The sequence below is a fragment of the Lentzea rhizosphaerae genome (assembly GCF_042649515.1).
GTDB classification, from domain to species: domain Bacteria; phylum Actinomycetota; class Actinomycetes; order Mycobacteriales; family Pseudonocardiaceae; genus Lentzea; species Lentzea aerocolonigenes.
Genome location: NZ_JBHRZI010000057.1, coordinates 389,207 through 443,205, shown reverse-complemented (window position 1 = coordinate 443,205; position 53,999 = coordinate 389,207). Strand labels below are relative to the sequence as shown.

Genomic DNA, 53,999 nt, shown 5'->3' with positions numbered 1-53,999 from the left:
AGCGACCAGTCGTCGATGTCGGGGTACGCGGAAGTGATCGTGTGCACGGCGAACCCGACGAGCACCGCGACGACCCCCACCAGGGCGAGTCCGGCCCACGCCGCCACCTGCACCGCGTCCCGGACCCACCCCTGCCCTGCCTGTCTCAACCGGCTGTCCGCTACTTCGCGAGGTGCCGCCGCGCGAAGTCCACCTCGGCCGCCGTCTGCCGCATGGTCTCGGCGACGACCAGCGAGCCGTGCCCGGCGTCGTAGCGGTACATCTCGTACGCGTGGCCGCGTGCCGCGAGTGCGTCCAGGTAGTTGTCGATCTGCCGGATCGGGCAGCGCGGGTCGTTCTCGCCCGCGAGGATCAGCACCGGGGCCGTGACCTGGTCGACGTACGTGAGCGGCGAGCACTCCTTGTACAGCTCGGGCAGTTCCTCCGGCGAGCCGCCGAACAGCGCCCGGTCGAACGCCCGCAGCGGTTCCATCTCGTCCTCGTACGCGGCGAAGTAGTCCGCGACCGGGACGCCCGCGACGCCGACGCTCCAGCGTTCGGGCTGCGTGCCGATGCCGAGCAGGGTCAGGTAGCCGCCCCACGACGCGCCGTTGAGGACCGATTTCGACGGGTCCGTGAGCCCGGACTCGACCGCCCAGTCGTGCACGGCGGCGATGTCCTCGAGCTCGGTGAGGCCCGGCCTGCCCTCGATGGCGTCACGCCACTTCGAGCCGTAGCCGCTGGAACCGCGGTAGTTCACGTGCACGGTGGCGAACCCGGCGTCCAGCCACACCGCGCGGTACGCGGAGAAGCGGTCCTCGTCGGAGGAGTGCGGGCCGCCGTGGATCAGGAAGACCGTCGGGAACGGTCCTTCGCCCTCCGGCTTCGAGACCAGCGCGTGCACGTCGCCGACGAAGACGTCCTCGAGCTTCGCCGACGTCGCGGGCTTCGCGCCCTGCGGCTCGACCAGCACGCTCTCGGTGCCGTCGGTGGCGAGCGCGCGGATGACCGTGGACCTCTCGGCCGACGACCACGAGTACTCGACGGTGCCGTCCGGTCGCACCCCGGCGGAGCCGATCACACCGGGCGCGGTGTCCAGAGTGGACAGTTCGCCGGTCGTGAGGTCGTAGCGGTGCACTGTGTTGCGGGCGTGGTGGGTGTGCACGATCAGCAACCCGGACGCGTCCGGGTACCAGTCGGCGGAGACCTCACCCGGCAGGTCGAGGACGATCTCGCGCTCGGTGTCGGCGGCGACGTCCCAGATCAGCAGCTCCTCGCGGCCGCGGCGCTCGTGCAGCACGAGCAGGCGCTGGTCGCCGCGCACCGGGCTGAACGTGACGGCGTCGAGCCCCTTGCCCTTGCCGTCCCACTTCTCGGCCTTGGTCTCGCCGGTCTCGGCGTCGAGCGCGCGCAGGGCCATGTGCCGGTTGTCGCCGTGCTCGGAGTGGGCGATCACGACCAGCGACTCGTCCTTGGACAGCGCGGACACGCCGGCGTCGTTGACGTGCTGGTAGAGCACCTCGGCCTTCCCGTTGCGGGACAACCAGACCGTGGTGCCGTCGTCGGTCGACGCGGCCACCGCCGTGACGTCGCGCCCGATCTCCAGTCCGGCCGGGTAACCAGGCGTGACGCCGGCAACCGCGGGCTCGGCCTTGCTCCCGTCAGCCTCGAACGGCTCGCGCACCCAGACGCCGAACTCGTCGCCGTCGTGGTCGTCGAACCACCAGATCTCGGTGCCGTCCGGGTTCAACGTGCCGTGCGACGTGCCGTTGGGCCGGTCGGTGACCCTGCGGTGTTCGTCCTTCGCGCGGTCCCAGGCGTAGATCTCCCACACGCCGCTCGCGTTGGAGACGTACAGCGTGCGGTCCGGCGCGTCGTCGGCCCAGCCGGGCAGGCTCATCCGGGGAGCGGTGAACCGCTCGCGCCACCGGGTCTCGGCGGCGGGATCTTCGAAGAGCTGGTCCGGAACGTTCGGAGAGGGGTGCGTCGTCACGCTTCAACACTAGAGTCAGTGGTCGTACTAGGGGGATTTGATATGACGCAACCACCACAACAGTGGGGCACTCGGCCGCCTTACCCACCACAGGCGTATCCGCAGCAGCCACCTCCGGCCCACCACCAGCAACCCTGGCCCGGCTGGCTGCCACCCAAGCCGCCGCACCTCACGATCCTCGCGATCCTCAACTGGATCCTGGCCGCCGGCCTGTTGGCCATCGCGGCGTTCGTGCTGATGAGCTTCCTGATGTCCGGCGCCACGCTGGTCGTCGGCATCCTGCTCGCGGCCGTGGTCGCCGGGTTCGGGGTGCTCAACGCCCTGGGCGCGCTGTCGGTGAACCACCCGCACTTCCCGAACACCGTCGCCTCGCAGATGGCGGGCATCTTCACCGCACTGGTGCTGGCGGTGGCGCTGTTCCGCTCGGTCAGCCGCGGCGTGGCCGAGCTCGTGCCGTCGATGGCCTCCGCGTTGCTGCTCGCGGTCTGCGTCTTCAGCCTGGTCCTGGCGACGCGCCCGGCCGTGAAGCGCTGGATCGTGGCGAAGCACCAGCTGTCGCTCTCGCAGGGGCACCGGCCGAGGAACCGCCGATGACCTTCGAACTGGCCCAGATCAACATCTCGCGGTTGCTCGCGCCGCTGGACAGCCCGCTGCTCAAGGCGTTCGTCGACGCCCTCGACCCGGTGAACGCGGTCGCGGACGCCGCACCCGGTTTCCGCTGGCGGTTGCAGAGCGAGGCGGGCGACGCGACCGCGATCCGCGTCTTCGACGACGACTGGCTGATCGTGAACATGTCCGTGTGGGAGTCGCCGGAGGCCTTGCTGGCCTACGTCTACGGCGACGCCCACCGGTCCGTCCTGCGGGACCGGCGCCAGTGGTTCCACCGCCCGGTCGAGGCCATGACCGCGCTGTGGTGGGTGCCCGCTGGTCACCGGCCGTCCGTCGCCGAGGCCGAGGAGCGTCTGACCCACCTGCGTGCTCACGGTCCGTCGGCCCACGTGTTCACGCTCAAGGATCAATTCGTCGCCGAAGGGAATGTCTAGGTACCCCGGCCGGGTGGGAGTTAATGTTGACGCATGTCCGAAACGATGGATCGCCTCGCCGGCGCTGCCACGTTGGAGGAAGTGCAGCGGATCGTGCGCACCACGGCCCGCTCCTCGCTGGCCGCCCACGGTGCCACGCTGGTGCTGCTCGACAGCGATCTCTGCTACTACGCGGACGAGGACTCGATGAGTCCTTTGTGGAAGGGTCAGCGCTTCCCGGCCGTGAACTGCATCAGCGGCTGGTCGATGCTGCACCGCCAGACCGTGGCGATCAGGGACATCCGCTTCGACGCGAGGATTCCTCAAGAGGCGTACCGGCCGACGTTCGTGCGAAGCCTGCTCATGGCCCCGATCCTGCGCCCAGAACCGCTCGGCGCCATCGGCTGCTACTGGGCCGTCCCCCACGCCGCGACACCTGCCGAGACCGAGACCCTGGAGGCTCTGGCGCTCGCGGCCGGTGAGGCGCTCGAACGCTTCCCCGAGGGCCTGCCCGCGCGGGGCTTCTTCAGCTGACGTCCTCGAAGTGCCGCAGCGTCAACGGCTGCTGCAGGTACTCGTCCTCGTCCGGAAAGGTCACCGGATCGGTGCGCCAGCCCGGTCCCGCGTAGTTCTCGAGTGCCTGCTCGTCCCGCCACCGGCTGACGTACTGCACCTTCCGCGGGTCGGCCAGGTCGACGAGCACCTCGTGCGCCACCAAGCCGTCGTAGGTGTCGGGGAACGTCCTCACCAGACTCCGCACCCGTTCGACGAACTCCTGCTCTCGTCCCGGCTTCACGAGCGCCTCGGACACACGCGTCAGCATGCGCACGATCCTATTGGCGGGTCAGCTCTTCCTCGAAGATCCGGTCGACCTGCCGCGACGCCCGCGTCAACGCCTTGACCGCGACGACGAGCGCCACGAAACCGGCCGCCACCGCAACGGTCACCCAGACCGACGTGAGCAGGTAAACGATCGCCAGCGACTGCGACACCACAATGGCCTTGGCCACCATGACGAGCCGAGACCTGTGGACGGGATTGACAGCGGAGGCGGAGTTCATCAGAACGTCTCCCGACTTTTCAACGAGTGCCGAACACGCAGTCCGTCTTTCGCGTTGATCTCGGAACCCGTTACTTACCGTGAGTTGAATGGTCAACCTTCACTCGAAGAGCTTAACGCTACGTGGGCGTTCCGTAAGGTTTGGTACGGAACGGTGGCGCTGCGTCATGCATCCACGGTGGCTTCCGCAGCCGCCCGTGTCGAGCCGCGTCACACGATCGAGTGGTGTATGAGAATGGCGGTGACTTTTCGCGCGAAAGTCACTGCCATTCGACCCTGGTCAAATTCAGCCGGTGCTCTTCTTGGGTTGCGCGCGGATGACGTTCAGGTCCGGGTCGAGCCACGTGCTCAGGGTTTCGTGGCAGATGACGCCCATCACGCAGCCGTTGCTCGTGCGGACCGCCGGCCAACCGGCGTCGTCATGGCACCCGGTGAACGAGACCGGGCCGCCGGGCTTCTTCGAGGCGTCCAGGCACAACTCGATCTCCAGGGCGAAATCCGGGCTCTCGGCCCTGTGCTCCCTCAGTGGGCGTTGACCACCAGGTCAGTGGTTGCGTAGCGGATCCGCGGCTCAGACAGGGCGATGTCCTCAACGAGCGCGGCGAGCAGACGGTTGTACTGGGCCCGGATGTGCGCGAGGTCCTGCTGGTCGATGTCGTGGGTTTCGTTGAGCGTGAACAACCTCTCCCACTCGGGATCCCACGAGTCAGGCTGCGTCTGGCGCCGGCGGACGAACCCGCTTCGAATCCGGGCGTCCAAGGCCCAGCCCGTGTACTCACTGAAGCAGGCTCCGACGAAATCCTGGTACGCGTCGAACGCTTGCTGGCTGAACAGCGGAGCGACGGAGAAGAACGCCCGATCCATGTCGCGCTTGATCTTGATCACCTCGGGCGGGGTGAGTTCCTTCCACCGCCCGACGAAGGTCAGGTAGCACATCACGTCGTTGATCATGGGAGCGAGCTGCCCGTAGTACTGCAAGCGTGCCTTGATCAGCTCCTGATTGCGCCATTGGCTGGCTTCCCACAACTTGAGCCGCCGGGTCAGCCGGTGGCCGACAACGGCGACTACCAACGGTACGGCGACGGCGGCGAGGGTCTTGACGACATCGAGCACCACGGTCATGTCAGCCACAGTTCGATCCTTGCACGGGCGCCCACCGTCGCGGGCCGAGTGAGGTCACAACGCGGACGTCCGCGGTCACGTCAGGCCGGGGTGGTATTGCTTGGAGAGCCCCGTTCCTGGAACCCGTCACCGGTGTTGACGAGTCGCTGGAGTTCAACGCCTCAGCGTGCCGGCCGTCCTGAGAGGGGTGCAAGATTTTCCCTCGATTCCCCCCGATACTCCCGGCAGAAACAAATCAGCCCCTGTCCACTTACTGTGGACAGGGGCTGATTTGTATCTATTTCAATCGGGGTGACAGGATTTGAACCTGCGACCTCTTCGTCCCGAACGAAGCGCGCTACCAAGCTGCGCCACACCCCGGCTGGGAACGAGTAGAACTCTACATCATGTCCGCGCCAGCTCCGAATCGGACCCCCTCATTTCGCCCCTGACCAGGCGTAACGGGCCGGGGAACGAGGGTCAGCAGCGAAGCCTCCGGAGGGCAGCAGAACCGCACCGGCGCGTACGGCGAAGTGCCCATGCCCGCGGACACGTTCATCCACATGTGCGAACCCCAGCGCGACACACCGCGGGCGCGCGAGCGGTCCAGTTCGCAGTTCGTCACCAGGGCGCCGTAGAACGGCACGCGCAGCTGGCCGCCGTGGGTGTGGCCGGCCATCACGAAGTCGTAGCCGTCGGCGGCGAACGGGTCGAGCACGCGCGGCTCCGGGGAGTGGGTGACTCCCAGGCGCAGCACGGCGTCGGGGTCCGGGGCGCCGGCGATGTCGGCGTAGCGGTCGCGCTTCAGGTGCGGGTCGTCGAGGCCCGCGCAGAAGATCGCCTGGCCGTTGACCATCACGGTCTTGCGCACGTGCGTCAGGTCTTCCCAGCCCCGCTCGACCATGCCGGCGCGGAGGTCGCGCCACGGCAGCGTCACGCCGTGGATGCGCTTGGTCTTGGAGGACGGCAGCAGGTAGCGCACCGGGTTCTTGAGCTTCGGCGCGTAGTAGTCGTTGCTGCCGAAGACGAACACGCCCGGCTTGTCGAGCAACGGGCCGAGCGCGCGCAGCACACCCGGGACGGCGTCCTTGTGCGCGAGGTTGTCGCCCGTGTTGACCACGAAGTCCGGGTTCAGGTCGGCCAGTGCGGCGACCCAGCGCTGCTTCGACACCTGGTTCGGCGTCATGTGCAGGTCTGAGATGTGCAGCACACGGATCGGCCTGGCTCCCGGCGACAGGACCGGCACGGTCGCCGTGCGCAGGGTCCAGTGCCTTCGTTCGATTCCGGCGGCGTACGCGATGGTGGCGGTGCCGACTGCGGCGGTGGCGAGGAGTGCGCGACCGAGCGTGTTCACGTGTCAAGGGTACGGAAGGCGGATAACTCGATCGGCGCGGCATCCGGCGGGCGGTACCGTTCTGCGCCATGGCGGAGTTGAAGACGCGGCTGCAGAACGACCTGACTGCGGCCATGAAGGCGCGGGAGACGGTCACGGCCGGCGCGCTGCGGATGGCGCTCACGGCGGTCACGAACGAGGAGGTCGCGGGCAAGCAGGCCCGTGAGCTCTCGGACGAGGACGTCGTGAAGGTCCTCACGCGCGAGGCGAAGAAGCGCAAGGAGGCCGCGGAGGCGTTCGACGGTGCCGGCCGGGCCGAGAAGGCCGAGCTGGAGCGCCAGGAGCTCGCCGTGCTGGAGGCCTACCTCCCCGCCCAGCTCGACGACTCCGCGCTCGCGTCCATTGTGGACAAGGCCGTCGAGGCCGTTGCCGCGCAGCTCGGTGAGGCGCCGGGGCCCAAGCAGATGGGCCAGGTGATGAAGGCCGTCAACGCCGAGGTCGCCGGGCGCGCCGAGGGTGGCCGGGTGGCCGCCGCGGTGAAGGCCAGGCTCACGAACTGACGGAGAGTGCCGCAGCGGAGGAACCCCGCTGCGGCACCCCTTTCTAAGCAGGTTGCCGAAAGTCCTGTCCGTTCCTGCTCCGTTTGGTGCGAAAAGCACGTTCGGGCGATCTAGCGGCCCGGACGTGCTTTTCGCGCCAAAACCAGCCAGCGCGGTTTCGGGCAAGACTTCCGGCCAGGTGTTCAGAACGCCTTGTCGACCGCGTCCGCGAACTCGCCCATCGACCCGAACTCCAGGTCGTAGCTGTACTCGCCGGACGGTTGCGGCGTCGCGCCCCAGCCCGGCCGGTCGCGCCGCCGGTTGATCCACACCGACGGCAGCCCCTCCCGCTTGGCCGGGACGTGGTCGTGGAAGAGGCTCTGCGCCACGTGCAGCAGGCCGGAACGGTCCACGCCCAACGAGTCGAGCGTGGTGTCCAGCGCCCGGAAGTGGTTCTCCGCGGGCTTGTACCCGCCGACGTCCTCCGCGGTGATGATCGCGGCGAAGTCCCCGCGCAGGTGCCGGTTGCTGCCCGCGAACCCCGCGCGGTGCACATTGGACAGAATGATCAACTGGTAGTGCGAAGCCAGCCGCGCCAACGCATCGGCGGAGTCGGGGAACGCCGGCCAGTCCGGCACCGACGAGCCCAGCCGCTGCGCCCACTCGTCGCTCACCTCGCGGCCCAGGGTGGCACCGGTCCGGCGGAACGCCGTGGCCAGCACGTCCGGGTACAGCCTGAACGGCGTCTCCGCCCCTACGGCTGCCTCGTGCGGGGCGTAGGCGAGCAGCAGCTCCTCGTCGGGAAGATCGAGCCCCTGTTCGCGTGCCCACGGCGAGAGCACGGTGGTGAGGCCTGCTTCCCAGTCGATGAGTGTGCCGTAGCAGTCGAAGCTGAGTGCCTGGAACTTCGTGAGGTCCATGGCTCGAACTGTAATACAGTTGAACTGTAGGGCAACCGGTTAAACTGGCCGCATGTCAGCACTGGACGGTCTCGAGGTGCGCCGCACGACGACGGCCCAGCAGCTCGCCGACGGCCTCGCCGAACGGATCATGGCCGGTGCCTTCGGCCCTGGTGACAGGCTCAGGGAGAGTGCGATCGCGGCCGAGCTGGGCGTCGCGCGCAACACCATCCGCGAGGCCGTCCGCATCCTCGAGCTCACCGGTCTGGTCCGCTACGAGGTCAACCGCGGCGCCGTCGTCATCGCCCCCACGCCGGAGAACGTCGAGGCGCTCTACACCGCCCGCGAACGGCTGGAGACCGCCGCGGTCGTCCGAACCCCACGTCCGGACCAGCTCGATGCGATCACGGCGGCGTTCGAGGAGCTGCGCGAAGCCGCGGAAGCCGGCGACCTGGGCGCGATCGTCGACCGCGACCTCGCCTTCCACCAGGCGATCGTCGCGTTGCTCGACAGCTCCCGGCTCGACGACTTCTTCGCCGCGATGACCAAGGAGCTGCGCTTCTACCTCACGGTCCTGACCAGGTCCGAGACGCCGGACGAGGTCGTCGCCGAGCACCAGGTGATCCTCGACGCCATCCGCCTCGGCGACCGCGACAGAGCGGTCGCCGAGATCCGCGCCCACGTCGACGCGAGCGTTCAGCGCCTCAGGGCGATGCTCTCCTGAGCCTCATCTGGGCTCACCCGGCTCGGTCGGCAGCGTGATCGGCGGTGGCTCGTTCGGATTGCCGGGATTGCCCGGCGTGCCCGGTGGGGCCGGCGGCTGGTTCGACGGTTCCGTCGCCACCGGCGGTGGCACGTACCCGGAGCTCACCGACAGCGTGATCACCGTGCCGCGCAACGCGTTGCCGCGCGGCGACTGGCTCACGACCGTCCCCTTCGGCTGTTCGGAGTTGACCGTCTGCTGGCTCACCTTGTAGCCGGCCTGCTCCAGGATCCGCACGGCGTCGTTGACCTGCCTGCCCACGACGTCGGGCACCTGGATCTCCCTGCCGCCCTTGAGGTAGCGCTGTTCGACCGGCGCCAGCTGCTTCACGGGCAACGACGCGTGCATCTTCGTCATCGTGTCGAACCACGTCCTGGCGGGGATCGTGCCGCCGAAGATGTTGCCGTTGCCGCACAACCGGGGTGCGCCCGCACCGGCCAGGCAGATCGGGCGCGGCGAGGTGCCGTCGTTGAACGTCTGCACGGCGCCCGCGAAGTCGGGCGTCGCGCCGATGAACGCGGCCGACTTGTACTCCTCGGTGGTGCCCGTCTTCCCGATCATCGGGCGGGTCCACTTGGCCGCGCGGGCGGCCGCGGCGGCGGTGCCGCTGCCCTGGTCGTCCTTGCTCATGCCGGCGGCGAGACCGTTCGCCAGGCCTTCGGCCACGACCTGCTCGCACGGCGCCTCGTTGACGGGGACGGCCTTGCCGTTGCGGTCGAGCACCTTGGCGATCGGGGTGGGCGGGCACCACTTGCCGCCGCTCACGATGGTCGCGACGACGTTCGCGAGCTCCAGAGTGGACACCGGCGCCGGCGACAGCGTGAACGACGCGTTGCCGCCGTTCTGCTTGTAGAACTCGGTCTGCGAGATGCGGTTCTGCTTGTCCTTGGCTTTCGGGTCCGGCCGGGTGCCCTGCAGGTTCGTCGCCATCGTCTCGCGCATGCCCAGACGCGACGCCATGTCGACGACGGCGTCCATGCCGGTCTGCTCCTCGAGGATCACGAAGCCGGTGTTCGGCGACGTCGCGAGGGCCTGCTGCAGCGACATCGACGACGGGTAGCTGCCGTCGAAGTTGGAGAGGCAGTACCAGCGCGTGCCGGGCTCACCGGTGCTCGGGCAGCGCTGGGCGCCACCCTTGAACACGCGGGAGACGTGGTGGGTCGGCGTTGCGATGGTGTTCTCGATGCCGAGTCCCTTCTCCAGCGCCGCCGCGGCCGTGAAGACCTTGTAGACCGAACCCGCGCCGAACTTGTTCTCGACACCGCTCGGCAGGTCGTACGTCGTCTGGCGCTGGTCGGCCTTCAGGCCGTAGTCGCGGTTCGCGACGAGCGCCAGCACCTCGTGGCGTTCCTTGCCGGGCCGGACGATCGCCATCGTGTTCGCGATGCCGTCGACGTTCTTGCCGACACCCGCCTCTGCCGCGGCCTTCGCCGTCGAGGTGGCTGCTCTGTCCAAAGTGGTCTGAATGGTGTAGCCACCGGTGCGGAGCTGTTCTTCGCTGAAGCCCGCGCGTTGCAAGTAATTCACAACGTACGAACAGAAGAAACCGTTTTCCGGACCGGCGCCGACACAACCGTTCGGTGGTGTGCGAACGGGGTTCGCGAGACCGAGTCCTTCCTTCTTCGCGGCCTCGCCCGCGTCGCGCGACAGCTTGTCGTTCTCGACCATCCTGTCGATCACTTTGTTGCGCCGGTCCAGCGCCTTGTCCGGATACGCTTCGGGGTCGAGCGCTGACGGACTGTTCACCATTCCCGCGAGCATCGCGGCCTGAGGAACCGTCAACTTGTCCGGCGTGGTGTTGAAGTAAGCCTGTGCCGCCGCCGCGATGCCGTAAATGGTGGAACCGAATGGCACGACGTTCAGGTACCTGGCGAGGATCTCCTCCTTGCCGAGCTTTCGCTCCAGCTGCAGGGAGATCCGGGCCTCGCGCATCTTGCGCGCGATGGTCTGCTCCTGGGCCTTGGCCTGCTCCAGCTTGTTGTTCCGCGCCACGACGTGGACCAGGTAGTTCTTGACGTACTGCTGCGTCAGCGTCGAGGCGCCCTGCGACACCGAGCCGCTGACCTGGTTCGTCAGGCCGGCGCGGATGGTGCCCTTCCAGTCCACGCCCTGGTGCTCGTAGAACCGGCGGTCCTCGACCGAGATCAGCGCCGCCTTCATGGTCGGCGAGATCTTCTCGGGAGGTGTCAGCACTCTGTACTGGTCGAACAGGTAGGCGATCGGCGCCCCGTCCTTGTCGGTGACCGTCGTGATCAGCGGGGGGTCCGTGGTCACGAGGTCGGCCGAGATGCTGTCCACCGTGTCGCTGGCGCGGTTGGACACGAGGCCCGTCGCGCCCACCACTGGGAACAGCATGCCGGCGAGGAGAACCCCAGCCAGCAGGCACAGGCCGAGCATCTTGAGCACGCCATTCCTGACTCGCACGCAGGTCAGCGTACGCCGTACACGAACGGGTGAAGGTGATCAGTAAGGCCCGTTACGCAGCATGAGTAGAAGTGCGCAAGACAGGTAACAGTCGGGTGACCCAGGGTTGGACGTGGAACCGAACGGCACTACAGTCCGTCAACGTCCAAGGAATGTTGCCGTAGCTCGAACGCTACGGCATCCGTGGCAGGGGTGTGGCGGATTTTCCACATTTGGACAGCACTGAGGAGTGGGGGATATGAACCAGGGGGATTGGCGTATCAACGCTTCGTGCCGAGATGAGGAGCCGGACCAGCTCTTCGTCCGAGGTGCGGAGCAGCGCAAGGCGAAGCTCGTGTGCCTGGGTTGCCCAGTTCGCATGGAATGCCTGGCCGAAGCGCTGGACAACAGGATCGAGTTCGGGGTCTGGGGAGGCATGACCGAGCGCGAACGCCGCGCTCTGCTGCGCCGCCGCCCGGACGTCGAATCGTGGCTCGAGCTCCTCGACAACGCACGTCAGGAGCACCTCGAGGACACGAGGGTCGGTTAGCAGCTCACTCCCCGGCGAGCCGCCGACCTATCTCCCGGAGGCCGTCCAGGTCGTGCACGTCCGCGGGCAACGCGGGCACGCCGACCAGCGAAACACCGGGGTGAGCACGTGTGAACCGGGCCAGCAGCCGCTTTTCCCGATCAGCGACTGCGACCCGGTCCGCATGCAGCCGGAGAACCGCCGCGGCGAGCGGCGCCTCACCGGAGCGGTCCAGGTCGTCCGCTGCGGCGAGCGCCTTCGCCGCGGGCAGGTCCGCCGCGAGCACGGGATGAGTCCTGTTCGCGACCAGCCCGCACAACGGCATGCCCTCGGAGCTGAGTCGTTCCACGAAATAGCTCGCTTCGCGCAACGCGTCCGGTTCCGCCGCCGCCACCACCACGAATCCGGTGCCCGGTGAGCGGAGCAGCTCGTACGTGCGCTGGGCGCGTTCGCGGAATCCGCCGAACATGCTGTCGAACGCCTGCACGAACGTCGACGCGTCCTGCAGCAGCTGACCGCCGACGATCGTGGACACCGCACGCGTGAAGAGGCTGAAGCCGGTACCGACGATCTTGAGCAGGCCGCGGCCGCTCGCACGCGCCGGTGCCGACAGCATCCTGATGAACTTGCCGTCGAGCACCGTCGACAGCCGCTGCGGCGCGTCCAGGAAGTCGAGCGCCGACCGCGACGGCGGGGTGTCGACGATGATCAGGTCCCACTCGTCCTGCGCGACCAGCTGACCCAGCTTCTCCATCGCCATGTACTCCTGCGTGCCGGAGAACGACGAGGAAATGGTCTGGTAGAAGGGGTTCGACAGGATCTGGTCGGCCCGGTCGCGGCCCGCGTGGGTCAGCACCATGTCGTCGAACGTGCGACGCATGTCCAGCATCATCGCGAACAGCTCGCCCTTGGGCTCGAAGCCCTCGACGACGACCTCGCGCGGGTGGTTGTCGAGCTCCCGCAGGCCGAGCGACTGCGCCAGTCTGCGCGCCGGGTCGATCGTCAGCACGACGACGCGCCGGCCCCGTTCCGCCGCTCGCAACGCCAGCGCCGCGGCCGTGGTCGTCTTGCCGACACCGCCGGACCCGCAGCACACCAGCACGCGGGTCTCCGGGTCGTCCAGCAACGGGTCGAACGCCAGTTGCGAAAATGAGCTGGTCACCGCACACCCGCCGCGACCAGCACCTCGGCCAGCTCGTACAGCGCGGCCACGTCCACCCCGTCCGTCAGCTCCGGCAGCTCCAGCGTCGGCAGGTCCGACTCGCTGAGCAGCTCCATCGCTTCCTTCTCCGACTGCACGCGGATGGCGTGCTCCACCGTCTCGTCGACCAGACCTTCGAGCGTGAACTCGTCGAGGTCGAGACCCGCGGCCTGCAACCCGGCGCGCACCCGTGACTCGTCGACCCTGCCTTCGGCGGCGACCGAGATCGAACGGGCGGGCAGCCGGATCGGGTTGACCCGGTTGACCAGCACCGCACCCGGTCGCAGATCCGCCGCGTCCAGCTCGGCGACCGCGTCCAGGGTCTCGCGCACGGGCATCTCCTCCAGCAGCGCCACCAGGTGCACCGCGGTGTCACCGGAGTGCAGCAGCCGCACCACGCCCTCGCTCTGCCCCTTGATCGGCCCGACCTTCGCCAGGTCGGCCATGGCCTTGGTGACGTCGAGGAACTTCACCACGCGGCCCGTCGGCGGCGCGTCCAGCACGACGGCGTCGTAGAGGTGGCGTCCGTCGGGACCCGTCCGGTTCACGCACTCCTTGACCTTGCCGGTCAGCAGGACGTCCCGCAGGCCGGGCGCGAGCGTGGTGGCGAACTCGATGGCGCCCATCTTGCGCAACGTCCGGCCCGCGAAGCCGAGGTTGTAGAACATCGCCAGGTACTCGAGCAGCGCGGCCTCCGCGTCGACCGCGAGCGCGTGCACCTCACCGCCGCCCGGCGCGGACGCGATCCGTTCCTCGGAGTAGGGCAGCGGGGGGCGGTCGAAGAGCTGGGCGATGCCCTGCCGGCCCTCGACCTCCACCAGCAGCACCCGGCGGCCACCGGTGGCGAGCGCGAGCGCCAGCGCGGCCGCGATCGTGGTCTTGCCGGTGCCGCCCTTGCCGGAGACCACGTGCAGACGGGCTCGGGTCAGCTCCTCGGTCCACGACGTCACACCTCCAGACTAGGTGCGAAATCGGTCAGGCGTGGACCGGTCGGTCAATCAACCATGGTGAGGAAGAGAACGGCCATGGCGGTGGCGGCGACCAGCGCCCAGGCCACGACCGACGGCAGCCACAGCGCGATGCTGGCCGTGATGACGACCACGACCGCCAGTCCGATCAACCCGGCCTGCACCACCGCCGCGCGCTGGCTGTGCTTGCGGTCACGCACCTGCGCCATGGCGACGAGCACCATCACCAGCCCGCCCACGGCGAACAGGCTGGTGGCGACGATCCGCCAGGTCTCCATGTGATCAAGGTAGCCCGAACGGCCGGAACCACGCATAGGTCGATCGGGTGGCGCGTTAGGCTCGGCGCATGACGAAGTGGGAGTACGCGACCGTGCCGTTGTTGATCCACGCCACGAAGCAGATCCTCGACCAGTGGGGCGAGGACGGCTGGGAGCTGGTCACCGTGCTGACGAACCCGACCGGTGAGCAGCACGTCGCGTACCTGAAGCGGGTGAAGGGATGACCTGGAGCACGCGCCTGAAGGAGCTCGGCGTCGAGCTCCCCGGAGTCGCCGCCCCGCTCGCCGCCTACGTGCCCGCCACGCAGAGCGGTCCCTGGGTCTTCACCTCGGGCCAGCTGCCGTTCGTCGACGGCAAACTGCCCGCCACCGGCAAGGTCGGCGCCGAGGTCTCCCCGGAGGAGGCCAAGCAGTACGCCGCGACCTGCATCCTCAACGCGCTGGCCGCGGTCCACGCGCTCGTGGGGATTGACTCGATCAAGCGAGTCGTGAAGGTTGTCGGCTTTGTGGCCTCCGCTGACGGCTTCACCGGTCAGCCGGGCGTCGTGAACGGTGCCTCGGAGCTGCTCGGCGAGATCTTCGGCGACGCGGGCAAGCACGCCCGGTCGGCCGTGGGGGTGGCCGAGCTGCCGATCGGCGCTCCGGTGGAGATCGAACTCATCGTCGAGGTGTGACATGTCGGACACGTGCCACGAACTGCTGCTGCGACTCGCCGGCCGGCTGCCGGACGAGCTGCTGTGGCGGTACCGGGACTGGGCGGCCTCGGACGCGTATGCGGTGCTAGCGCGGTCGTTGCCGCGCACTCTGCTGCACGGACGCATCCCTCTGACGGATCACGAGATGCGCCTTTTGCAGGACGCGCTCGTGCCCTACGGGGCCGAACCGGGTGCTGTCAGTTCGGTCAAAGGGCTGGACGAACTGCCCCCCACCGACTACACCTTTTCCCCGGAGTCACCCGATCGGGTGCCGATGGGGGATTCCGCGACCGTCGTACTCGGTGCCACGCTGCGAGGCCGGCACGGGGTCGGTGAGGTTCGCTCCTGCTGGCGCATCGGTCCGTCCGGGGTCAACCGCGTCCTGCTGGTCGCGGCGACCACCGGCCACGCCAGGCTGACCGGTGAGCTGCAGCGAGTTCTGCGGGCGTTGGGCGAACACGACCCGTGTGTCGAGGTCGTGCCGTCCGGTCTGGACCTGCCGCCCTACCACCGGGCGGCGTTGGCGGCATCGGAGCCGGTCTGCGCCGGCGCCGAGTCCGATGAGCACCTGGTGCTCAGCTAAGGAGAGTTGACGTGACGAACGACGGTGTCGGCCTGCCGGTCCGTCTCCACGATCTCCTGCTGTCGATGGCCGGGCGCGTCGACGACGACGCCCTGTCGCTGGCCCGCGAGTTCCTCGCGGTCGGAGAACTGGACCGCTCGATCGAGCTGCTCGTCGGCACGCTCCTCGCCGGCAGCATCCCGGTGCTGCCGGATGAAAGGGCGGCCATCACGTGGGTCCTCCACGAGGTCCGCTCAGACGCATCCCTGACCGACCGCCTGCCGGTCGTCGAGATGCTGCCGTTCCTGCGCCACCGCTTCACCTCCGAGACCGACCCGGCCTCGGACGTCGCGAGCCTGTTGACGCGCGCGGTGTCGGTGCTGCCCGACGTCCGTTCGGTGCGGTGCGTCTGGCGTTCGTCGCCGGCCGGTGCCACGCCTGGCCCGTTGCCGCAGCGCATGGTTCTCGTGGACATCGGTCCGCAGGGCTTCGCGCCAGCGACGGCCTACCGGGTCGACGCGGTGCTGCGGAAGGCCGGCGTCCGCGCCTCGGTCGAGGTGCTGACCACCGGCACGCAGCTCAGCGACTACCACGCGTCGGCGGTGACGTCCTCGCGGGCGGTGCCGATCTCCGGCGCACCGGTGACTCCGGCCCCTCCAGCCCCTCCAGCACAGCCGGCCATGGCTCATGAGCCGGCGGCGACCTGGTTCGACCAGTCGGAAGAACTTCCCGCTCCGGCGCCGGTGGCAGAGCCGACACCGGCGCCGGAGCCCGTGGAAGAGACCGGCTCACGTCGCACGCGTTCGTCTTCGTCGAATCTCGAAGGCTCGCAGCCCTTTCCTCCCAAGCCCGTGAAGCGCATCCCGATCGTGCCGACCGAGGCCGGGATCGAACTGCTCCCGGGACCCTCGCCGATCGACCGGGCCGAGATGCTCCCCGAGCCCACGCCGATCAACAGGGCCGAGGTGACCACCGAGCTCAAGGCCGACGAGCTGGCGGCGCTGCAGGCCGCGCTGGCCGAGTCGCCCGCGGAGCCGTCGTCCGTGGACGCGAACCTCAGCGAGCGCGAGCGTGCCCTGTTGCAGCAGCTGCACGAGGAGCTGGCGCAGCGGGAGCAGACCGGTGCCAAGACGACCGACTCCGGTCGCTGGCAGATCGACAGGTCCTCGTCGCGTCAGTCGGCGTTCGGGGTGGCGAACAACGGGCACCAGCCTCAGTAGCCGGTGCGCAGGTACTCCAGCTGGGCCCGCACCGACCACTCGGCGGCGGGCCACAGCACCCTGTCCACGTCCGCGTAGACGACCTCGACGACCTGGCGCGGTGTCGGTGCGCCACCCAGGTCCTCGACCGCCCTGCGGACCTGTTCCAGCCGCAGCCTCCGGTGGGCGAGGTACATCCGCGCGGCTTCTCCGGCGTCCGCGAGCTCGGGGCCGTGGCCGGGCAGCACCGCGGTGTTCTCCGGCAGTTCGGCGAGCAGCCTGAGGGACTCGAGGTAGTCGCCGAGCTTGCCGTCGGGGTGGGCCACGATCGTCGTGCCGCGGCCGAGGACCGTGTCGCCGGTCAGGACGGCCTCGCCGTCGATCACGAAGCACAGCGAGTCGCTGGTGTGGCCGGGCGTGCCCAGGACGCGCAGCTCCAGACCGGCGCTGGTGATCACGTCGCCGTCTACGAGCCCTTCGGAGCCGTAGGTGAACGTCGGGTCGAGCGCGCGCACCGGGGCGTTCACGAGCTCTGCGAACTGACGGGCGCCCTCGGAGTGATCGGGGTGTCCGTGCGTCAGCAGGATTTCCGCGATCGGGCCGAACGACGCGATGCGCTCGAGGTGGGCCTCGTCGAGAGGGCCGGGGTCGATGACGACGTACTCCTCGGCGTCCGGTGCCTTGAGCAGCCACGTGTTGGTGCCGTCGAGCGTCATCGGTGACGGGTTGTCGGCGAGCAGCACGGCGGCGTGCGGCGTGACCTGGCGCAGCTCGCCGTACCGCGGGTGCGCGGCGCGGGCGCCGATCAGCGGGAAGCCGCTCACGGGAGCACCACCCGGATGACGTCGCCGTCGCGGATGAGCTTCGGGATGATCTTCTCGACGCTGCGCTGCTCGGCCATGACCTTCTCAACGCTGCCGAGGGCGCCGACCTCGTCGAGGGTGCGCCAGGTGGGCGGCATGAGCATCCGGCGGCCTTCCTGGGCGTCCTGGACGGCTTCCGCGGGGGTCTGCCACGACGCGTCGGAGGCCTCGGTCGTCTCGCCGTCGGCGCGTTGCCCGGCCGGCAGCGCGGCGACGAAGAACCGGGTGTCGTAGCGGCGCGGTTCCTCGTACGGGGTGACCCAGTTCGCCCACGGCCTCAGCAGGTCCGCGCGCAGCACGAGGCCGTGGGCGGTGAGGAACTGGGCCAGGGAGATCTCGCGGTCGACGAGCTGCCGCCGTGCCTCGCTGAAGATCGACGTGTCGGCGACGACGGAGGTGGCGTCGGGGCCCGCGAGCAGGACACCGGACTCCTCGAACGTCTCGCGGACGGCGGCGCACACGAAGGCGCGGGCAGTCGCCTCGTCCACCCCGAAGATGTCGGCCCACCACTGCGGCGGCGGACCGGCCCAGGCGACGGACGTGTCGGCGTCGCGCTGGTCGACACCGCCACCGGGGAAGACGGTCATGCCGCCCGCGAACGCCATGCCCTTCACACGGCGCAGGAGGAAGGCCTCCACGCCCTGGTCGCCGTCCCGCAGCAGCACGACGGTGACGGCGTCGCGGGCCTGCGCGGGTTGGGAAGCGGGCGAGCTGGGTACCAGGTTCCCCGGCAAGGTCATGTCGTCGGGCATCCTCCGAGCGTACGACCGCGCTTACCCGAGGATGGTGTGATGGCGACGAAGGTCTCCGGTTGTCTGGTGCAGATCCTGTTGTTCCTGCTCGGCGCGGTGCTGGGCACCGGCCTGACCGCGGTGGCGGGCGTGGTGATGTTCGTTCCCGATCGCACGACCGTGATCAGCGTGGACCCGACGTCCACCGATCCTGGCGTGTACGTGAAGAAGGTCGAACGGCTCGTTGGCGGCACCTACTACGAGATCTGGCTCGGCCCGACGCCGGACCGCGGCCACGTCGTCACCGTGCCCGCCGGCTGGGACCACGACCCGAAGCGGGAGACGACGAGCGACGGCATGCGCCTGAAGTTCGGCAACGGCGGCGAGATCTTCGTCCCCGAGGCCAGTTACTCCTGAGGCAGGATGTGCGAGTGGACGAACAGCTGCGCGTAGGACTTGTCGGCGCCGGACCGTGGGCGGAGATGATCCACGCCCCCGGCATCGCGAACCACCCGGGAACCGCGCTGACCGGCGTGTGGGCGCGCCGCCCGGAAGCCGCCGCGGAACTGGCCGGCCGCTACGGCGCCGAGCCGTTCGAGGACTACGCCTCGATGCTGTCCACAGTGGACGCCGTGGCGTTCTGCGTGCCGCCGGGCGTGCAGGGCCCGATGGCGATCGAGGCGGCACGGGCGGGCAAGCACCTGGTGCTGGAGAAGCCGATCGCGGAAACCGTCGAGGTGGCTTCCGCGTTGGCTTCGGCGGTTGCCGAGGCCGGCGTCGCGTCCCTGGTCGTGCTGACCCGCCGGTACGCCCCGGAGACCAAGGAGATGCTGGCCCAGCTGCACCGCACGGGCGGCTGGACCGGCGCCGACAGCCGCTGGATCTCGGGCGCGCTGCTGGACGGCCCGTTCTCGAACTCCCCGTGGCGCCACGACAAGGGCGCGCTGGACGACGTGGGCCCGCACGCGTTGGACCTGCTCGACGCGGCACTGGGCGAGATCACCGACGTGATCGCGGCGAACGTCTCGTCGACGGGGCTGTGGCAGCTGATCCTGCAGCACGCCGGCGGCGCAACGAGCACGGTCTCGCTGTGCCTGTCGCTGCCCCTGCAACCGCCGTTCGCGGACTTCACGGTGTTCGGGGTGAACGGCGCGCGCACGCTGACGAACCGGGACACGCCCGCGCTGGAGTGCTTCACGAACCTGCTCGACGACTTCGTGGCGATGGTGGACAGCGGCACCACCGCGCACGAGTGTGACGTGCGACGCGGACTGCACCTGCAGCGGATCATCGACCTGGCGCGGAGCAAGGCCGGGGCGTGACCGCTGGGCCGATCGGCGGGCACCCGTCCGTCACCCGCTGAGACGAGACGCTTCCGCTCCGTGTGCACACCGGCTACCTTGCCTCGGGTCGAGGCGATCCAAAATTGTCAGGGGTCGTCGCTAACGTCCCCGGCATGGACCTCACCGCCACGACAGCCGAGCTCGCCGGCGCCGCCGCCGAGGTGGCGCGGCTGCTGCCCACGCGCGTGCTCGACCCGGTGCTGGCTGGGCTTCGCCTGAAGGCCGGCACGGACGTCGAGATCGCGGGCAGCGACCAGGAGCACGGGGTGCGCCTGACCGTGCCCGCCACCGTCCACACCCAAGGCGAGGTGCTCGTGCCCGCGAAGCCGCTGGCCGCGACCCTCCAGGCGCTCGACGACCCGCAGGTGAGGCTGAAGGTCGAGGGCCAGCGGCTGGCCGTCCGCACGCCGAGCTCGAGGTTCGCGATCCCGTTGCTCGACCTGCACAACCACCCCGGCGTCCCGGAACTGCCGCCGAGGCAGGGCCACATCGACGCCGAGAAGCTCAAGACCATCGCCGTGGTGGCGGGCGCGGCGAGCAAGGACGACGCGTTGCCGATCTTCACCGGCATCCGCATCCAGTCCGACGAGCAGAAGCTGCACGTGATCGCCACCGACCGCTACCGCATCGCCTACGCGACCCTGCCGTGGGAACAAGAAGGTCAACTGGACCTGTTGGTCCCGGCGAAGCCCGTCGCCGAAGCCGCCCGGCAGGCCGCGGGCAGGGTCGCCCTGCACGCGAACGAAGACCGCCTGGGCCTCTCCTGGCACAACAACTCGATCTCCACCGCACTCCTGGCCGCTCCGTTCCCGGACGCCAGGGCGCGCCGACTCCTGGAGGAAGTCATCGACAGCACGGTGCTCGTGGACGCGGACGCGTTGGCCCGCGCCGTCCGCAGAGCAACTCCCTACGGCGGCCCGCACCAGGCGGTGACCATCCAGGTGGAGGACAGCGAGGTCCGAGTCAAGGGCAGCGACCCGCAACAGGGCGAGTCCGAGGAGTTCGTCAAGGCCACGGTCGAGGGCGACCGCGTGACGAAGACGTTCCAAGCCCGCTACCTCGCGGACGCGCTGAAGGCCTTCGCGGGCCGCCGGATCGAGCTGAAGATCCAGGACGGCCTCCGCTCGACGGTGCTGACGTCGACGCCGGGCGAGGACGGGGTGGAGCTGACCTACCTGGTCGTGCCGATGCGCTCGGTGGCCTGAGCGGTCCGCGAGCACGGGCGTGGCGCGCACGGCGTTCCAGGCCCTTGCTGTCGGTTGGGGTGCCGGGGCGGTGTCGGGCTGACCTACTGCGTCGTGCCCGCGTGCTTCGTGACCTGGAGGGCCGCGAAGCACGCCGAGGGCGACCAGGCATCCGGACCTTCTACGCCATCTCAGCCGAAAGGCCGTTCGCACCGCCCAACCGAGTCCCAGAACGCCCGCAGGGCCCCTCCGCACCGTCACCCGGCGCGAAAGGGCCCTGCGTTGCAACTCAACGAGCCGCGAGCTCCATCTCCGACCGAGCCGGCAGCGACTCGGAGCGCGGCACCCCACGCCGCACGGTGCCGCGCAGCAGCCACACCGCCAGCGCGATCAGCAGCCCCGCGACGCCCGACGCGACGAACGCCGGCCGCGTGCCGAAGTGCTCGATCAACTGGCCGGACAGGCCCTGGCCGATAGCGAGGCCGACGGTCACCGAGGTGATCACCCAGCCGAACGCCTCCGCGGCCATGCCGTTCGGCGTGACCTGCTCGATCGCGGCGGAGTGCGCGGTCGACTGCGGCGTGATCAGCGTGCCGACCACGAACAGCGCCAGCCCGAGACCCACCAGAGACGCAGGGATCGCCAGCAGCAGCGACAGCAACCCGAACCCGCCCAGCAGCACCGGCAGGCGCAGGTGCATCGGGCGCGGCCACGGGCGCATGCCGTAGAGCACGCCGAAGATCACCGAGCTGATCGACCACAGCGACAGCATCAGGCCACCCATCGAGGCGTGGCCCGCGGCCTTCGCGAACGCCGGCACGGCCACCTCGACGAACCCGATCGTCACGCCGAAGCCCAGCGCCGCCAGTGCGACGGTCCGCATGCCGGGGTAGGCGAACGCGCCCAGCAGTGGCCGGGGCGTTGCAACAACAGCGCCCCAGGCGCGCACCACGGGGTTGAACGCGAACCACAGCGCGCCCACGACCATCAGCACGGCTCCGGTCACGACACCGGTGCCCGCCCACGGCGCCGCCAGCAGCAGGCCGGCGAGACCCGGTCCGAGGATGAAGAAGACCTCCATGCTGATCGACTCGTAGGCGTAGGCCGCCATCCGCGTCGGGCCCGAGGGCACCATCCGCTCCCACAGCGCGCGGGACGCCGAGCCCACCATCGGCTCGGTTGCTCCGACGCCGAGGGCCAGCGGGACCAGCGTGAACACCGAGGCCGAAGCCTCGACGGAGATCACAGAGACCGTGACGAACAGGGCGAACAACCCGGTCGTGAAGACGAGCGGGCGGGTCGGGCCGAAGCGGTCCATCAGGCGGCCCTGGACGACGGAGCCGAGAGCCACGCCCACCAACGCCGCCGCCGAGACCATGCCGGCGACCGCGAACGAGCCCGTTGCGCGCTCGACGTAGAGCAGCAGCGAGAGGCCGACCATCGCGATCGGCAGGCGGGCGAGCAGCGACGCGACCACGGGGCCGCGCATGCCGGGGGTCGTCAGAGCAGCACGGTAGTCGGAGAGACGGGCGGAGTGGGACATGTGTACCAGTATGCCAAACCTGGTACGGATGTACCAGATCGGGTGCGCGGCGTCACGATGGTTGCGATTTGGTCACGGCAATGGGATGACCGGGTGAAACATGCAACGAATCAGGCGCAGACGAGGTCCTTGAGGGTGAAAGGGCTTGAGCGGTCGGGGTGGAGACGTGCGAAAGTTGACTCATCCACCGAGACCAACCTCTGGCTTGAGGGTCGGGGCCTGCGCGCCAGAGGGATGGAAGGCACGGTTCGTCGGGGGATGGGCCGTGCAACACAAAGGACCGGTGCGCCACGTCGGGGGTGGCGCCCGGTCCTTTGTGTTTTCGACGTTCTCGGAAGAGCTTCCGAACCTAGCGGGCCCGGCGAGCCAGCCGCTCGGGGTCCAGGATCAGCACGCTCTTGCCTTCCAGTCGCAGCCAGCCGCGGTGCGCGAAGTCGGCGAGCGCCTTGTTCACGGTCTCGCGGGACGCGCCGACGAACTGGGCGATCTCCTCCTGCGTCAGGTCGTGCGTGACGCGGAGCAGACCGGCTTCCTGCGAACCGAAGCGCTGTGCGAGCTGCAGCAACGCCTTGGCCACGCGGCCGGGCACGTCCGTGAAGATCAGGTCGGCCAGCATCGAGTTCGTCCGGCGCAGCCTGCGGGCGAGCGCCCTCAGCAACTGCTCGGCGATCTCCGGCCGGTTGGTGATCCACTGACGGAGCGCGGGGCGGTCCATGGACACCGCGCGCACCTCGGTCACCGTCGTCGCAGTCGACGTGCGGGGGCCGGGATCGAAAATGGACAGTTCACCGAACATGTCGGAGGGTCCGAAGATCCCCAACAGGTTCTCGCGGCCGTCCGGCGACTTGCGGCCGATCTTCACCTTGCCGGACTGGATGATGTACAGGCGATCGCCCGGCTCACCCTCCGCGAAGATCACGTGGCCACGCGGGAACTCCACCGTCTCCAGGGTCTGCGCCAGCGCCTCTGCGGCTGCCGGATCAACCCCTTGGAAGATGCCCGCTCGCGCCAGGGTCTCGTCCACCTCATCCCTCCTAATCGACGCGACGGCACGCCTACCACCATCTTTGGTGGAGTCAGCGCCGTGCCGCCGATCACTGCGTTGCAGTCTAAGGGCTGTGTTGTGGATCGCCGCTCGGCTCGCCGTCTTAGTAGGAACAACCCAACTGACTCGATCCAGCCCGACGGGCCAGTCTACGCCATTCAGCGCACGCGCTTGCGGGCACCTCCGCGGCCGCGGCGACGCAGGCGGAACAACTCCAGTGCGCGACCGATGCCGTGTCCGTAGAGCGCCTTGACCTCATCGGGCCGGGCGGACTCCAGGAACTCCTCGACCTCGTTCTCCTGCACGGCAACGTGCCGGAGCTTCGCTTCGACGCGCTCCATGAAGAGCGCGAAGAACATGATCACGATCGGGACGACGATCACAAGCCAGGCAGTCATGATGCTCCGCAGTGTGGCGCATGTGGGATTCGAGTACGCGTCTAGGGGGTCGGTCCGGCGTGTTGACTACGCTGAATCAGTGCCCGCTACCAAGAAACCGGAAACCAAACTCGGCCTGACCCGCAGGGCCCGCCGGATGGTGCGCGTGCTGGCCGAGGGATACCCCGACGCGCACTGCGAGCTGGACTTCACGACGCCGCTCGAGCTGCTCGTGGCGGTCGTGCTGTCCGCGCAGTGCACCGACAAGAAGGTCAACGAGGTCACTCCCGCGCTCTTCGCGAAGTACCCGACGGCCGCCGACTACGCCGGCGCCGACAGGGTCGAACTCGAAGAGATGATCCGCCCGACCGGTTTCTACCGGAACAAGGCAACGTCTCTGATGGGTCTCGGTGCTGCTCTTGTGGAGCAGTACGACGGTGTGGTTCCGGGCACTTTGGAGCAGCTGGTCAAGCTCCCCGGTGTAGGACGCAAGACCGCCAACGTGGTTCTCGGCAACGCGTTCGATGTGCCCGGCATCACAGTCGACACCCACTTCGGCCGCCTCGTCCGCCGCTGGGGCTGGACCGAGCTCGAGGACGCCGTCAAGGTCGAGCACGCGATCGGCGAGCTCATCGAGAAGCGCGACTGGACGATGGCCTCGCACTGGATCATCTTCCACGGCCGCCGCGTCTGCCACGCCAAAACGCCCGCGTGCGGCGCCTGCCTGCTGATGAAGGACTGCCCGTCGTACGGCCTCGGCCCCGAGGATCCGGTCAAGGCGGCCAAGCTCGTGAAGGGTGACGAGAAGCCCCACCTGCTCGAGCTCGCCGAACGGGTCCGGGCCGGTGAGAAGCTGGTTCGGTGAACAACCGCACCCGCTGGCTGATTCTCGTGCTCGTCCTCGGCGTGGCGGGTGTCGTGGCGCTGTGGCCCCGTGACAGGTCACCGGAACCGCCCACGTCGAACCGCCCGGCGCAGGACGTGGCCGCGTTGCGCGCGCAGGCCCAGCTGCGGCCGTGCGTGCCCGGAGGAGAGGGCGGCGTCGACGTGACGTGCCTCGGCGACGGCACCCGGACGGCCCTCGCGCTGAAGGGGCCGATCCTGATCAACTTCTGGGCGACCTGGTGCCAGCCGTGCCAGGAGGAGCTGCCGGTGCTGGAAACGTATGCGAAGCAACCAGGTGCGGTCCCGGTCGTCCCAGTTCTCGTGGAGAGCAGGGAAGCCGACGGCCTGGAGCTGCTCGCGCGGCTCGGCGTGCGGCTGCCGTCGGTCTTCGACGGGGCTGACGAGCTGCGCAAGCAGATGAAGGCGCCGATGAGGCTGCCCACCACGTATTACGTAGCAGCGGACGGTCAAGCTCGGCTGATCACGGACCCGCTGTACTTCAGCACGCCCGAGCAGGTCGAGAAGGCGGTGCGATGACGGAGGCAACCGAGCCACCCGACTGGATGCAGCGCCTGGCCAAGGCCACCGAGCAGATCGACGCGCGGACGTTCATGCGGGTCCCGCGGGCGCCGGAGGACGGGGTCCGCAAGGCGTCCGTGCTGATGTTGTTCGGCGAGGACGAGAACCACGGTCCGGACGTGCTGCTGCTGCGCCGTGCGGACACGCTGGGCTCGCATCCGGGTCAGGTCGCGTTCCCCGGCGGGGCTGCCGACGAGACCGACGACGGGCCTGTCGCCACGGCATTACGCGAGGCTTACGAGGAGACAGGTGTACTTGAGTCAGGAGTGAGACCGCTCGCCCTGTTGCCGGAGCTGTACGTGCCGGTGTCCGGGTTCGTGGTCACGCCCGTGCTCGCCTACTGGGAACAGCCGAGCCCCGTCGCACCTGTCGACCCGGCGGAGACCGCCGCCGTCGCACGGGTGCCCGTCGCGCACCTCGCGGATCCTGCGAACCGGTTCCGGGTGCGTCACCCTGCGGGTTACGTCGGAGCGGCCTTCTCCGCGCCGGGCATGCTGGTGTGGGGTTTCACCGCGGGGTTGATCAACGGCCTGATCGCACTCGGCGGCTGGGAACAGCCGTGGGATGCGACCGATGTGCGTGACCTTGAACTAGCGTTGCGCGCTACACAGTGAGGCGGAGGTTCTGGGTTGAACTGGGTTGACCTGCTGGTGCTGGGCCTGGCCGCGATAGCCGCGGTGTCCGGGGCCAGGCAGGGCATGGTCGTCGCGCTGCCCGCGTTCGTCGGTGTGCTCGTCGGCCTGATCCTCGGCACGCAGATCGCACCGTTGCTGGTGTCCCAGTTCGAGAACGTCGTGACCAAGGTCGTGTTCGCGGTCGGCATCGTGGTGCTGCTCGTGGCGCTCGGCGAGACGATCGGCGTCTACATCGGCAGGACGATCAAGGCTCGGGTCAACGCGTCGCCGTTGCGCGGCGCGGACAACGCGCTGGGCGCGATCGTGCAGGGCATCGTCGTCTTCGTCGTGGCGTGGATGATCGCCCTCCCGCTGACCTCGGTCGTCGGGCTGCCGGACCTCACGTCGTCGCTCAGGCAGTCGGTGATCCTCGGCAAGGTCGACGAGACCATGCCGCAGGCCGCCCGCGTGCTGTCCGGCGATCTGCAGAAGCTCTTCGACGTCTCCGGCTTCCCGCAGGCGATGGACCCGTTCAACCGGACGCCGCTCAAGGCGGTCGAGCCGCCGAACAGCGAGCTCGCGAACTCCCCGGTTGCGACCAAGCTGAAGTCCTCGGTCCTCAAGGTCCGCGGCCGTGCGCCGTCGTGCTCGCGTGCGCTGGAAGGCACAGGCTTCGTCATCGCGCCGGAACGCGTCATGACCAACGCGCACGTCGTCGCCGGCACCAACGAGGTGACGGTCGAGGTCGGCCGCGGCCAGTTCGACGCGACCGTGGTGGCCTACGACCCGCGGGTCGACATCGCTGTGCTCGCGGTGCCGGACCTGGAGGCCACGCCGCTGCAGTTCCGTTCCGACGAGGTGCAGCCGGGCGAGGACGGCATCGTGCTCGGCTACCCGCTGGACGGCCCGTACAAGTCTTCTCCCGCCCGCGTGCGTGAGCGGATCCCGCTGCTGCGCGGTCCGGACATCTACGACGCGCAGACGGTGACGCGTGACGTCTACACGGTTCGTGCCGAGGTTCGATCCGGCAACTCGGGTGGTCCGCTGGTCGACCCGAACGGCCGGGTGATGGGCGTGGTGTTCGGTGCCGCGGTCGACGACCCGGAGACCGGCTTCGTGCTCACCGCCCAGCAGGTGCAGCAGATGGTGCAGAAGGCGCCGACCCTCACCCGCCGGGCATCGACGCAGGGCTGTGCCTCGTAGCGATGCCGTCGAGCAGGTAGTCGAGGCCTGAGTCGAACCTCTGCACCGGGTCGGGGTGACTGCCCTCGTAGATGAACCTGGCCAGCGTCGGGTACCGGCCCGTGGCGAGCATCCGCTCGATGTACGGGCCGGACGCCCGCTGCCACTGCTCCTCGGTCAGGCCGCTGGACCGTTCCGCGCGGATCTCGGTGATCTCGTTGCGCACGGCTCCGTGGACGTACGCCATCACCGCGGCGACCGCGCTCATCACCTCGTCGATGGTCTCGAACCCGACCGCGCCGAGCGTGCTCTCCATGAACGCGAGTGAGTTCGGGCCCCGGTTCGGCCTGCCGCCGATCAGGTCGATCAACCACTCGTGCCGCTTCGTCGCGTCCCGGATCTCGTGGGCGATGTGCCGCAGCGCGGCCCGCCAGTCCGCCGACGGATCCGGTGGCGTGATCTCTCCGTAGACCTCGTCGACCATCAGGTCGAGCAGCTCGTCCTTGGTCTCGATGTAGCCGTAGAGACGCATCGGGCCCGCGTTCAGCGCGGCGGCGACCTTCCGCAACGACACCTCGTCGAGCCCGCCCCCGTCGGCGAGCGTGATCGCGGCGCGCACGATCAGCTCCCTGCTCAACGGGGTCGGTGACGGCCTGCTCGGCGGCTCCGGGCGGTCCCACACCAGTTCGTTCGTCATCGAGGTGGACAATACAGCGTCTGTCGGCGATACAGTGTATTGAGAAATACGGTGTATCGAGGGGATGAGATGAAGACTTCGGTGTTGGTGGTCGGAAGTGGGGTCGCAGGGACGTCGGCCGCGTTGTTCCTCGCGTGGCACGGGGTGCCCGTGACGTTGGTCGAGAAGCATCCGGGCAGCTCACCGCACCCGCGCGCGGTCGGCTTCACGGCGCGAACCGGTGAGCTGCTGAGGGCGGTCGGTCTGGAGGGCGAGCTGCCACCGAGCAGGGTGACCAAGGGCTTCGGCATCCGGCGGGTGCGGTGCGCGAGCCTGGTCGGGGAGCGGTTCGAGGAGACGTTCTGGTCGCCGCCCGCGGAGGTGTCGGACGTCGAGTACTCGCCCAGCAAGGGCGTGGCGCTGGCCCAGGACAGGATGGAGCCGATGCTGCGGGACAAGGCCCGCGAACTCGGCGCGGACATCCGCATGAGCACTCGGATGCTGGAGTTCTCCCAGGACGACGACGGCGTCACGGCGATCGTGCAGGGTGACGGCGAACCGTACGAGATCCGGGCCGACTACCTGATCGCGGCGGATGGCCACCGGAGCCCGGTCCGGGAGGCGCTCGGCATCACCCGCAGCGGGCGCGGGTACATGCACACGTCCCGCAGCGTGCTGTTCCGCGCGCCGCTGGAGGAGTACCTGAAGGACGGCGTCGGCCAGTTCGTGGTGGACGGGGTGGGGTTCCTGACCACCTACGGCGACGGCCGCTGGGTCCTGATGCTCGAGGACCGCGAGTACGACGAGCCCGAGCTGCGGCAGAAGATCTTCCAGGCGATCGGCCGGGACGACCTGGAGGTCGAGATCATCACGACCGGCCGCTGGACGATCACCGCGGCGGTCGCGGACGAGTTCTCCCGCGGCCGGATCTTCCTGGCCGGCGACTCCGCGCACACGTTGCCGCCGAGCCGCGGCGGGTTCGGCGCGAACGTCGGCATCGAGGACGTGTACAACCTGGCGTGGAAGCTCGCCGCCGTGCTGAACGGCGAGTCACGACCGTCCCTGTTGGACACCTACGACGCGGAACGGCGCCCGGTCGCGTTGCTGTGCCACCAGCAGATCTTCGCGCGCAACGACGGCCACAACCGCGACGGTGAGCCGGAGGACGCGCCGTTGATCGACAACAACGCCATGCACTACGGCGTCCTCTACCGCTCGGACGCGGTGCTCGGCGCGGGTCCGGAACTGCCGCCGGCCCAGGTCCCCGAGCTGTGGAACGGCCAGCCCGGCACGCGGGCCCCACACGTGTGGATCGAGCCCGGCAGGTCCACTGTGGACCTGTTCGGACGCGGCTGGGTGCTCGTCGCGGACCACCCGCAGTGGGAGGAAGCCGCTGCACGGGCAGGCGTCCGGTACGAACGGATCGAGCAGCTGGACGTCTTCGGACTGTCCGAAAAGGGCGCCTCGCTGGTGCGGCCGGACGGTCACGTCGCGTGGCGCTCGGTCGACCTGCCGGACGACCCGGCGGCGGCGCTCGAGGCCGCGTTCAGCTCAGCTTCTGCAGGAACTCGGTGATCAACCTGCTGGTGGTGTGGGGTGCCTCCTGGTTCGGGAAGTGCCCCACCTCCGGCAGGTACCGGAACTCCGAGGAGGGCCCGAGCCACGGCAGCGAGTCGCGGGCCGAGGACTCCAGCGTGATCGGGTCCAGCGCACCGTGGATCTGCAGCACCGGCACCTGCATCGGCTTGTTGACGGCCTCGGCGAACCGGCGGCCGTCGCTGCGCAGTTGCGAGCGCACCGCCCAGCGGTAGTACTCCATCGCGCTGTGGGCGACGCCGGGCACCGTCATGGCCTGCCGGCAGCGGCGGATGACCTCGTCGAACTCGGGCGCCGAACGCCACTTCGGACCGGACCACGCGGACAGCAGCTTGGCGACCTGCAACGCGTTCTCGCTGGTCAGCCACCGTTCCGGGTAGAGCGGCAGCTGGAAGCGCAGCACGTGGGAGTTCACGCGGGGATGCCTGCGGAACGCCCGGCGCGTCACGAGCGGGTGCGGTGCGGCCAGCACCGAGATCGACGAGACCACGCGCGGGTGCATGGCACCGACCGTCCACGCCGTGGCGCCGCCCCACGCGTGACCCACCAGGTGTGCACGCGGGGCGCCGAGCGCCTTGATCAGGCCCGCGACGTCACCGGAGAGCGTGAAGCCGTCGTAGCCGCGCGGTGGCTTGTCCGAGTCGCCGTAGCCGCGCAGGTCGACCGCGACCGCGCGGTAGCCGGCCTCGGCGAGCGCGGTCAGCTGGTGCCGCCACGACCACCAGAACTCGGGGAACCCGTGCAGGAGCAGCACGAGCGGGCCCTCGCCGAGCTCGGCGACGTGCAGGCGGATGCCGTTGGCCGAGACGTCGCGGTGCGTCCACGGACCCGCGACCCGCACCACCGACGGGTCGGGTTTGCGGCTCAGTTGTCGTCGCCCCTGCGCGTGAGGGCCGCGACGGTGTCCTTCGCGGCCGCGATCGACTTCTCCGGCGCCTTGATCTTCTTCACCTTGCGCCAGCCCAGCAGGCCGAACAGGCCCGCGGTCAGCAGCATCAGGAAGAAGACGATCCCGAAGCCGACCGAGTACCACCAGCCGAAGATCTCCGAGATCAGGAACCCGAGCGCCATGAACAGGAAGAACAGGCTGAAGCACAGCACCGTCAGCGCGACGATGAAGAAGACGCTGCCCTTGACGCCCTTCTTGACCGACGCCGCGATCTCGCCCTTGGCGAGCTCGACCTCTGCTCTGACGAGCGTCGACACGTGGGCGGTCGCATCACGGACGAGCCCGCCGATCGAGGCCTCGGCCGCCGGGTCGTCTGCGGTCAGCGGAATCGACGCGATGTGCTCCCTGGTGGTCACTCGGACATGGTGCCATGAGCCCGGCTGCGACGAATGAGCAACACCGCGGCGAGCAGCGACGCGATCATCGAGGCGAGCAGCACGGCCGCCTTCGCGGTCTCGGGCTCGGCGAGGGAGAGCTCGGCGATCAACAGGCTGACCGTGAACCCGACACCGCCCAGCACCGCCACCGCGACGATGTCCCGCGGCCCCGCACCCGACGGCCACACGGCGGCCTTGAACCACACCGCCAGAGCCGAGGCGCCGACGATCCCGATCACCTTACCGACCACGAGCCCGACGATCACGCCGATCGCGATCTTGTCCGCGAAGAGCTTCCCGATCGCCTCTGCCCCCACCGGCACACCCGCCGCGAACAGCGCGAACACCGGGACCGCGACCCCGGCCGACCACGGCTGGAGCCGGTGTTCGAGCCGCACCGCCGGCGCCTCCTGCTCGTACGGGTCGCGCTTCACCCGCGTGAGCAACGCCAGCGCGACACCCGCGATCGTCGCGTGGATGCCCGACTCGTGCATGAACCACCAGGTGCCGAGCGCGATCGGCACGTACACGAATGGCGTGGTGACCCTCTTGTGCTGCAGGAACCAGTACAGCGCCAGCAGCAGCACGACGGCACCGCCGGCGAGCAGGTTGAACTTCGCGGTGAACAGAACCGCGATCACGATGATCGCGCCGAGGTCGTCCACGACGGCCAGGCTGAGCAGGAACACCCGCAGGCTCGACGGCAACCCGGACGCCGTCAGCGCCAGCACTCCCAGCGCGAACGCGATGTCCGTCGCGACCGGAATGGCCCAGGCCTTCTCGATCCCCGGCTGCCCCCAGCCGATCGACAACGCGATCAACGCGGGCACGATCATCCCGCCGATCGCCGCGGCCACCGGCAGGATCGCGGCCTTGAACTCCGACAGCTCTCCGACGACGAGTTCGCGCTTCAGCTCAAGACCGGCCACGAAGAAGAAGAGGGCGAGCAGTCCGTCCGTGGCCCACTCACCGACGGACAGCGGTCCAACATGGACGTCCCGCAGCCCGAAGTAGGCGGGGGACAACGGTGAATTGGCCCAGATCAACGCGATGGCCGTCGCTCCGAGCAGCACGGTGCCACCGACGGTTTCCGTGCGGAGGTAGCGGGCGAACTCGGCGACAACGGCCTTCTTGCGCGACAAAAGGGCTCCCGGGGCGGTCAGCAGGTACACGAAATCCTCGTGCCGACCAGACTTCCCGGCTCACCCTGATGCAACCTTAACGCGAACGGGCGCCCTCCACCGAGGACGCCCGTCACGTTTGCCGCAGGATCAGTCCTCGGACTTGCCCGACTGCAGGCCCGCCGAGATCAGGTCCATCACCGACGAGTCGGCCAGCGTCGTCACGTCGCCGACCGTGCGGTTCTCCGCGACGTCGCGCAGCAGGCGGCGCATGATCTTGCCCGAGCGCGTCTTCGGCAGCTCCGGCACGACCATGATCTGACGCGGCTTCGCGATCGGGCCGATCTCCTTGGCCACGTGGTCGCGCAGGGCCTTGATCGCCTCGGCACCGCCGGCCTCGTCACCCGCGCCACCGCGCAGGATCACGAACGCCACGATGCCCTGGCCCGTGGTCGCGTCGGACGCGCCCACGACCGCCGCCTCGGCCACGGTCGGGTGCGAGACCAGTGCGGACTCGACCTCGGTGGTGGAGATGCGGTGGCCAGACACGTTCATCACGTCGTCGACGCGGCCGAGCAGCCACAGGTCGCCGTCGTTGTCGTACTTCGCGCCGTCACCGGCGAAGTAGAAGCCCTGGTCCTTGAAACGCGACCAGTACGTGTCCCGGTAGCGCTCGTCGTCGCCCCAGATGCCGCGCAGCATCGACGGCCACGGCTCGTCGAGCACCAGGTAGCCACCGCCACCGTGCGGGACCTCGACGCCCTCGTCGTTGACGACCTTCGCGCCGATGCCGGGCAGCGGGCGCTGCGCGGAACCGGGCTTGGTCGACACGACACCGGGCAGCGGCGAGATCATGATCGCGCCGGTCTCGGTCTGCCACCACGTGTCGACGATCGGGGCCTTCCCTCCACCGACGTTGTCGCGGTACCAGATCCACGCCTCGGGGTTGATCGGCTCGCCGACCGAACCCAGCACGCGCAACGAGCTGAGGTCGTACTTGGCCGGGATGTCCGCGCCCCACTTCATGAAGGTGCGGATCAGCGTCGGCGCCGTGTAGTAGATCGAGACGCCGTACTTCTGGATGATCTCCCAGTGGCGGCCCTCGTGCGGGGTGTTCGGCGTGCCTTCGTAGACGACCTGCGTCACGCGGTTCGACAGCGGGCCGTAGACGATGTAGCTGTGGCCGGTGACCCAGCCGATGTCCGCGGTGCACCAGTACACGTCGGTGTCCGGCTTGAGGTCGAACACGTTGTAGTGCGTGTACGACGCCTGCGTGAGGTAGCCGCCGGACGTGTGCAGGATGCCCTTCGGCTTACCCGTGGTGCCCGAGGTGTAGAGGATGAAGAGCGGGTGCTCCGAGTCGAACGCCTCGGGGGTGTGCACGTCGGACTGGCTGTCCACCAGTTCGTGCCACCACACGTCCTTGTCGGTCCACGCGACCTCGGAGTCGGTGCGCTTGACGACGATGACCTTCTCCACGGACGGCGCGCCGGCGACGGCCTCGTCCACGGCGGGCTTGAGCGGAGCCGGGTTGCCGCGGCGGTACTGGCCGTCGGTCGTGATCACGAGCTTGCACGAGGAGTCCTCGATGCGGGTGCGCAGCGCCTCGGCGGAGAAGCCGCCGAACACCACGCTGTGCATCGCGCCGACGCGGGCGCAGGCGAGCATCGCGAAGATCGCCTCGGGAACCATCGGCATGTAGATCGCGACGCGGTCCTCGGCGCCGATTCCCAGCGACACCAACGCGTTGGCGGCCTTGGAGACCTCGCGCTGGAGCTCGGCGTAGGTGATGGCGCGGGAGTCACCGGGCTCGCCCTCCCAGTGGATCGCGACCTGCTCGCCGTGGCCGGACTCGACGTGCCGGTCGACGCAGTTGTAGGCGACGTTGAGCTTTCCGCCCACGAACCACTTGGCGAACGGCGCGTCCGACCAGTCGAGCACCTGCGACCACTTGGTGTCCCAGTGCAGCCGCTCCGCCTGCTTCGCCCAGAACGCCTCGCGGTCGGCCTTCGCCTCCTCGTACAGCTCGGGCTTCGCGTTCGCCTGTGCCGCGAACTCGTCGGAGGGCGGGAACGTCCTGCTCTCCGTGAGCAGGTTGTCCAGAGCTTGGCCCTGGCCTGGCGACTGCGTCATGGTGCGAGACCTCCTGGAAAATCCAGACCGGTTGGGGATGCGGGTACTGACCGTAGTGCGAGCCAGTTCACTTCCAACAGGCTCCTCCCTCAAAAGGTTCAGACCAATATTGGGAGGTTGGTTACACGGCTGTCACTGTGTAACCCGTTTTGTCTGGTTGAAGCACGTGTGGCGCGATGAACGGACCAAGTTGCGCGCTCAACGGTCTCCCTAGTGAGCTGGATCACGCGTTTCACCTGGTCAGGTACTCTGCGCGACCGTGACCGATCCGCTTGCTCCGCTGCTTTCCTTGCCCGGTGTGGCCGACGCCGCCAACGCGGCCAAGGACGCCGTCTTCCAGGTGCACCGCCATCGGGTGAACTTGCGCGGCTGGGCCACGACCGCGGCCGAGGCGTCCGTGCGCGCGGCCCGTGCGTCGGCGGCGCTGGAGGGCGGGCCGACCGAGATCCCGTCGTCCGGCGAGGTCTCGGATCCCGTGCTGGCGGGGTCGTTGCGGGTCGCCGAGGCGTTGGGCGGTCTCGTCGGCACGTGGCAGCGCGCGCCGTTGCAGGCTCTCGCGCGGTTGCACGTTCTCGCCGCCGCAGACCTCGCATCGGACGTTGGTCGTCCACGGGTCTCGGCGGACGTGTCGCAGCGACTCGACCTGCTCGGGTCGTTGGTCACCGGTGGAACGTCGGTGCCGGCCCCGGTCGTGGTCGCGGTGGTGCACGGCGAACTGCTCGGCCTCGCGCCGTTCGAGGTCGCCAACGGCGTGGTGGCGCGTGCGGCTTCGAGGCTGACGTCGATCTCCACCGGCCTGGACCCCAAGGGGCTCGGCGTGCCAGAGGTGGCCTGCCTGCGCCGTTCGTCCGAGTACGAGGCCGCGTCCGTGGCGTTCGCGTCCGGTGAGCTCGAAGGCCTCGCTCAGTGGATCCTGTTCGTCTGCTCGGCGTTGGAGGCGGGCGCCCGCGAGGCGAAGAGCATCGCGGACGCCGCACTCACCGGGTGATTTCCGCGAGGGTTTCCGCTGCCTTGATCGCGTCCTCGTCGGTCACGTAGAGCGGCGCGAACCCGAACCGCAGGACGTCCGGCGGCCGGTGGTCGCCGATGACGCCCCGCGCGATCAGCTCGTCCATGACGGCCTTCGCGTCCGGGCAGCGCACGGAGATCTGGTTGCCGCGCACCTCCGGGGTGATGACCTCCAACGAGGTCAGCTTCTCGACGTGCTCGCGGAACAACGCGGTCAGCTTCAGGCCGCGCTCACGCAGTTCGGCCAGGTCGACGTCGTCCCAGACGTCCAGCGCCGCGTCGAGCGCCAGCATCGACAGGATGTCCGGCGTGCCGACGCGCGCCCGCACGATGCCGGGGTCTGGCTCGTAGCTCGGCTCCATGGCGAACGGCTCGCGGTGCCCGTTCCAGCCCGACAACGGGTTCTCGAACGTGCTCTGCCTGTGCTTCGGCACGTAGATGAACGCAGGCGAACCCGGGCCACCGTTGAGGAACTTGTACGTGCAGCCGATGGCGAAGTCGACGTTCAGCGCGTCGAGCTCGATCGGCAGCACGCCCGCGCTGTGGCAGAGGTCCCAGACCACCTGCGCGCCAACGGAGTGCGCCTGCTCGGTGAGCTCCTTCATGTCGTTGAGCGCGCCGGTCCGGTAGTCGACGTGGTTGAGCAGCACCACGGCGGTGTCCTCGGTGAGCTCCATTGAGGACGGATGCGCGGCCCGGATCTTCAGCCCCGTCAACGACGCCACGGACTGTGCGATGTAGCCGTCGGTCGGGAACGTCGACTCGTCGCACACGATCTCGGTGCGGCTGGTGCCCTTCACCGCGCCCGTCAACGCCTTGAAGACGTTGACCGACGTCGAGTCGCCGACCACCACCTGACCTTCAGCGGCCCCGATCAGCCGGCCGATCCGGTCACCGATCCGTTGCGGCGCCTCCCACCAGCCCTCGCTCCACGACCGGATGAGCCGCGTGCCCCACTGGTGCTTCACGACCTCCTGCATCCGTTCGGCGACGTGCTTCGGCGGTGCGCCGAGGGAGTTGCCGTCGAGGTAGATGACGCCTTCGGGAATGTCGAACAGCTCGCGCTTCACACGTAGCTCCTGGCAGTCCACAGCTCGGGGAACACCGCTCGTTGGGTGCGCTTCTCCAGCCATGCAACACCAGCGGACCCACCGGTGCCCACCTTCGCGCCCATCGACCGACGGGTCGCGAGCAGGTGGTCGTAGCGCCAGCGCGCGAACTCCTCGGCGATGTCGGTCAGCGCCTCGCCGAGCTCGAGCAGGTCGCGGTCGTCGCCGCGGTAGATCTCCGCCCACACCTGTTCGACCTCGGACGACGCCTCGTAGGCCTTGGTGAGGTCGCGGTCGAGGATCTCCTGCGGGATGGCGAACCCGCGGCGCTTCAAGGCAGCCAGCACGTCGTCGTACAGCGAGGGCTTCGCGAGCGACTCCTCCAGCTGCGCGTGCATCGCCGGCACCGCGCGGTGCGGCACGAGCATCGACGCGGACTTCTCGCCGAGCAGGAACTCCATCTCGCGGTACATGCCCGACTGGAAGCCGGAACCCTCGCCGAGCGCGTCGCGGAACGAGTTGAACTCGGTCGGCGTCATGCGCGCGATCGGCCGCCACGCCGCGGACAGCGCCTGCAGGTGCAGGTCGGAACGTCGCAGCGTGCGGACGGCTGCGCGCAGGTCGTCGGCGCGGAGCTCGGTCTGGGCCTGCCGCCACTCGAAGCAGAGCAGGCCGAAGTACAGCTCCATCACCTGCGTGATGACCAGGAACGACATCTCACGCGGATCTTTGGACCACTGCTGTTGAAGGGTGTGCAGCACCGACGCGTGCACGTAGTCCTCGTACGGCGTGGTGCCGCCGAAATCCAGCTTGGGGGACACGGGGCAGCTCATGCCTTCAATCCTCGCTGGAACCGTCGCTCACCTGAATGGATGACGAAAGGCGTTCGGCCCGAACTTCTTCTGATCGCAAATCAGATCGCCAGGTAGCTTTGCGTTCATGTTGGACGAGGTCGACAAGGCCCTGTTGGAGGCGCTCCAAGAGGATGCGCGCCTGTCGTACAACGAGCTCGCACGGCGAGTGCACGTCTCACCGCCGACGGTCGCGCAACGGGTCCGTCGGCTGGAGAACATGGGGGCCATCACCGGCTATCGCGCCGTGGTCGACCCCACCGTCGTAGGGCGTCCTGTCGTCGCGTTGGTGCGCATGAAGTGCTACGGCCCGAGGTGCATCACGGTGCATCCCGAACTGCTCGACGACCTGCCCGAGGTGGTCGAGGTGGTGCGGCTGACCGGCGACATCTGCTCGGTGGTGAAGGTCGTGACGACGTCGATCACGGAGCTGGAACGGCTTCTGGTGCGGCTCGCGAGCCACGGGGAGACGTCGAGCGCGATGGTCCTCAGCACCCCGATCCCGTGGCGCCCAATCCTCCCCAGCTAACCCTCACCCATCCGTGTTTGCTGACTGAACGCGGGGGTCCCACGTTCCCTCCAGGGACACGCGGGGCCCCCGCGTTCCAGTAAAAGCAGGGGGAGATTCAGCCGGCCAGGCGATCGAGGGCGTTGCGGACGTGGCCCTTCGTGTCCTCCAGGGCTGCGGCCGCACGTTCGGTCGGCACGCCGGACAGCAGGTGCACCAACGCCACCTTGAGGTCGCCGGAAGCGTCCGCCAGCGCCTGCTCGCAGTCGCCCGCGGGCAGGCCCGTGGCCTCGTGCAGGATCCGGATCGTCCGCCCGCGCAGCTTCGCGTTGGTGGCCCGCATGCTGACCATCAGGTTCGAGTAGGTGCGGCCGAGCTTGACCATCACGGCCGTGGAGAACGACGTCAGCACCAGCTTCTGCGCCGACCCGGCCTTCATCCTGGTCGAGCCGGCGATCGCCTCGGGGCCGGTGTTCAACGCGACCAGGACGTCCGGCTCGAACGGCACCGACGCGTTGTTCGACACCAGCACGGTGCGGGCGCCAAGCGCTTGCGCCTCCTGCAGCGCGCCGATCACGAACGGTGTGCGTCCGGACGCCGTCACGCCCACGACCAGGTCTTTCGGGGTCGCGTGGCGGCGGATCTGGGTCGCGCCGGAGTGGTCCTCGACCTCCTCGACCGCGCGGACGAGGGCCTCGGGGCCGCCCGCGTGGTGGGCGACGAACCAGTCGGCGGGGGCGTTGAACGTGGGCACCAGCTCGGCGGCGTCCAGCGTGGCCAGACGCCCGGAGGTGCCGGCGCCGACGTAGTGGACGCGGCCGCCGGACATGATCGCGGTGACGCCGAGGTCGACCGCGAGGGCCAGCTCCGGCAGTGCCTGGGCGACCGCCGACGGGACCGTGCGGTCCTCGTCGTTGATCATGCGCAGCACTTCGATCGTGGGGACCCGGTCGATGTCCGTGGTGCGAGGGTTCCGTTGCTCGGTCGGAGAGTCCACGCGCACCACCACACCGTTCCGGGGGGAGATCATTTAGTCGTCTCCCGCGGCCGCCTGCGACCGTCTGGTCTCGCGCCCAGCCGGTGGCCGGACACCGCTTCGTAGGTCGCCTCCAGCGCCGTCTTCGCCGTGTCGACGTGGTGCTGGGCGACGCCGATGAACAGACAGTCGATCACGGTCAGCTGCGCGATGCGGCTGGCCATGGCGCCAGAGCGGAACGTGGTCTCGCGTGCGGCCGTGGTCAGCACGAGGTCGGCGACCTCGGTGATGGGCGAGCGAGGGAAGTTCGTCAGCGCCACCGTCGTGGCGCCGGCTTCGCGCGCGACCCGCAGCGCCTCGACGGTCTCCACGGTCGAGCCGGTGTGGGAGATGCCGACGGCGACGTCCTCGCCGGTCAGCACGGCCGCCGACGTCAACGCGACGTGCGTGTCGTTCCACGCGAAGCAGGTGAGGCCGATGCGGTGCAGCTTCTGCTGCAGGTCGAACGCGACGAACGCGCTCGCGCCGAAGCCGTACGCGTCGACGCGGCGTGCGCCCGCGACGGCCTCGACGACCTTCGCGAGCGACTCCACGTCGAGCTGTTCGGCGGTCTCCTCGACCGCGCGGGCGTCGGCGAACGCGACCTTGCCGACGACCTGCTTGAGGTCGTCGCCGGGGCCGATGTCGCCGCCCATGTCGTGGTTGGCCCTGGCCTGGCTGCGGGCGGTGTCCGCGGCGAGCGCGATGCGCAGCTCCGGGTACCCGCCCACGCCGATGGCCTTGCAGAACCGCGTCACCGTCGTCTCACTGGTGCCCGCCTGCTCGGCGACCTCCGTGATGCTGCGGTGCGCGACCGTCGCCGGGTTCTCCAGCACCACCTTCGCGACGCGCTGCTCGGCGCGCGCGAGACCCGGCAGCAACGACCGGATCTTCACCAGTGGACTCGACTCGGCACTGCTTTCAGTGGACACGTGGGAAACTTACTAACCGCCATGGCGAGGGTCAACGCACTGTGTCCGAAAGTCACCCTCTCGGCGCTCGCTCAGCGGACGTCGGGGCGCTTCCTGGTCGAGACGGCGATCCGGTTCCACGAGTTGATCGTGAAGATCAGGGCGATGAGCTGCGCGAGCTCCTCCTCGTCGAAGTGCTTCGCGGCCCGCTCGTAGACCTCGTCGCTGACGTACTCGTGGCTGCTCAGGACGGTGATGGCCTCGGTCAGCCGCAGCGCGGCCTGCTCCTTCTCGGTGTACAGGTCACCTGCTTCCTCCCACGCGCTGAGCAGGTAGATGCGGGCCTCGGTCTCGCCGCCCTTGCGGGCGTCGACGGTGTGCATGTTGAGGCAGTAGGCGCAGTGGTTGAGCTGGGAGGCGCGGATGCGGACGAGCTCGGCGAGCTGCTCGTCGAGACCTTCGCGGGCGGCGGCGTCGAGGGCGATCATGGCGCGGTAGACCTTCGGGGCCTTCTTGGCGAGGTCGATGCGGTTCGTCATGCCGTTGAACCTATGCCGCTGATTGGCCCTGGGCATGGTGCAATCTGATCGTGGAATCGTGGGCCAATCTTGACTTCCACCTGGACCTGTCCGGTCCGGGTGGCCTGCGGCACCGGTTGACGGCGTCGCTGCGGGAGGCGGTCCGGTCGGCGCGGCTGCCTCCTGGGACCCGCCTGCCGGCCTCGCGGTCGCTCGCCGCAGACCTGGGGATCGCGCGGAACACCGTCGCCGAGGCGTACGCGGAACTGGTGGCCGAAGGGTGGCTGACCGCCCGTCAAGGTTCGGGAACCGTTGTCGCGCAACGGGTCGCGCCACCTCCTCCGGTGACGCGCCGGACCGCGGACGCGGACGTGCGGTTCGACCTGACGGTGTCCACACCGGACATCACCGAGTTCCCGCGCACGGAGTGGGTCCGCTCGACGCGGCGGGCGTTGATGGCGGCGCCGTCCGAGGCGTTCGGGCCGGGTGACCCGCAGGGCCGGATCGAGCTGCGGACGGCACTGGCCGAGTACCTGGCGCGGGCACGTGGCGTGCGGGCCGACCCCGAGCGGATCGTGGTGTGCTCGGGGTTCGCGGACGCCGTGCGGATGTTCAACCGGCTGCTCAAAGGTCCTGTGGTGGTCGAGGAGTACGGGCTCGACTTCCACCGGTCGTTGTGGAGGTCGACCGTGCCGTTGGCGGTGGACGACCACGGCGCGAACACCGAGCAGTTGCCGGACGACCGTCGTGCGTGTGTGCTCACGCCGGCGCACCAGTTCCCGCTGGGAGGGCCTCTGCACCCGTTGCGGCGCGCGTCGGCGGTGGAGTGGGCACGGCGCGTGGGTGGCGTTGTGCTGGAGGACGACTACGACGGCGAGTTCCGCTACGACCGGCAGCCCGTGGGAGCCGTGCAAGGGCTGGATCCCGAGCACGTGGTCTACCTGGGGACGTCGAGCAAGGCGTTGTCGCCGGCGTTGCGGATCGCGTGGATGGTGCTGCCCGACCGGTTCGTCGATCCGGTCCTGGCGTTGAAGACCGATCGTGAGCAGTACATCAGCATGCTCGACCAGCTGACGTTGGCCGACTTCTTGTCGTCGGGTGCGTACGACAGCCATGTGCGGCGCATGCGGTTGAAGTACCAACGGCGGCGCGACCGGCTCGTGGAAGCTGTCTCGCCGTACGCGTCGGTGTCCGGTATCGCGGCCGGTATGCACGCCGTGCTCGACACACCGCACGAGAGCGCCATCGTGCAGACGGCGCGCGAACGCGGGATTGAGGTCAGTGCTCTCTCGTCGTTCCGGCACGAGCTGAGCGACGACGACCGCACAGGGATCGTGGTGAGTTTTGGAGCGCCCGCGTTTCCACGGGCGCTCCAGCCGTTCGCCGCGGTGCTAGCGGCTTGCTGCTGACCAGCCTTCTGCCGTGACGTTTCCGCGTGCGTGCACGTAGACGCCACGGCCGTTGTACTGGCCTGCCTTCGTGTAGACGAAGCGGGTCTTGACGGGTTCTGTCGGCACCCAGCGGCGGCTCGTCGTCGTGATCGCGCGGACGTCCTGCCACTGCGTTCCGTCCCAGTGCTGGATCGTCAGCTTGTCGCCCTTGTCGACGTCGACGAAGACCTCGACCGGGCGGTCCGCGGTGAGGGTGCCGCCGGAAGTCGTTGCGCGCCACTGCCTCCCGTTCGCCTTCACGGCGAGCGCGTTGGCCAGACCGTCGGCGACGACCCGGCGCGCGGGGTTCACGCTGCCCCAGTCGCGGCTGGGGTGCACGCGGTTGGTCAGCAGGATCGCGATCGACCGTGAAGCCTTGTCGATCACGAACGACGTGCCGGTGTAGCCGGTGTGGCCAGCTGTGCCCATGCCGCTCAGCCCGCCCATGTACCAGCGCTGGTCGAGCTCGAAGCCGAGGCCGTGGGCGTTGTCGGGGAACTGCTGGTTGAAGTTCGTGAGCATCAGCTCGACGGAGTGCTCGCTCAGGATCCTGCGGCCCTGGTAGGTGCCGCCGTTGAGGATCGTCTGGCCGAGGATGGCGAGGTCTTTGGCCGTGCCGAACACACCGGCGTGTCCGGCGACTCCTCCGAGGGACCACGCGTTCTCGTCGTGCACCTCGCCGCGGACCATGCCGCGTGGTGGCGCGGACTGGAACTCCGTGGCGGCGGTGCGGGCTTTGGCCTTCGGGTTGTAGCCGGTGTCCTTCATGTTGAGCGGCTTGGTGATGCCGTCTCTCACGGCCTGGTCGAGCGTCTTGCCGCTGACGCGGTGGACGAGCTCGCCGAGCGTGATCAGGTTCAGGTCGGAGTAGACGTACGTGGTGCCGGGGGTGGATTTCGGCTTCACGTCCATGACGGCTTTGATGCGTGACGGGACGTCTGGGTACAGCTTCCACAACGCGATGAACGGTTCGAGGCCGCTCGTGTGTGTGAGGAGCTGCTTGACGGTGATGTTCTCTTTGCCGTTCACGCCGAACTCAGGCAGATAGGTGGCGACGCGTTCGTCGATGTCGACCTTGTTCTGCTCGACCTGCTGGATCACCGCGATCGACGTGAAGAGCTTGGAGATCGAGGCGAAGTCGAAGATCGTGTCCTTCTGCATCGGGACGCGTTCTCGTTCTGGCAGCTGGGTTTCCTGGTCCTTGTAGAGCACCGCGTAACCCGTGCGGTCGTGCGTGACGATCTTGCCGTCGTGCACGTACATCGTGACGGCGCCGGCGAAGAGCGGTTTGCCGTTCGCCTGGGGCTTCTGGAACTCGCGGAGCTGCCGCAGCGCCGTGTTGATCGGCGCCGGGTCGAGGTTCGCCCAGTACGGGTTGGACTCGCGCAGTGTCGTCCAGGGGTTCGCGAAACCGTCCTGGGGCTGGTCGAAGTGGCCGGGGATCGCGGCCGTCACGAGTGCGACGGCCAGTGCAGGGATGAGCATGGCGTCCTCACCGGTAGCGCAGGTAGGGCAGGCGGGTGCGGCGGAACTGCTGGAGCTCCTGCTGCCACGCGCCGACGATCTCGTCCAGTCCGGCTCGGGCGTCGATCATCCTGCGCAGCCGGTCGGAGCCGCTGAGCTTGTCGATCCAGTTGTCGGGCCGCCACGCGAACACACCGGGGTACAGCGACTTCGCGGTGATCAGCATGGCGACGGCGGCCTTGATGGCGTCGAAGGAGTGCGGATCGGTGACGTGCAGGCTGACACCGCCGCAGGTCTTGCCCTGGAACTTGTTGAACGTCGGCGAGAAGTAGGTCTCGCGGAACCGGACGCCCTTGAGGTTGAGCGCGTTGAGCTGCTCGGCCCAGCGCCAGTCGATCCCCGGTGCGCCCACGGTTTCGAACGGGCGGGTGGTGCCGCGGCCCTCCGAGAGCACGGTGCCCTCGAACAGGCACGTGCCGGGGTAGACCAGCGCGGTGTCCTGGGTGGGCATGTTCGGGCTCGGCGGCACCCACGGCAGTCCGGTGTCGAGGTCGTTGCGGCGCCAGTGCTTCACGTTGACCACTTCGAGGTTGGTCCTGACGTCGAACTCGCCTCGGAAGAAGCGCGCCAGTTCGCCGACGGTCATGCCGTGCTGCTGCACGATCGGCTTGAGGCCGACGAAGGTGGCGTAGGCGGGGTCGAGCTGCGGGCCGTTCGCGGTGCCACCGACGGGGTTCGGTCGGTCCAGGACGATGAAGTCGAGGTTCGGTGCGGCCTGCATCGCCGTGTACATCGTCCAGATGTACGTGTAGAAGCGCGCGCCTACGTCCGCGATGTCGAACACGAGCGTGTCGATGCCTGCTTTCGTGAACATCGCTTGGATCTTCGCGGCGTTGGCGCCGTACGTGTCGTACACCGGGATACCGGTGCGTGGGTCCGCGTAGTCGCCCTCGGAGCCGCCTGCTTGCGCGGTGCCGCGGAAGCCGTGTTCAGGACCGAAGACGGCGAGCGGTTTGGCGTCGTGGGCGACCATCGAGTCGACGATGTGGGTCTGGTCTTCGAGGACGCCCGTCGGGTTCGTGAGCACACCGACCTTGCGGCCCTTCAGCTTGCGCCAGCCGTCGCGCGCGAGTTGCTCCGCGCCGGTGGCGAGCTTCGGGGCCGCGATGGCGGTGCCGGTGGTGACGAGGGGGACGGACAGTGCGCTTGCCGTGAGGAAGCTCCGCCTTCTCACCAGGTCACTCCGTGTCCGAACGGGTAGGGGGTCGGGCCGGGCACGTCGACGGGGAGCTTGCCCTGCGGCTTGGTCTCGCCGAGCAGGATCTTCGCCAGCGCCTCCATGGAGACGGTCGTGGTGGAGTAGGTGGCGAGCCACGTCTTGGCGTTGCCGTACGCGACGTCGTACGGGTTGCCGGTGGCGGCCGCGATGACCGGTTTGCCGGTGGCGACCAGCTGGTTGAGCAGGTCGAGCTGCGCGGGCCTGGTGCTCAGGTTGTTGGTCAGGACGACGATCTTGTCGGCGTTCGCCGCCGCTGCCAGCGCCTGTTGGGTCTGCGCCGGCGTGGGGCTGGTCGCCGTGACGACCTTGGTGCCCTTGATCCTGGTGGCGAGAGCCGTCACCGGGGCGTCCGCGGTGCCGACGACCAGTGCAGCGGTGGCGTTCAGCGGGATCGCCTGGGCGTCGTTGCGGACGGCCGTGATGGTGCGGTCGGCGATGGCCTGGGCTCGTTGCCCGTTCGACCCGACGATCTGGTCGACCTTGCCCTCGTCGGCCTCGGTGGTCAGCATGACGCCGCGCAGGAGCTTCATCTTGAGGATGCGCAGGACGCTCTGGTCGATGCGCTGCTCGGAGATCTCACCGCTGCGGACGGCCTTGACGACGCTGTCGATCGCGAGGCCCAGGTTCGGCGGCATCAGCAGCTGGTCGACACCCGCCTTGATGGCGAGCACCGGGATCTCGGCGTCGGAGTGGAGCTTGCGGACGCCGGCCATCTCCAGCGAGTCGGTGATGACGACGCCGTCGTACTTCAGCTCCTCGCGCAGCAGACCGGTGATGATCTTCGGGCTGAGCGTGGCCGGGTTGCCCGACGGGTCGATCTGCGGCACCTGGATGTGCGCGGTCATGATCGAGTCGATCTTGGCGGCGACGGCGGCCTTGAACGGCGGTGCGTCGATCTGACGCCACTGGTCGAGGCTGCGGTTCGAGACCGGCAGGGCGGTGTGGCTGTCCTCGGACGTGTCGCCGTGGCCGGGGAAGTGCTTGGCGGTCGAGGTGACCGAGTTCGGGTCGAACCAGCGCCGGCCCTCGTAGCCCTGGATCTGGGCGGTGAGCATGTCGGCCGCGAGCTTCGGGTCGCTCGAGAAGCTGCGCACGCCGATGATCGGGTTGGCCGGGTTGGAGTTGACGTCGGCGTCCGGTGCGAAGTTCTGGTTGATGCCCATCGCCCGCAGCTCCTGGGCGGTGATGCGGGCGGCCTCCTCCGCGTCCTGCGTGCTGCGGCCGGCGCCCAGCGCCATGTTGCCGGGCAGCTGCGTGGCCGGCGGGCCGATGCGCGTGACGAGACCCATCTCCTGATCGGTCGAGATGAGCAGGGGGATGCGGCTGGCCTTCTGCAGGCCGTTGGAGAGCTGCGCGATCTGCTTGGGGGTGTCGATGTTGTCGCGCGTGGAGTTGTTGAAGTAGATGACACCGCCGGGCTGGTACTTGCGCACCACGTCCGCGGCGGTGGCCACTCCGAAGTCGGTCTGGTTCTTGGGGTGCGGGACGTCGGCGGCCTGGCCGTTGACGTACGTGACGAAGAGCTGGCCGACCTTCTGTTCCAGCGACATCCCGCGCAGCGTGGTCACAGCGGCGTCCGCTCTCGCCACCGGCGTGAGGGCGACCATTGCTGTGACCAGCGTCAACGCGGCGAACTTCCGCACTGTCCGAGCCTCCCGGTGATGTTCCCACAGGTAACTGGCGTATTTCGCAAGTTACTCACGGCAGCGTGGTGGGTCAACGGGCGGACATTCTGCCTTTCGGGGGGTTTCGTTGCCGTAACAAGCAGACGGGGCACCCTCGAAAGGGTGCCCCGTCTTCAGCGCGGGCTTGCGAGTTACCAAGCGTGCAACTCGTGTCGTACAACCCTGGCCTCGGCGTCCGGCGTCCCGGTACGCAGGCCCTAGACGACAAGCCTCCCGCGGCGTGCTGCGCGTGGGTACTCGAAGTCCGCGCACGGAGCCCTGCCGGGGTGGAGTCTGGCTTCTCTTCGCCAGGTCCCTGGCCGACCCGAGGTCCGCACCACCATTTAAGTGCGTGCGGGCGGTCACAGCAAGGGCTCGGAAGGGTGCACCGTTCAAGCCACGTTCAGTAGTGAAAGTACTGGCGTTTCTGGATTTGTGAGCGTTTGTTCGCGTTCGGGTACCGCCACCAGGGCGGCTCCGTGCACTCACGCGGGCACCACGTGTGCGCGGTGTTGCCGCTACTCGCCGGTACGTGTCTCGAAGGGTGCGTATGTCCATCACGGACTTGACTAGTCGCGGTTCCGCTTGCGCCGCAGGCCGTACCAGGCGGCGCCGGCCGCGGCGACCGCGCCGAGGCTGATCGCCGTGACCGCGACTGCCTTGCCCGACGGGGTGGGGATGCGGGCGCGCAGGCTCACCGGGTCGACGAACTGCTGCACCGGCCAGTCCTTCTCGAGCGCGATGCGACGCAGGCCCCGGTCGGGGTTCACGACCATCGGGTGGCCGACGACCTCCAGCATCGGCAGGTCGGTGACGCTGTCCGAGTAGGCGTAGCTCCGGGAGAGGTCGTAGCCGTGCTCGGCGGCGAGCTGCTTGATCGCGACGGCCTTGTTGTCGGCCGCGCAGTAGAAGTCGATGTCGCCGGTGTAGCGGCCGTTCTGGATCACCATCTTCGTGCCGACGCTGTAGTCCGCGCCGATCATCTGCGCGATGGGGGCGACGAGCTCCGCCCCGGACGCGCTCACGATGACGACGTCGTGGCCCTGCTCCTTGTGGTCGGCGATCAACTGTGTCGCTTCCTTGTAGACGAGTGGATCGACGATGTCGTGCAGCGTCTCGCTCACGATGCTGCGGATCTGCTCGACGTCCCAGCCCGCGGCCAGCGCGGTGATGTGCGCGCGCATGCGGTCCATCTGGTCCGCGTCCGCCCCGGCGAGCATGAACACGAACTGCGCGTAGGCGCTCTTCAGCACCGCGCGGCGGTTGATCAGACCCTCCTGGAAGAAGGGACGACTGAACGCCAGCGTGCTCGACTTCGCGATCACGGTCTTGTCGAGGTCGAAGAAGGCGGCGATCCGACTCATGTACCTCAGCTTAGGTGTACTCGTCAGTAGGCCGTTCGGGCGGCATTTCGTTCGTGTACGAAACCGTTGTGCGCCACGGTTACCGAAACTTGCTCCGCAGCAGTTGCCGAAGTTGCGCGCAGGACTGGCGCATGGGGATACAGTAGGAGAGTCCGGTTCGACGGACGGGTTCAGTCCGACCCCCCGGGACTGAACCATTGACGACCCCCGTCCCTCCCCCCTGGCGGGGGTCGTCCCATATCCAGAGCCCGTTTCCTCGTGGCATCGACTGGACCTCTGCCGCCCTTTCCCAGCAACCCCTCAGAGTCGCACGCATCCCCGACAGTCCCGGTGTCCGAGGGCTCTCAAGATCGCGACTTGTCCACACCCGCCGATTTGTCCACATCTGGATCTTCCCTCGTTGTGTCGTTCATCACGACAGTCGACGGTGGACCCCATGACCCACCCCATCGCCCTCCTGACCGACGACACGCTGCTGGACGAGGTCCTCCGCGTGGCCGCAGCAGCCGACTGCCAGCTCACCTGCGCCCCGGACGTGACGTCCCTGCGCGCCCAGTGGCACACCGCCCCCTTGGTCCTGCTCGACCCGCCGTCGGTGTCCGCGTGCCTGGACGCAGGCTTCCCCCGCCGCGCGGGCGTGCTCGTCATCCACGGCGGCGACCCGCCGTGGGCACCAGCCGTGGCCCTGGGCGCCGACGCCGTCCTGGAACTGCCCACCGAGGGCCGCTCCCTGGTGAGCGCTCTCAGCGACCTCGGCGAGGGCCCACCGTCAGACCGAGGCCGCGTGGTCTCCTTCGTCGGCGGCAGAGGCGGCGCAGGAGCCTCGATCCTGGCCGTAGCCTGCGGCCGCGAGGCCGTGGTGGCCGGAGGCGAAGCGATGCTCGTCGACTGCGACCCGCTGGGCGGCGGCCTGGACCTGGCTCTGGGCACCGAGTCCGAAGAGGGAGCCCGCTGGCCAGGCGTGCACTGCACAGGCGGCCGAGTCCCGATGTCGGCCCTGCGAGCGGCCCTCCCCACCTCCGGCAGCCTGAGCGTCCTGGCCTGCGACAGAGCAGGCCCAGACCCAGAACCAGCAGCCGTGGCAGCAGTCCTGGACGCAGGCCGCCGAGCCGGCAACACCGTGGTCTGCGACCTCCCCCGCCACCCCACAGCAGCAGCCTCGGCAGCCCTGGACCGCACAGACCTGACCATCCTGGTGGTCCCAGCCGAAGTCCGAGCCACAGCCGCCGCCACCCGTCTGGCCACCCACCTCCTCACCCAGGGCCGAACCATCCGCCTGGTGGTCCGAGGCCCGTCCCCAGGCAACCTCCAAGCCACCGAAATGGCCGACGTCATAGGCATCCCCCTCCTGACCCAAATGCGCCCGGAACCGGGCCTGCCCGAGGCACTGGAACGCGGCCGCTTCCCCCGCAACCCCAAGGGCCCACTGGCCACAGCAGCCCGCCTGGTCCTGAAAGAACTCCGCCCATAACCACCTCGCCCGTGCGCACAGACAGGCGATCCTCCGCATCGCGCCGGTCCACACACCGGCCAGGAAGAGGCCGCCGCCATGGCTGATGTCGTTGTGCGCCAATCCCACGGCTCGCCTAGATAACTTCCTGCGCCATCCCGCACGGCCCGACTCTCCGCTCGGCTGATCTCCCCACGCGGTCCTTTCGGCCCTCGCTCGAGGCTCGCCCATCCAGACGGATCCGCTCCCTCTCCGCCGGCCACCCTCCCGCCTGGGCTGTTGGTCAACCCACTCCAACCGTTGCCGCGAAAGGAATCCAGCCCGTGACCCGCCTCCGAATCTGGTGCCGGATGTTGCTCAACCTCATCCACTACGGCCGCCCCACCCCACCTCCGTACATCTTCAGGGAGCCCCCGAAATGACCCGCTTCCTCGCCTGGTGCCACGAAACCTGGCTCCGCGCCACCCGCCGAGAAATCCCCCGGGGCCGCCACGCCCGCCACCCCAACCACGACCGACCCACCCAATGCCACCCAGAGGCCGCGACATGACAACCCGCGCCCACCGCACCCCGAGCGCGCGCCCCAACCACCCCACGCCCACCTCACCCGGAGCGCGCGACACAACTGCCCCCAAGCCACCCGCGCTCGCCCGGAATCCGTGCCATGACGGCAGTCCGGATCACCCGCGTTCACCTGGAGACGCGCCATGACCACGATCCGCATCGCCTGCACTCGCCCGGAGGCAGCGCCATGACCACGCCTCTGACCACCCGTGCCCACCACCCCAAGGGTCGCGCGACACAACCGCCCTCAGGCCACCCGCGCCCACCGCCCCCGAGTGCGCGACGCAACTGGCCCGGCCACCCGCGCCCACCCGGAGTCCGTGCCCCCAAGACAGTCCTGACTGCTCGCACCCACCTGGAGGCGTGCGATGACCGCAGTCTGAATTGTTCGCGCTCACCGGGAGGCGCGTCATGACCGCTGCCGGTGCCCGCCCGGAGTCGGCGTCGTGGTCGCAGTCGTGCTCACCCGCGCCCGCCCGAAATCGGCGTTGTGGCCGCAGCCCTCCTCACCACCCACTCGAAATCTCGCGCCGCGACCGCAGTCCCGCTCACCCCGCCCGCCCGGGAGCCGGCGACATCACCGTCCGCATCCCCAGACCACCCGCACCCGACGCCGAGCCCGCACCCCGCCGACCCATCCCAGAGGCCGCAACATGACCGCCGCCCTCATCGACCGAGTCCGCCACCGCCTGGCAGGCGCCGACATCGAATTGACCGCCGCCGTAGTAGCCCACGCAGTCCGCTCAGAAGCCGGCGGCGTCCTAGCCGACTCAGACGTCCTGGAAGCACTCCAGGTCCTCCGCCAAGAGTTCAGCGGCACCGGCCCCCTGGACCCTCTCCTCGCAGACCCCGGCACCACCGACGTCCTCGTCACCGCACCGGACCAGGTCTGGGTCGACGGCCCCGACGGCCTGCACCGCACCACGATCACCTTCCCCGACGAGGACGCGGTCCGCCGCCTCGCCCAACGTCTCGCGGTGGCCGCCGGCCGTCGCCTCGACGACGCCTCGCCGTGCGTCGACGGGTGGTTGCCCGGCAGCGGGGTCAGGCTGCACGCCGTTCTGCCGCCCATCGCCCACAGCACGTGCTTGTCGCTGAGAGTCCTCCGCCAGGCCACCCACGACCTGAAAGCGTTGCAGCGGCTCGGAACGTTCGACGCCGAGATCGCCGACGTGCTCAGCCAAATCGTCCGCGAACGCCTGGCGTTCCTGGTCACCGGCGGCACCGGGTCGGGGAAGACGTCGTTGTTGTCGGCGCTGATCGCATGTGTCCCGCACACCGAACGGGTCGTGTGCGTCGAGGACGCCGGTGAGCTGCACCCCGACCATCCGCAGTTCGTGCGGTTGCTGGCGCGGCCCGCGAACGTCGAGGGGGCCGGCGAGATCACCGTCAGGAACCTCGTGCGGGAGGCGTTGCGGATGCGGCCCGACCGGATCGTCGTCGGTGAGGTGCGGGGTGCGGAGGTTCGCGAACTGCTCATGTCCCTCAACACCGGGCACGAAGGTGGCTCCGGGACGCTGCACGCCAACTCTTCGGCCGAGGTGCCGGCGAGGCTCGAAGCGTTGGGGGCGTTGGGCGGGCTCGACCAGCAGGCGTTGCACAGTCAGGTTGCTGCTGCTGTGAGGCTGGTGCTGCACATGCGGCGGGACGGCAACTCGCGCTACCTCAACGAGATCGGGGCGTTCGTCCGCAACGGGAACACGCTCGAAGTTCGTCCTGTCTGGACGAGGAAAGGCGGCTGGCAACAGAAGGAGCTGTTGTGGTGAGCCTTCTGCTGCTGGCAACGGCGCTGCTGGTCTGGCCCCAGCTCAAGCCACTCCGCAGGCTCAGGCCCAGAACCAAGCGAGAAGTCGTTGTGCCGCCGTACATCTGGCTGGCATCGGCAGTCGTCGTCACGTACCTGGCGGCTGGCGTTGGTGGACTGATCGCCGGAGCCGTGCTCACGACGGTGATCTACCGGATCCTCAAGCACGGCAAGCGGAACAAGGCTCTCCGAGCGGCGACTGAAGCGCTCAGCAACGGGCTGGGCGGCGTGATCGACGAGCTGCGCGCCGGGGCCCATCCCGCGGCGGCGGCCGAAGGTGCGGCGCAGGACACGCCTGCTCCGGCGGCGGAGGTGTTGAAGGCCGCTGCGGCCACGGCGCGGCTGGGTGGTGATGTGGAGCGGACGTTGCGGGAGTTGCGTCAGCCGTTGCTGAGGTCGGCGGTGGATCAGCTGGCCAGGGCGTGGCGCGTTTCGGCGAAGCACGGGGTGGCGTTGGCCGATGTTCTGGACGCCACCAGGCGTGACCTCGACCAGCGGGCGGCGTTCGCGCGGCAGGTGCACGCGCGCATGGCCGGGCCGCGGGCCAGTGCGGCGGTGCTGGCCGGGCTGCCGGTGTTCGGGGTGTTGCTGGGTGAGCTCAGTGGTGCCAGGCCGTTGCACGTCCTCGTCGGGACGACGGCGGGGCAGGTTCTGCTGGTCCTCGGCGCCGTGTTCCTGGCCGGCGGGCTGTGGTGGACGAAGCGGATCACGGGGGTGGAGCCGTGACGTTCCTCCTCCTCGCGTTGGCGGTTCTCGCGCTACCGGTGTCGCCACGAGCGATCGCACGGTTGAGGCCCCGAGCGCACGATCCGCCGCCTGCCACCAAGAAGAGCGACGGTCCGTTCGAACGGGCCGCCGCGTGGGACCTGCTGGCCGCCTGCCTGCGGGCCGGGCTGCCGGTGCCCACGGCGATCCAGGCGGTCGGCATCGAAGAGCTGAGTCGAGTCGCCGAGCTCCTGCGGCTCGGGGCCGACCCGGTTACGGCGTGGGCACCCGCGCTGGAGTTGCCCGCCACGGCGAAGCTCGCGAGGGCCGCCAGGAGGACCGCGCGGTCTGGTGCGGCGCTTGCCGGGCAGACCGCCGAGCTCGCCGCGCGGACCAGGGCCGACGCGGCTGACCGGGCGGAGGCGAAGGCGCAGAAGGCCGCGGTCGCGGTGGCGGCGCCGCTCGCGCTGTGTTTTCTGCCGGCGTTCCTCTGCCTCGGCGTGGTGCCGGTGGTGCTGGGGCTCGCCGGTCAATTCCTCAACTGAAGGAGACGAGAGATGGAACTGCTCAAGGACGACAGCGGCATGAGCACCGTGGAGTACGCCATCGGGACGTTGGCCGCGGCCGCGTTCGCCGGGGTGCTGTACGTGCTGGCCACCAGCGACTTCGTCCACAACCTGTTGCAAGGGCTGATACAGCGTGCGCTGTCTTCGGTCTGACGACCGGGGGATGGTCACGGTCGAGGCGGCCATCGCGGTGTGTGCGCTGCTGGTGGTCATGGGGCTGGCGGTCGCCGGGCTGACGGCGGTCGTCGAGCAGATGCGGTGCACCGACGCGGCTCGGGAGGCGGCGCGGCTCACTGCGCGCGGTGAACGGCAGCGCGGAGAGGCGGCCGTCGGGCAGATCGCGCCCGGTGCCGGTGTCGTGATCCACGACCAGGTGGACGCGGTGAAGGTCGTCGTGCACAAGAGAGGTCCGCTGGGCCTGCCGCTCAGCGCGGAGGCGTTCGCCGTGCTGGAGCCGCGATGAACGGTGAAGCGGCAGCCGGCGAGCGCGGATCGGCTGCGGTGAGCGGTGTGGTGGCGATGTTGCTGCTGATCATCGTCACGGTGGCCGGTGCGCAGGTCGGCGCGGCGGTCGTCGCGCGGCACCGGGTGACCGGTGCGGCCGATTTGGCGGCACTCGCGGCCGCCGCTCGTCTCACCGATGGCGACGAAAGTGCTTGTGAGCAGGCGAAACGAGTGGCGCGGGCCAACAGGGCCGAGCTGGTCGGCTGCGCGGTGAGCGGTTGGGAGGTGGTTGTGGAGCTGTCGGCGATTACGCCGTTCGGCCCGGTGAACGCACGTTCCAGGGCAGGTCCGGCTGAAGATCGAAGCGTTTGGAGCGCGACGAGCGGTCGCCTCCGGGCGGTGAGCGGACTCACACCGGTGCCTGGGAATGCTGAACGGTGATCGAACCAAACGCCCGGAGTTCAGTGGCTCGTTCTCGCGAAGGGCGTTCGTCGTCTCGTAGCTACCAGTTGTCGAGCGGGGGTTACGGAGGCCGGTGCCGGTGTCGTTAGTTGTAGAGGCGGCACCGACGCGGTGTCCTACGAACACCGGCACCACGTCGATGTCGAAGCGCAGAGCCTAGGAAGAAGGCGACGGAAGATGGATTGGTCGGACAGCTGGCGCGGGGCCTTCCGCATCGAACTGCGTGCCGAGGCCGTCAGCCTCGCGTACCGCGGTTGGCCCGTGCTGCCCGGCACCTACCCGGCCGGTTCTGAGCAGGGTGTCACCCAGTGGGCGGGCCGCAGCGGGCTCGAGCTCCACGGCCCGATCCCCGTGCACCGCGACTGGGTCGACCGCATCGGGACGCGTCCCGACCAGGTCGCCACGTGGTGGGCGGGTCGCTCCTACAGCCTTCTCGTCGCCACCGGTCACGTGGTGGACGCGATCGAGGTCGGCACCGACCTCGGCCGCCGCGCCGCCGTCGCCCTGCGGTCGATCGGCGTTCCCGTGCCGATCGCCGCGACCCCGTCCGGCCGGTGGATGTTCCTCGTGAAGTCCGGCTCGAAGCTCAACGCCGAGCTGGCCGACAACAGGGACGTGCACCACTACGCCCAGGGCGAGTACATCCCTCTGCCGCCCACCCCGATGGCGCACGGTGTCGTGCACTGGCGGGTCAAGCCGTCGATCTGCGGCTGGAACCTGCCGGACGCGCACGTCGTGCAGGACGCACTCGTCGAGGCGCTGCACGCCCCGGCCGTTCGTCAGCTCGAAGTCGTCTAACCACAACTACAAAGCCCGGCCGCGCTGGGTGTCGTCGTGGACTCTCCCCGACAACCCCGAAGACGATGCCCTGCGCGGCCGTTCCAACCCCAGCCCGATCCGATGATCGGCCCTCGTACCCCGCACTTCGGGGGCCGCGGAGGACCGGGCGAAAAGCCGAACACGCACCCCGAAGGACAGCCTCCCGCACCAGCGACCGGGCCGAGGAACGTTAGTGGCAGAGCGCCAGCTCTGCCGCGGTCGGCGAAGCCGGCTCCTCCCCGGAGTTCGTCACACAGCAGTCGACACCGACGCCTCCCGCGTGTCCTGTTGAGACGAACACACCAGATTCCGCCGATGTTCCAAGGGATCCGGTCGCGAAGCGGTAGCAGGCGGGAAAACAGTGTTCGGCACGTGGAGAGCGCGCGCCGCGGGTACCCGTGAG

General features: G+C 69.0%; 60 protein-coding genes and 1 tRNA gene (1 of these 61 cut by a window edge). 29 read left to right on the top strand and 32 right to left on the bottom strand.

What is annotated here, in order from left to right; genetic code table 11:
* Positions 1-149, bottom strand: the 5' portion of a protein-coding gene (locus ACFOWZ_RS46725; protein WP_382380949.1) for a hypothetical protein. Its footprint begins 571 nt before the window's first position; only the first 149 of its 720 coding nucleotides appear in the window; it begins with the start codon at positions 147-149; its stop codon lies beyond the left edge, outside the window.
* Between the two features lie 11 nt (positions 150-160).
* A complete protein-coding gene (locus ACFOWZ_RS46720; RefSeq protein ID WP_382380947.1) occupies positions 161-1,972 on the bottom strand; it encodes a prolyl oligopeptidase family serine peptidase in 1,812 nt (603 codons plus the stop codon).
* 42 nt (positions 1,973-2,014) lie between these two features.
* On the opposite strand from ACFOWZ_RS46720, the gene ACFOWZ_RS46715 reads away from it, so the two are divergent.
* The 3 genes from ACFOWZ_RS46715 to ACFOWZ_RS46705 are packed head-to-tail and all read left to right on the top strand — an operon-like array spanning position 2,015 to position 3,528.
* On the top strand, positions 2,015-2,566 hold the full coding sequence (locus ACFOWZ_RS46715; RefSeq protein WP_382380945.1) for a hypothetical protein: 552 nt from the start codon (positions 2,015-2,017) through the stop codon (positions 2,564-2,566).
* Positions 2,563-3,015 carry a DUF3291 domain-containing protein gene (locus ACFOWZ_RS46710; RefSeq protein WP_382380943.1) on the top strand — a complete coding sequence of 151 codons (453 nt, stop codon included), beginning with the start codon at positions 2,563-2,565 and terminating at the stop codon, positions 3,013-3,015. The genes ACFOWZ_RS46715 and ACFOWZ_RS46710 overlap by 4 nt, the downstream gene beginning before the upstream one ends.
* A gap of 33 nt (positions 3,016-3,048) precedes the next feature.
* Positions 3,049-3,528, top strand: coding sequence for a GAF domain-containing protein (locus ACFOWZ_RS46705; protein WP_382380941.1), 480 nt, complete (start codon positions 3,049-3,051; stop codon positions 3,526-3,528).
* Here the strand turns inward: ACFOWZ_RS46705 and ACFOWZ_RS46700 are convergent.
* The 6 genes from ACFOWZ_RS46700 to ACFOWZ_RS46675 form a co-directional block, all read right to left on the bottom strand.
* Positions 3,521-3,817, bottom strand: coding sequence for an antibiotic biosynthesis monooxygenase family protein (locus tag ACFOWZ_RS46700; protein ID WP_382380939.1), 297 nt, complete (start codon positions 3,815-3,817; stop codon positions 3,521-3,523). The two genes, ACFOWZ_RS46705 and ACFOWZ_RS46700, sit on opposite strands and share 8 nt — an antisense overlap.
* Positions 3,818-3,827: 10 nt before the next feature.
* Positions 3,828-4,055, bottom strand: a complete 228-nt coding sequence (locus ACFOWZ_RS46695) for a hypothetical protein (protein ID WP_382380937.1) — start codon at positions 4,053-4,055, stop codon at positions 3,828-3,830.
* 285 nt (positions 4,056-4,340) lie between these two features.
* Entirely contained in the window at positions 4,341-4,532 is a 192-nt protein-coding gene (locus tag ACFOWZ_RS46690) for a hypothetical protein (protein WP_382380935.1), read from the bottom strand.
* Between the two features lie 44 nt (positions 4,533-4,576).
* Entirely contained in the window at positions 4,577-5,185 is a 609-nt protein-coding gene (locus ACFOWZ_RS46685) for a hypothetical protein (RefSeq protein WP_382380933.1), read from the bottom strand.
* Positions 5,186-5,462: 277 nt separating this feature from the next.
* Positions 5,463-5,536 (bottom strand) — tRNA-Pro (locus tag ACFOWZ_RS46680).
* 19 nt (positions 5,537-5,555) lie between these two features.
* Complete coding sequence (locus tag ACFOWZ_RS46675; protein WP_382380931.1) at positions 5,556-6,509, bottom strand: metallophosphoesterase; 954 nt, start codon at positions 6,507-6,509, stop codon at positions 5,556-5,558.
* 68 nt (positions 6,510-6,577) lie between these two features.
* On the opposite strand from ACFOWZ_RS46675, the gene ACFOWZ_RS46670 reads away from it, so the two are divergent.
* Complete coding sequence (locus ACFOWZ_RS46670) at positions 6,578-7,048, top strand: GatB/YqeY domain-containing protein (protein ID WP_382380929.1); 471 nt, start codon at positions 6,578-6,580, stop codon at positions 7,046-7,048.
* A gap of 182 nt (positions 7,049-7,230) precedes the next feature.
* Here ACFOWZ_RS46670 and ACFOWZ_RS46665 read toward each other — a convergent pair whose 3' ends face one another.
* Positions 7,231-7,947 carry an HAD-IA family hydrolase gene (locus ACFOWZ_RS46665; RefSeq protein ID WP_382380927.1) on the bottom strand — a complete coding sequence of 239 codons (717 nt, stop codon included), beginning with the start codon at positions 7,945-7,947 and terminating at the stop codon, positions 7,231-7,233.
* A gap of 52 nt (positions 7,948-7,999) precedes the next feature.
* Here ACFOWZ_RS46665 and ACFOWZ_RS46660 point away from each other — a divergent pair, with 52 nt between their 5' ends.
* Positions 8,000-8,650: a GntR family transcriptional regulator gene (locus ACFOWZ_RS46660; protein ID WP_382380925.1), complete on the top strand. Its 651-nt coding sequence runs from the start codon at positions 8,000-8,002 to the stop codon at positions 8,648-8,650.
* 3 nt (positions 8,651-8,653) lie between these two features.
* On the opposite strand, the gene ACFOWZ_RS46655 is transcribed toward ACFOWZ_RS46660, so the two are convergent.
* A complete protein-coding gene (locus ACFOWZ_RS46655) occupies positions 8,654-11,113 on the bottom strand; it encodes a penicillin-binding protein (RefSeq protein WP_382380923.1) in 2,460 nt (819 codons plus the stop codon).
* Positions 11,114-11,351: 238 nt separating this feature from the next.
* On the opposite strand from ACFOWZ_RS46655, the gene ACFOWZ_RS46650 reads away from it, so the two are divergent.
* A complete protein-coding gene (locus tag ACFOWZ_RS46650) occupies positions 11,352-11,642 on the top strand; it encodes a WhiB family transcriptional regulator (protein ID WP_030469466.1) in 291 nt (96 codons plus the stop codon).
* A 4-nt stretch (positions 11,643-11,646) separates the two neighbouring features.
* Here ACFOWZ_RS46650 and ACFOWZ_RS46645 read toward each other — a convergent pair whose 3' ends face one another.
* Genes ACFOWZ_RS46645 through ACFOWZ_RS46635 form a run of 3 tightly spaced genes read right to left on the bottom strand, consistent with a single transcriptional unit; the run spans position 11,647 to position 14,068 of the window.
* A complete protein-coding gene (locus ACFOWZ_RS46645; RefSeq protein WP_382380921.1) occupies positions 11,647-12,783 on the bottom strand; it encodes an ArsA family ATPase in 1,137 nt (378 codons plus the stop codon).
* Positions 12,780-13,772, bottom strand: coding sequence for an ArsA-related P-loop ATPase (locus ACFOWZ_RS46640; protein ID WP_382380919.1), 993 nt, complete (start codon positions 13,770-13,772; stop codon positions 12,780-12,782). Before ACFOWZ_RS46640 ends, ACFOWZ_RS46645 begins: the two co-directional genes overlap by 4 nt.
* Before the next feature lie 44 nt (positions 13,773-13,816).
* Positions 13,817-14,068, bottom strand: a complete 252-nt coding sequence (locus ACFOWZ_RS46635; RefSeq protein WP_382380917.1) for a hypothetical protein — start codon at positions 14,066-14,068, stop codon at positions 13,817-13,819.
* Between the two features lie 68 nt (positions 14,069-14,136).
* Between ACFOWZ_RS46635 and ACFOWZ_RS46630 the strand changes: the two genes are divergently transcribed.
* Genes ACFOWZ_RS46630 through ACFOWZ_RS46615 form a run of 4 tightly spaced genes read left to right on the top strand, consistent with a single transcriptional unit; the run spans position 14,137 to position 16,544 of the window.
* Positions 14,137-14,292 carry a DUF4177 domain-containing protein gene (locus tag ACFOWZ_RS46630; RefSeq protein ID WP_112262548.1) on the top strand — a complete coding sequence of 52 codons (156 nt, stop codon included), beginning with the start codon at positions 14,137-14,139 and terminating at the stop codon, positions 14,290-14,292.
* Entirely contained in the window at positions 14,289-14,741 is a 453-nt protein-coding gene (locus tag ACFOWZ_RS46625; RefSeq protein WP_382380915.1) for a RidA family protein, read from the top strand. Before ACFOWZ_RS46630 ends, ACFOWZ_RS46625 begins: the two co-directional genes overlap by 4 nt.
* A gap of 1 nt (position 14,742) precedes the next feature.
* Positions 14,743-15,345 carry a hypothetical protein gene (locus ACFOWZ_RS46620; RefSeq protein ID WP_382380913.1) on the top strand — a complete coding sequence of 201 codons (603 nt, stop codon included), beginning with the start codon at positions 14,743-14,745 and terminating at the stop codon, positions 15,343-15,345.
* Positions 15,346-15,356: 11 nt separating this feature from the next.
* Positions 15,357-16,544, top strand: a complete 1,188-nt coding sequence (locus ACFOWZ_RS46615) for a hypothetical protein (protein WP_382380912.1) — start codon at positions 15,357-15,359, stop codon at positions 16,542-16,544.
* Here the strand turns inward: ACFOWZ_RS46615 and ACFOWZ_RS46610 are convergent.
* Together ACFOWZ_RS46610 and ACFOWZ_RS46605 are read right to left on the bottom strand one after the other, a co-directional pair.
* Positions 16,538-17,347, bottom strand: coding sequence for an MBL fold metallo-hydrolase (locus tag ACFOWZ_RS46610; protein WP_382380910.1), 810 nt, complete (start codon positions 17,345-17,347; stop codon positions 16,538-16,540). The two genes, ACFOWZ_RS46615 and ACFOWZ_RS46610, sit on opposite strands and share 7 nt — an antisense overlap.
* The gene (locus ACFOWZ_RS46605) at positions 17,344-18,138 is read right to left on the bottom strand and encodes an NUDIX hydrolase (protein ID WP_382380908.1); all 795 of its coding nucleotides are present in this window, start codon (positions 18,136-18,138) and stop codon (positions 17,344-17,346) included. Before ACFOWZ_RS46605 ends, ACFOWZ_RS46610 begins: the two co-directional genes overlap by 4 nt.
* A gap of 39 nt (positions 18,139-18,177) precedes the next feature.
* Between ACFOWZ_RS46605 and ACFOWZ_RS46600 the strand changes: the two genes are divergently transcribed.
* The 3 genes from ACFOWZ_RS46600 (at position 18,178) to dnaN (ending at position 20,665) form a co-directional block, all read left to right on the top strand.
* A complete protein-coding gene (locus ACFOWZ_RS46600) occupies positions 18,178-18,534 on the top strand; it encodes a hypothetical protein (RefSeq protein WP_382380907.1) in 357 nt (118 codons plus the stop codon).
* Between the two features lie 14 nt (positions 18,535-18,548).
* Positions 18,549-19,439 carry a Gfo/Idh/MocA family protein gene (locus ACFOWZ_RS46595; protein WP_382380906.1) on the top strand — a complete coding sequence of 297 codons (891 nt, stop codon included), beginning with the start codon at positions 18,549-18,551 and terminating at the stop codon, positions 19,437-19,439.
* A gap of 134 nt (positions 19,440-19,573) precedes the next feature.
* The gene (dnaN, locus tag ACFOWZ_RS46590; RefSeq protein WP_382380904.1) at positions 19,574-20,665 is read left to right on the top strand and encodes a DNA polymerase III subunit beta; all 1,092 of its coding nucleotides are present in this window, start codon (positions 19,574-19,576) and stop codon (positions 20,663-20,665) included.
* Positions 20,666-20,933: 268 nt separating this feature from the next.
* Here dnaN and ACFOWZ_RS46585 read toward each other — a convergent pair whose 3' ends face one another.
* From ACFOWZ_RS46585 to ACFOWZ_RS46575, 3 genes are all read right to left on the bottom strand, one after another.
* The gene (locus ACFOWZ_RS46585) at positions 20,934-22,187 is read right to left on the bottom strand and encodes an MFS transporter (protein WP_382380902.1); all 1,254 of its coding nucleotides are present in this window, start codon (positions 22,185-22,187) and stop codon (positions 20,934-20,936) included.
* A 349-nt stretch (positions 22,188-22,536) separates the two neighbouring features.
* Entirely contained in the window at positions 22,537-23,211 is a 675-nt protein-coding gene (locus tag ACFOWZ_RS46580) for a Crp/Fnr family transcriptional regulator (RefSeq protein WP_030469453.1), read from the bottom strand.
* 179 nt (positions 23,212-23,390) lie between these two features.
* Entirely contained in the window at positions 23,391-23,630 is a 240-nt protein-coding gene (locus ACFOWZ_RS46575) for a hypothetical protein (protein WP_030469452.1), read from the bottom strand.
* 136 nt (positions 23,631-23,766) lie between these two features.
* On the opposite strand from ACFOWZ_RS46575, the gene nth reads away from it, so the two are divergent.
* Genes nth through ACFOWZ_RS46555 form a run of 4 tightly spaced genes read left to right on the top strand, consistent with a single transcriptional unit; the run spans position 23,767 to position 26,890 of the window.
* Positions 23,767-24,474 carry an endonuclease III gene (gene nth / locus ACFOWZ_RS46570; RefSeq protein WP_382381324.1) on the top strand — a complete coding sequence of 236 codons (708 nt, stop codon included), beginning with the start codon at positions 23,767-23,769 and terminating at the stop codon, positions 24,472-24,474.
* The gene (locus ACFOWZ_RS46565) at positions 24,471-25,031 is read left to right on the top strand and encodes a TlpA family protein disulfide reductase (protein ID WP_382380899.1); all 561 of its coding nucleotides are present in this window, start codon (positions 24,471-24,473) and stop codon (positions 25,029-25,031) included. Before nth ends, ACFOWZ_RS46565 begins: the two co-directional genes overlap by 4 nt.
* On the top strand, positions 25,028-25,687 hold the full coding sequence (locus tag ACFOWZ_RS46560; RefSeq protein WP_382380897.1) for an NUDIX hydrolase: 660 nt from the start codon (positions 25,028-25,030) through the stop codon (positions 25,685-25,687). The genes ACFOWZ_RS46565 and ACFOWZ_RS46560 overlap by 4 nt, the downstream gene beginning before the upstream one ends.
* A gap of 15 nt (positions 25,688-25,702) precedes the next feature.
* A complete protein-coding gene (locus tag ACFOWZ_RS46555; protein ID WP_382380895.1) occupies positions 25,703-26,890 on the top strand; it encodes a MarP family serine protease in 1,188 nt (395 codons plus the stop codon).
* Here ACFOWZ_RS46555 and ACFOWZ_RS46550 read toward each other — a convergent pair.
* Positions 26,853-27,566: a TetR/AcrR family transcriptional regulator C-terminal domain-containing protein gene (locus ACFOWZ_RS46550; protein ID WP_382380893.1), complete on the bottom strand. Its 714-nt coding sequence runs from the start codon at positions 27,564-27,566 to the stop codon at positions 26,853-26,855. The genes ACFOWZ_RS46555 and ACFOWZ_RS46550 overlap by 38 nt on opposite strands.
* A gap of 69 nt (positions 27,567-27,635) precedes the next feature.
* On the opposite strand from ACFOWZ_RS46550, the gene ACFOWZ_RS46545 reads away from it, so the two are divergent.
* Positions 27,636-29,120 carry an FAD-dependent monooxygenase gene (locus tag ACFOWZ_RS46545; RefSeq protein ID WP_382380891.1) on the top strand — a complete coding sequence of 495 codons (1,485 nt, stop codon included), beginning with the start codon at positions 27,636-27,638 and terminating at the stop codon, positions 29,118-29,120.
* On the opposite strand, the gene ACFOWZ_RS46540 is transcribed toward ACFOWZ_RS46545, so the two are convergent.
* The 4 genes from ACFOWZ_RS46540 to acs all read right to left on the bottom strand — a co-directional run bounded on the left by ACFOWZ_RS46540 (position 29,092) and on the right by acs (position 33,721).
* Positions 29,092-30,009 (bottom strand): alpha/beta fold hydrolase, encoded by a 918-nt coding sequence (locus tag ACFOWZ_RS46540; RefSeq protein ID WP_382381322.1) that lies wholly within the window; start codon positions 30,007-30,009, stop codon positions 29,092-29,094. The two genes, ACFOWZ_RS46545 and ACFOWZ_RS46540, sit on opposite strands and share 29 nt — an antisense overlap.
* A complete protein-coding gene (locus tag ACFOWZ_RS46535) occupies positions 30,006-30,446 on the bottom strand; it encodes a phage holin family protein (RefSeq protein ID WP_030469444.1) in 441 nt (146 codons plus the stop codon). The genes ACFOWZ_RS46540 and ACFOWZ_RS46535 overlap by 4 nt, the downstream gene beginning before the upstream one ends.
* Positions 30,443-31,639 (bottom strand): Na+/H+ antiporter NhaA, encoded by a 1,197-nt coding sequence (nhaA, locus tag ACFOWZ_RS46530; RefSeq protein ID WP_382380888.1) that lies wholly within the window; start codon positions 31,637-31,639, stop codon positions 30,443-30,445. Before nhaA ends, ACFOWZ_RS46535 begins: the two co-directional genes overlap by 4 nt.
* Before the next feature lie 99 nt (positions 31,640-31,738).
* Complete coding sequence (acs, locus tag ACFOWZ_RS46525) at positions 31,739-33,721, bottom strand: acetate--CoA ligase (RefSeq protein WP_382380886.1); 1,983 nt, start codon at positions 33,719-33,721, stop codon at positions 31,739-31,741.
* A 259-nt stretch (positions 33,722-33,980) separates the two neighbouring features.
* Between acs and ACFOWZ_RS46520 the strand changes: the two genes are divergently transcribed.
* A complete protein-coding gene (locus ACFOWZ_RS46520) occupies positions 33,981-34,709 on the top strand; it encodes an oxidoreductase (protein WP_382380884.1) in 729 nt (242 codons plus the stop codon).
* Here the strand turns inward: ACFOWZ_RS46520 and kynU are convergent.
* On the bottom strand, positions 34,699-35,799 hold the full coding sequence (gene kynU, locus ACFOWZ_RS46515; RefSeq protein WP_382380882.1) for a kynureninase: 1,101 nt from the start codon (positions 35,797-35,799) through the stop codon (positions 34,699-34,701). The two genes, ACFOWZ_RS46520 and kynU, sit on opposite strands and share 11 nt — an antisense overlap.
* Positions 35,796-36,611 carry a tryptophan 2,3-dioxygenase gene (locus ACFOWZ_RS46510; protein WP_382380880.1) on the bottom strand — a complete coding sequence of 272 codons (816 nt, stop codon included), beginning with the start codon at positions 36,609-36,611 and terminating at the stop codon, positions 35,796-35,798. The genes kynU and ACFOWZ_RS46510 overlap by 4 nt, the downstream gene beginning before the upstream one ends.
* Positions 36,612-36,717: 106 nt before the next feature.
* Between ACFOWZ_RS46510 and ACFOWZ_RS46505 the strand changes: the two genes are divergently transcribed.
* Entirely contained in the window at positions 36,718-37,158 is a 441-nt protein-coding gene (locus tag ACFOWZ_RS46505) for an Lrp/AsnC family transcriptional regulator (RefSeq protein WP_382380878.1), read from the top strand.
* Positions 37,159-37,255: 97 nt separating this feature from the next.
* On the opposite strand, the gene ACFOWZ_RS46500 is transcribed toward ACFOWZ_RS46505, so the two are convergent.
* The 3 genes from ACFOWZ_RS46500 to ACFOWZ_RS46490 all read right to left on the bottom strand — a co-directional run bounded on the left by ACFOWZ_RS46500 (position 37,256) and on the right by ACFOWZ_RS46490 (position 39,602).
* Positions 37,256-38,167, bottom strand: coding sequence for an N-acetylmuramic acid 6-phosphate etherase (locus ACFOWZ_RS46500; RefSeq protein ID WP_382380876.1), 912 nt, complete (start codon positions 38,165-38,167; stop codon positions 37,256-37,258).
* The gene (locus tag ACFOWZ_RS46495) at positions 38,164-39,084 is read right to left on the bottom strand and encodes a MurR/RpiR family transcriptional regulator (RefSeq protein WP_382380874.1); all 921 of its coding nucleotides are present in this window, start codon (positions 39,082-39,084) and stop codon (positions 38,164-38,166) included. The genes ACFOWZ_RS46500 and ACFOWZ_RS46495 overlap by 4 nt, the downstream gene beginning before the upstream one ends.
* Before the next feature lie 71 nt (positions 39,085-39,155).
* On the bottom strand, positions 39,156-39,602 hold the full coding sequence (locus ACFOWZ_RS46490; RefSeq protein ID WP_382380872.1) for a carboxymuconolactone decarboxylase family protein: 447 nt from the start codon (positions 39,600-39,602) through the stop codon (positions 39,156-39,158).
* A 50-nt stretch (positions 39,603-39,652) separates the two neighbouring features.
* Here ACFOWZ_RS46490 and pdxR point away from each other — a divergent pair, with 50 nt between their 5' ends.
* Positions 39,653-40,990, top strand: coding sequence for a MocR-like pyridoxine biosynthesis transcription factor PdxR (gene pdxR / locus ACFOWZ_RS46485; protein WP_382380870.1), 1,338 nt, complete (start codon positions 39,653-39,655; stop codon positions 40,988-40,990).
* Here pdxR and ACFOWZ_RS46480 read toward each other — a convergent pair.
* From ACFOWZ_RS46480 to ACFOWZ_RS46465, 4 genes are all read right to left on the bottom strand, one after another.
* On the bottom strand, positions 40,973-42,496 hold the full coding sequence (locus tag ACFOWZ_RS46480) for a serine hydrolase domain-containing protein (RefSeq protein ID WP_382380868.1): 1,524 nt from the start codon (positions 42,494-42,496) through the stop codon (positions 40,973-40,975). The genes pdxR and ACFOWZ_RS46480 overlap by 18 nt on opposite strands.
* A 7-nt stretch (positions 42,497-42,503) precedes the next feature.
* A complete protein-coding gene (locus ACFOWZ_RS46475; RefSeq protein WP_382380866.1) occupies positions 42,504-43,709 on the bottom strand; it encodes an exo-beta-N-acetylmuramidase NamZ family protein in 1,206 nt (401 codons plus the stop codon).
* Positions 43,706-45,361 carry a glycoside hydrolase family 3 protein gene (locus tag ACFOWZ_RS46470; protein ID WP_382381320.1) on the bottom strand — a complete coding sequence of 552 codons (1,656 nt, stop codon included), beginning with the start codon at positions 45,359-45,361 and terminating at the stop codon, positions 43,706-43,708. Before ACFOWZ_RS46470 ends, ACFOWZ_RS46475 begins: the two co-directional genes overlap by 4 nt.
* A 626-nt stretch (positions 45,362-45,987) precedes the next feature.
* Positions 45,988-46,782 carry an HAD-IB family hydrolase gene (locus ACFOWZ_RS46465; RefSeq protein ID WP_382380864.1) on the bottom strand — a complete coding sequence of 265 codons (795 nt, stop codon included), beginning with the start codon at positions 46,780-46,782 and terminating at the stop codon, positions 45,988-45,990.
* Positions 46,783-47,218: 436 nt separating this feature from the next.
* Between ACFOWZ_RS46465 and ssd the strand changes: the two genes are divergently transcribed.
* From ssd to ACFOWZ_RS46425, 8 genes are all read left to right on the top strand, one after another.
* Positions 47,219-48,253, top strand: a complete 1,035-nt coding sequence (ssd, locus tag ACFOWZ_RS46460; RefSeq protein WP_382380862.1) for a septum site-determining protein Ssd — start codon at positions 47,219-47,221, stop codon at positions 48,251-48,253.
* Positions 48,254-49,449: 1,196 nt separating this feature from the next.
* Positions 49,450-50,562 carry a TadA family conjugal transfer-associated ATPase gene (locus ACFOWZ_RS46455; protein ID WP_382380860.1) on the top strand — a complete coding sequence of 371 codons (1,113 nt, stop codon included), beginning with the start codon at positions 49,450-49,452 and terminating at the stop codon, positions 50,560-50,562.
* On the top strand, positions 50,559-51,326 hold the full coding sequence (locus tag ACFOWZ_RS46450) for a type II secretion system F family protein (RefSeq protein WP_382380858.1): 768 nt from the start codon (positions 50,559-50,561) through the stop codon (positions 51,324-51,326). Before ACFOWZ_RS46455 ends, ACFOWZ_RS46450 begins: the two co-directional genes overlap by 4 nt.
* Entirely contained in the window at positions 51,323-51,850 is a 528-nt protein-coding gene (locus ACFOWZ_RS46445) for a type II secretion system F family protein (RefSeq protein ID WP_382380856.1), read from the top strand. The genes ACFOWZ_RS46450 and ACFOWZ_RS46445 overlap by 4 nt, the downstream gene beginning before the upstream one ends.
* 12 nt (positions 51,851-51,862) lie before the next feature.
* Positions 51,863-52,024 (top strand): DUF4244 domain-containing protein, encoded by a 162-nt coding sequence (locus tag ACFOWZ_RS46440; RefSeq protein WP_382380854.1) that lies wholly within the window; start codon positions 51,863-51,865, stop codon positions 52,022-52,024.
* Positions 52,025-52,034: 10 nt separating this feature from the next.
* Entirely contained in the window at positions 52,035-52,334 is a 300-nt protein-coding gene (locus ACFOWZ_RS46435) for a TadE family type IV pilus minor pilin (protein WP_382380852.1), read from the top strand.
* The gene (locus ACFOWZ_RS46430) at positions 52,331-52,756 is read left to right on the top strand and encodes an Rv3654c family TadE-like protein (protein WP_382380850.1); all 426 of its coding nucleotides are present in this window, start codon (positions 52,331-52,333) and stop codon (positions 52,754-52,756) included. Before ACFOWZ_RS46435 ends, ACFOWZ_RS46430 begins: the two co-directional genes overlap by 4 nt.
* Positions 52,757-52,954: 198 nt before the next feature.
* On the top strand, positions 52,955-53,575 hold the full coding sequence (locus ACFOWZ_RS46425) for a bifunctional DNA primase/polymerase (protein WP_382380848.1): 621 nt from the start codon (positions 52,955-52,957) through the stop codon (positions 53,573-53,575).
* The last annotated feature ends 424 nt before the right edge of the window (positions 53,576-53,999 follow it).

What these genes read in the sequence shown, in the direction of transcription:
- ACFOWZ_RS46705 (WP_382380941.1), top strand. Translation starts at nt 3,049, where the DNA reads ATGTCCGAAACGATGGATCGCCTCGCCGGCGCTGCCACGTTGGAGGAA.
- nth (WP_382381324.1), top strand. Translation starts at nt 23,767, where the DNA reads ATGGTGCGCGTGCTGGCCGAGGGATACCCCGACGCGCACTGCGAGCTG.
- ACFOWZ_RS46710 (WP_382380943.1), top strand. Translation starts at nt 2,563, where the DNA reads ATGACCTTCGAACTGGCCCAGATCAACATCTCGCGGTTGCTCGCGCCG.
- ACFOWZ_RS46545 (WP_382380891.1), top strand. Translation starts at nt 27,636, where the DNA reads ATGAAGACTTCGGTGTTGGTGGTCGGAAGTGGGGTCGCAGGGACGTCG.
- ACFOWZ_RS46505 (WP_382380878.1), top strand. Translation starts at nt 36,718, where the DNA reads ATGTTGGACGAGGTCGACAAGGCCCTGTTGGAGGCGCTCCAAGAGGAT.
- ACFOWZ_RS46660 (WP_382380925.1), top strand. Translation starts at nt 8,000, where the DNA reads ATGTCAGCACTGGACGGTCTCGAGGTGCGCCGCACGACGACGGCCCAG.
- ACFOWZ_RS46440 (WP_382380854.1), top strand. Translation starts at nt 51,863, where the DNA reads ATGGAACTGCTCAAGGACGACAGCGGCATGAGCACCGTGGAGTACGCC.
- acs (WP_382380886.1), bottom strand. Translation starts at nt 33,721, where the DNA reads ATGACGCAGTCGCCAGGCCAGGGCCAAGCTCTGGACAACCTGCTCACG.
- ACFOWZ_RS46560 (WP_382380897.1), top strand. Translation starts at nt 25,028, where the DNA reads ATGACGGAGGCAACCGAGCCACCCGACTGGATGCAGCGCCTGGCCAAG.
- ACFOWZ_RS46510 (WP_382380880.1), bottom strand. Translation starts at nt 36,611, where the DNA reads ATGAGCTGCCCCGTGTCCCCCAAGCTGGATTTCGGCGGCACCACGCCG.
- ACFOWZ_RS46625 (WP_382380915.1), top strand. Translation starts at nt 14,289, where the DNA reads ATGACCTGGAGCACGCGCCTGAAGGAGCTCGGCGTCGAGCTCCCCGGA.
- ACFOWZ_RS46480 (WP_382380868.1), bottom strand. Translation starts at nt 42,496, where the DNA reads ATGCTCATCCCTGCACTGGCCGTCGCACTCGTGACGGCCGCGATCCCC.
- ACFOWZ_RS46695 (WP_382380937.1), bottom strand. Translation starts at nt 4,055, where the DNA reads ATGAACTCCGCCTCCGCTGTCAATCCCGTCCACAGGTCTCGGCTCGTC.
- ACFOWZ_RS46620 (WP_382380913.1), top strand. Translation starts at nt 14,743, where the DNA reads ATGTCGGACACGTGCCACGAACTGCTGCTGCGACTCGCCGGCCGGCTG.
- ACFOWZ_RS46630 (WP_112262548.1), top strand. Translation starts at nt 14,137, where the DNA reads ATGACGAAGTGGGAGTACGCGACCGTGCCGTTGTTGATCCACGCCACG.
- ACFOWZ_RS46635 (WP_382380917.1), bottom strand. Translation starts at nt 14,068, where the DNA reads ATGGAGACCTGGCGGATCGTCGCCACCAGCCTGTTCGCCGTGGGCGGG.
- ACFOWZ_RS46585 (WP_382380902.1), bottom strand. Translation starts at nt 22,187, where the DNA reads ATGTCCCACTCCGCCCGTCTCTCCGACTACCGTGCTGCTCTGACGACC.
- ACFOWZ_RS46490 (WP_382380872.1), bottom strand. Translation starts at nt 39,602, where the DNA reads ATGACGAACCGCATCGACCTCGCCAAGAAGGCCCCGAAGGTCTACCGC.
- ACFOWZ_RS46550 (WP_382380893.1), bottom strand. Translation starts at nt 27,566, where the DNA reads ATGACGAACGAACTGGTGTGGGACCGCCCGGAGCCGCCGAGCAGGCCG.
- ssd (WP_382380862.1), top strand. Translation starts at nt 47,219, where the DNA reads ATGACCCACCCCATCGCCCTCCTGACCGACGACACGCTGCTGGACGAG.
- ACFOWZ_RS46650 (WP_030469466.1), top strand. Translation starts at nt 11,352, where the DNA reads ATGAACCAGGGGGATTGGCGTATCAACGCTTCGTGCCGAGATGAGGAG.
- ACFOWZ_RS46465 (WP_382380864.1), bottom strand. Translation starts at nt 46,782, where the DNA reads ATGAGTCGGATCGCCGCCTTCTTCGACCTCGACAAGACCGTGATCGCG.
- ACFOWZ_RS46575 (WP_030469452.1), bottom strand. Translation starts at nt 23,630, where the DNA reads ATGACTGCCTGGCTTGTGATCGTCGTCCCGATCGTGATCATGTTCTTC.
- ACFOWZ_RS46670 (WP_382380929.1), top strand. Translation starts at nt 6,578, where the DNA reads ATGGCGGAGTTGAAGACGCGGCTGCAGAACGACCTGACTGCGGCCATG.
- ACFOWZ_RS46700 (WP_382380939.1), bottom strand. Translation starts at nt 3,817, where the DNA reads ATGCTGACGCGTGTGTCCGAGGCGCTCGTGAAGCCGGGACGAGAGCAG.
- ACFOWZ_RS46470 (WP_382381320.1), bottom strand. Translation starts at nt 45,361, where the DNA reads ATGGTCGCCCTCACGCCGGTGGCGAGAGCGGACGCCGCTGTGACCACG.
- ACFOWZ_RS46715 (WP_382380945.1), top strand. Translation starts at nt 2,015, where the DNA reads ATGACGCAACCACCACAACAGTGGGGCACTCGGCCGCCTTACCCACCA.
- ACFOWZ_RS46665 (WP_382380927.1), bottom strand. Translation starts at nt 7,947, where the DNA reads ATGGACCTCACGAAGTTCCAGGCACTCAGCTTCGACTGCTACGGCACA.
- ACFOWZ_RS46605 (WP_382380908.1), bottom strand. Translation starts at nt 18,138, where the DNA reads ATGCCCGACGACATGACCTTGCCGGGGAACCTGGTACCCAGCTCGCCC.
- ACFOWZ_RS46600 (WP_382380907.1), top strand. Translation starts at nt 18,178, where the DNA reads ATGGCGACGAAGGTCTCCGGTTGTCTGGTGCAGATCCTGTTGTTCCTG.
- dnaN (WP_382380904.1), top strand. Translation starts at nt 19,574, where the DNA reads ATGGACCTCACCGCCACGACAGCCGAGCTCGCCGGCGCCGCCGCCGAG.
- ACFOWZ_RS46435 (WP_382380852.1), top strand. Translation starts at nt 52,035, where the DNA reads ATGGTCACGGTCGAGGCGGCCATCGCGGTGTGTGCGCTGCTGGTGGTC.
- ACFOWZ_RS46430 (WP_382380850.1), top strand. Translation starts at nt 52,331, where the DNA reads ATGAACGGTGAAGCGGCAGCCGGCGAGCGCGGATCGGCTGCGGTGAGC.
- ACFOWZ_RS46425 (WP_382380848.1), top strand. Translation starts at nt 52,955, where the DNA reads ATGGATTGGTCGGACAGCTGGCGCGGGGCCTTCCGCATCGAACTGCGT.
- ACFOWZ_RS46500 (WP_382380876.1), bottom strand. Translation starts at nt 38,167, where the DNA reads ATGATCTCCCCCCGGAACGGTGTGGTGGTGCGCGTGGACTCTCCGACC.
- ACFOWZ_RS46455 (WP_382380860.1), top strand. Translation starts at nt 49,450, where the DNA reads ATGACCGCCGCCCTCATCGACCGAGTCCGCCACCGCCTGGCAGGCGCC.